The 47,093-nt window shown below is 49.8% G+C and carries 38 protein-coding genes and 2 pseudogenes; 27 read left to right on the plus strand and 13 right to left on the minus strand.

Features of this window, described 5'->3' with window-relative positions:
- The first annotated feature begins 476 nt into the window (after positions 1-476).
- Positions 477-1,877 (plus strand): multidrug transporter subunit MdtD, encoded by a 1,401-nt coding sequence (gene mdtD / locus BM191_RS12920; RefSeq protein ID WP_092878845.1) that lies wholly within the window; start codon positions 477-479, stop codon positions 1,875-1,877.
- 3 nt (positions 1,878-1,880) lie between these two features.
- On the opposite strand, the gene rbsR is transcribed toward mdtD, so the two are convergent.
- From rbsR to budA, 9 genes are all read right to left on the minus strand, one after another.
- Positions 1,881-2,882 carry a ribose operon transcriptional repressor RbsR gene (gene rbsR, locus BM191_RS12925; protein ID WP_407927880.1) on the minus strand — a complete coding sequence of 334 codons (1,002 nt, stop codon included), beginning with the start codon at positions 2,880-2,882 and terminating at the stop codon, positions 1,881-1,883.
- A 5-nt stretch (positions 2,883-2,887) separates the two neighbouring features.
- Positions 2,888-3,817 (minus strand): ribokinase, encoded by a 930-nt coding sequence (rbsK, locus tag BM191_RS12930; protein WP_092879038.1) that lies wholly within the window; start codon positions 3,815-3,817, stop codon positions 2,888-2,890.
- Positions 3,818-3,874: 57 nt separating this feature from the next.
- Positions 3,875-4,753 carry a ribose ABC transporter substrate-binding protein RbsB gene (rbsB, locus tag BM191_RS12935; RefSeq protein WP_092878847.1) on the minus strand — a complete coding sequence of 293 codons (879 nt, stop codon included), beginning with the start codon at positions 4,751-4,753 and terminating at the stop codon, positions 3,875-3,877.
- A gap of 75 nt (positions 4,754-4,828) precedes the next feature.
- Complete coding sequence (rbsC, locus tag BM191_RS12940; RefSeq protein ID WP_092878849.1) at positions 4,829-5,797, minus strand: ribose ABC transporter permease; 969 nt, start codon at positions 5,795-5,797, stop codon at positions 4,829-4,831.
- A 1-nt stretch (position 5,798) separates the two neighbouring features.
- Positions 5,799-7,301, minus strand: coding sequence for a ribose ABC transporter ATP-binding protein RbsA (rbsA, locus tag BM191_RS12945; protein ID WP_092878851.1), 1,503 nt, complete (start codon positions 7,299-7,301; stop codon positions 5,799-5,801).
- Between the two features lie 7 nt (positions 7,302-7,308).
- The gene (gene rbsD, locus BM191_RS12950; protein ID WP_092878853.1) at positions 7,309-7,728 is read right to left on the minus strand and encodes a D-ribose pyranase; all 420 of its coding nucleotides are present in this window, start codon (positions 7,726-7,728) and stop codon (positions 7,309-7,311) included.
- A 333-nt stretch (positions 7,729-8,061) separates the two neighbouring features.
- Complete coding sequence (locus BM191_RS12955; protein WP_092878855.1) at positions 8,062-8,835, minus strand: (S)-acetoin forming diacetyl reductase; 774 nt, start codon at positions 8,833-8,835, stop codon at positions 8,062-8,064.
- A gap of 22 nt (positions 8,836-8,857) precedes the next feature.
- Positions 8,858-10,537 (minus strand): acetolactate synthase AlsS, encoded by a 1,680-nt coding sequence (gene alsS, locus BM191_RS12960; RefSeq protein WP_092878857.1) that lies wholly within the window; start codon positions 10,535-10,537, stop codon positions 8,858-8,860.
- An 18-nt stretch (positions 10,538-10,555) separates the two neighbouring features.
- A complete protein-coding gene (gene budA, locus BM191_RS12965; protein ID WP_092878859.1) occupies positions 10,556-11,338 on the minus strand; it encodes an acetolactate decarboxylase in 783 nt (260 codons plus the stop codon).
- Positions 11,339-11,442: 104 nt separating this feature from the next.
- Between budA and BM191_RS12970 the strand changes: the two genes are divergently transcribed.
- On the plus strand, positions 11,443-12,339 hold the full coding sequence (locus BM191_RS12970; RefSeq protein WP_092878861.1) for a LysR family transcriptional regulator: 897 nt from the start codon (positions 11,443-11,445) through the stop codon (positions 12,337-12,339).
- A 4-nt stretch (positions 12,340-12,343) separates the two neighbouring features.
- On the opposite strand, the gene BM191_RS12975 is transcribed toward BM191_RS12970, so the two are convergent.
- A complete protein-coding gene (locus tag BM191_RS12975) occupies positions 12,344-12,745 on the minus strand; it encodes a YgiW/YdeI family stress tolerance OB fold protein (RefSeq protein ID WP_092879042.1) in 402 nt (133 codons plus the stop codon).
- 205 nt (positions 12,746-12,950) lie between these two features.
- Between BM191_RS12975 and qseB the strand changes: the two genes are divergently transcribed.
- A complete protein-coding gene (gene qseB, locus BM191_RS12980) occupies positions 12,951-13,613 on the plus strand; it encodes a quorum sensing response regulator transcription factor QseB (protein WP_092878864.1) in 663 nt (220 codons plus the stop codon).
- On the plus strand, positions 13,610-14,959 hold the full coding sequence (gene qseC / locus BM191_RS12985) for a quorum sensing histidine kinase QseC (RefSeq protein WP_092878866.1): 1,350 nt from the start codon (positions 13,610-13,612) through the stop codon (positions 14,957-14,959). Before qseB ends, qseC begins: the two co-directional genes overlap by 4 nt.
- 85 nt (positions 14,960-15,044) lie before the next feature.
- Here qseC and kup read toward each other — a convergent pair whose 3' ends face one another.
- A complete protein-coding gene (gene kup / locus BM191_RS12990) occupies positions 15,045-16,913 on the minus strand; it encodes a low affinity potassium transporter Kup (protein WP_092878868.1) in 1,869 nt (622 codons plus the stop codon).
- Between the two features lie 255 nt (positions 16,914-17,168).
- Between kup and ravA the strand changes: the two genes are divergently transcribed.
- The 18 genes from ravA (at position 17,169) to glmS (ending at position 38,538) form a co-directional block, all read left to right on the plus strand.
- A complete protein-coding gene (gene ravA, locus BM191_RS12995) occupies positions 17,169-18,662 on the plus strand; it encodes an ATPase RavA (RefSeq protein WP_092878870.1) in 1,494 nt (497 codons plus the stop codon).
- On the plus strand, positions 18,659-20,116 hold the full coding sequence (gene viaA, locus BM191_RS13000; protein WP_092878872.1) for an ATPase RavA stimulator ViaA: 1,458 nt from the start codon (positions 18,659-18,661) through the stop codon (positions 20,114-20,116). The genes ravA and viaA overlap by 4 nt, the downstream gene beginning before the upstream one ends.
- Before the next feature lie 85 nt (positions 20,117-20,201).
- A complete protein-coding gene (ovoA, locus tag BM191_RS13005; RefSeq protein WP_092879044.1) occupies positions 20,202-22,331 on the plus strand; it encodes a 5-histidylcysteine sulfoxide synthase in 2,130 nt (709 codons plus the stop codon).
- A 695-nt stretch (positions 22,332-23,026) separates the two neighbouring features.
- Positions 23,027-23,488 carry a transcriptional regulator AsnC gene (gene asnC, locus BM191_RS13010; RefSeq protein WP_092878874.1) on the plus strand — a complete coding sequence of 154 codons (462 nt, stop codon included), beginning with the start codon at positions 23,027-23,029 and terminating at the stop codon, positions 23,486-23,488.
- A 180-nt stretch (positions 23,489-23,668) separates the two neighbouring features.
- Entirely contained in the window at positions 23,669-24,112 is a 444-nt protein-coding gene (mioC, locus tag BM191_RS13015; RefSeq protein WP_092879046.1) for an FMN-binding protein MioC, read from the plus strand.
- A 397-nt stretch (positions 24,113-24,509) separates the two neighbouring features.
- A complete protein-coding gene (gene mnmG, locus BM191_RS13020) occupies positions 24,510-26,399 on the plus strand; it encodes a tRNA uridine-5-carboxymethylaminomethyl(34) synthesis enzyme MnmG (protein ID WP_092878876.1) in 1,890 nt (629 codons plus the stop codon).
- Between the two features lie 139 nt (positions 26,400-26,538).
- The gene (gene rsmG / locus BM191_RS13025) at positions 26,539-27,153 is read left to right on the plus strand and encodes a 16S rRNA (guanine(527)-N(7))-methyltransferase RsmG (RefSeq protein WP_092879048.1); all 615 of its coding nucleotides are present in this window, start codon (positions 26,539-26,541) and stop codon (positions 27,151-27,153) included.
- A 679-nt stretch (positions 27,154-27,832) separates the two neighbouring features.
- Entirely contained in the window at positions 27,833-28,216 is a 384-nt protein-coding gene (gene atpI, locus BM191_RS13035; RefSeq protein ID WP_092878880.1) for a F0F1 ATP synthase subunit I, read from the plus strand.
- Between the two features lie 8 nt (positions 28,217-28,224).
- Entirely contained in the window at positions 28,225-29,043 is an 819-nt protein-coding gene (gene atpB / locus BM191_RS13040; protein ID WP_092878882.1) for a F0F1 ATP synthase subunit A, read from the plus strand.
- Between the two features lie 47 nt (positions 29,044-29,090).
- Positions 29,091-29,330: a F0F1 ATP synthase subunit C gene (gene atpE, locus BM191_RS13045; RefSeq protein ID WP_003849523.1), complete on the plus strand. Its 240-nt coding sequence runs from the start codon at positions 29,091-29,093 to the stop codon at positions 29,328-29,330.
- Positions 29,331-29,429: 99 nt separating this feature from the next.
- Positions 29,430-29,900 carry a F0F1 ATP synthase subunit B gene (gene atpF / locus BM191_RS13050; RefSeq protein ID WP_092878884.1) on the plus strand — a complete coding sequence of 157 codons (471 nt, stop codon included), beginning with the start codon at positions 29,430-29,432 and terminating at the stop codon, positions 29,898-29,900.
- Between the two features lie 14 nt (positions 29,901-29,914).
- Positions 29,915-30,448 (plus strand): F0F1 ATP synthase subunit delta, encoded by a 534-nt coding sequence (gene atpH, locus BM191_RS13055; RefSeq protein ID WP_092878886.1) that lies wholly within the window; start codon positions 29,915-29,917, stop codon positions 30,446-30,448.
- 14 nt (positions 30,449-30,462) lie between these two features.
- Positions 30,463-32,004: a F0F1 ATP synthase subunit alpha gene (atpA, locus tag BM191_RS13060; protein WP_092878888.1), complete on the plus strand. Its 1,542-nt coding sequence runs from the start codon at positions 30,463-30,465 to the stop codon at positions 32,002-32,004.
- Between the two features lie 53 nt (positions 32,005-32,057).
- Complete coding sequence (gene atpG, locus BM191_RS13065) at positions 32,058-32,930, plus strand: F0F1 ATP synthase subunit gamma (protein ID WP_092878890.1); 873 nt, start codon at positions 32,058-32,060, stop codon at positions 32,928-32,930.
- A 55-nt stretch (positions 32,931-32,985) separates the two neighbouring features.
- Positions 32,986-34,383, plus strand: coding sequence for a F0F1 ATP synthase subunit beta (gene atpD / locus BM191_RS13070; protein ID WP_092878892.1), 1,398 nt, complete (start codon positions 32,986-32,988; stop codon positions 34,381-34,383).
- Positions 34,384-34,468: 85 nt separating this feature from the next.
- Positions 34,469-34,888, plus strand: coding sequence for a F0F1 ATP synthase subunit epsilon (locus BM191_RS13075; protein ID WP_092878895.1), 420 nt, complete (start codon positions 34,469-34,471; stop codon positions 34,886-34,888).
- 318 nt (positions 34,889-35,206) lie between these two features.
- Positions 35,207-36,577: a bifunctional UDP-N-acetylglucosamine diphosphorylase/glucosamine-1-phosphate N-acetyltransferase GlmU gene (gene glmU, locus BM191_RS13080; protein ID WP_092878897.1), complete on the plus strand. Its 1,371-nt coding sequence runs from the start codon at positions 35,207-35,209 to the stop codon at positions 36,575-36,577.
- A 128-nt stretch (positions 36,578-36,705) separates the two neighbouring features.
- Positions 36,706-38,538 (plus strand): glutamine--fructose-6-phosphate transaminase (isomerizing), encoded by a 1,833-nt coding sequence (gene glmS / locus BM191_RS13085; protein ID WP_092878899.1) that lies wholly within the window; start codon positions 36,706-36,708, stop codon positions 38,536-38,538.
- 443 nt (positions 38,539-38,981) lie between these two features.
- On the opposite strand, the pseudogene BM191_RS17650 reads toward glmS, so the two are convergent.
- A pseudogene (locus BM191_RS17650) lies at positions 38,982-39,996 on the minus strand (IS91 family transposase).
- A 1,067-nt stretch (positions 39,997-41,063) separates the two neighbouring features.
- Between BM191_RS17650 and BM191_RS13100 the strand changes: the two are divergent.
- Genes BM191_RS13100 through BM191_RS13120 form a run of 5 tightly spaced genes read left to right on the plus strand, consistent with a single transcriptional unit; the run spans position 41,064 to position 46,907 of the window.
- Positions 41,064-41,618, plus strand: a complete 555-nt coding sequence (locus BM191_RS13100) for a fimbrial protein (protein ID WP_092878903.1) — start codon at positions 41,064-41,066, stop codon at positions 41,616-41,618.
- Between the two features lie 40 nt (positions 41,619-41,658).
- A complete protein-coding gene (locus BM191_RS13105; protein WP_092878905.1) occupies positions 41,659-42,357 on the plus strand; it encodes a fimbrial biogenesis chaperone in 699 nt (232 codons plus the stop codon).
- The gene (locus tag BM191_RS13110; protein WP_092878907.1) at positions 42,354-44,852 is read left to right on the plus strand and encodes a fimbria/pilus outer membrane usher protein; all 2,499 of its coding nucleotides are present in this window, start codon (positions 42,354-42,356) and stop codon (positions 44,850-44,852) included. The genes BM191_RS13105 and BM191_RS13110 overlap by 4 nt, the downstream gene beginning before the upstream one ends.
- A gap of 17 nt (positions 44,853-44,869) precedes the next feature.
- A complete protein-coding gene (locus BM191_RS13115) occupies positions 44,870-46,150 on the plus strand; it encodes a fimbrial protein (protein WP_092878909.1) in 1,281 nt (426 codons plus the stop codon).
- A 1-nt stretch (position 46,151) separates the two neighbouring features.
- Positions 46,152-46,907 carry a fimbrial biogenesis chaperone gene (locus BM191_RS13120; RefSeq protein WP_092878911.1) on the plus strand — a complete coding sequence of 252 codons (756 nt, stop codon included), beginning with the start codon at positions 46,152-46,154 and terminating at the stop codon, positions 46,905-46,907.
- Between the two features lie 15 nt (positions 46,908-46,922).
- Here BM191_RS13120 and BM191_RS17655 read toward each other — a convergent pair.
- Positions 46,923-47,093: pseudogene (locus BM191_RS17655) on the minus strand (transposase); the annotation flags it as partial.

A 47,093-nucleotide genomic window follows, 5' to 3' on the forward strand; every position in this document is an offset into this window, starting at 1 on the left:
CGTAATGAATTTACGTGTTCACTCTTCAAGACTTGATACATCAAATAGTTTTGCGATATCAATCCTGCGAGTGCCCACACAGATTGTCTGATAAATTGTTAAAGAGCAGTGCGACGCGGCGCTGAGCCTGCTGTCGCGAGGTGGCGTATATTACGCTTCACCGCTGAAGAGTCAAGGTTTTTTTCCTTCCCTCTCACAAGAAAATGAATCACTTCATTACCTTGCTGACCCGCCCGCGTTACCGCTTTACCGTGTCAGTGGTGGCGCATTATAGGCAGCTGACAAGCGCTGGCAAGCGCTATTTACAAAATTACAATTAACTGCCGTTTTTTTACTCTCAAATGAGTCAAAACGCCGTGTTATGAAGGAAATAATCGCAATATTACCGTCAGACGTGAAGACTTTTGACTGGTTATCAGTGCTATGCTGTCATCATTCACATTTCTAACTTTCGTCGATAAGAGGGATGACGTCAGATGATTAAATCTGCGCGCAGAATGGCCGGGCTTCCCTGGATTGCCGCGATGGCTTTTTTTATGCAATCGCTGGATGCCACTATCCTGAATACCGCTATACCTGCGATCGCACGAAGTCTGAATCACTCCCCACTCGCTATGGAATCTGCGGTTATCAGCTATACGCTGACCGTAGCCTTACTGATACCGATTAGCGGTTGGTTGGCCGACCGTTATGGCACTCGCCGGGTTTTTATCATTGCCGTATCACTGTTTAGCTTCGGCTCCCTCCTGTGCGCACTTTCAGGCACCCTGACAATGCTGGTTGTTTCTCGCGTTATCCAAGGCGTAGGTGGGGCGATGATGATGCCGGTCGCCAGGCTTGCTTTATTACGCGCCTATCCCCGCAGTGAACTCCTGCCGGTGTTGAACTTTGTCACTATGCCCGGTCTGGTCGGGCCGATAATGGGTCCCCTACTGGGGGGGATTCTGGTAACCTGGGCGACCTGGCACTGGATCTTTTTAATTAATATTCCCATCGGGATTATTGGCGTCATTTACGCCCGCCGCTACATGCCCAACTTCACCACACCTAAGCGTCGCTTCGACATGCTGGGCTTTTTACTGTTTGGTCTGGGACTGGTTTTGATATCCAGCGGGCTGGAGCTTTTTGGTGAGCAAATTTCCAGCTATACGGTTGCTTGTGCGCTGTTATTTAGCGGTATTGTTCTGCTACTGCTTTACATAAGCCACGCTCGTCGTCATCCCAGCCCGCTGATAAGCCTGCCAATGTTCAAAATACGCACCTTTTCCGTTGGTATCGCTGGCAACATTGTCGGCCGCCTCGGTACGGGTGCAATTCCATTTCTGATGCCCTTAATGCTTCAGATAGGCTTTGGCTATCAAGCCATTATTGCTGGCTGCATGATGGCACCTACAGCGATTGGTTCAATAGTGGCCAAATCAACGGTTACTCAGCTTCTGCGCTGGAACGGCTACCGTAAAACGCTGGTTGGTATGAGCATAATTATCGGCATACTGATCGCCAGTTTCGCTCTGCAATCCTCACAAAATAGCGTTGTCTGGCTGCTACTGGCGCTATTTGTACTGGGTATGGCGATGTCAACTCAGTTCACTGCAATGAATACCATAACCCTAGCTGATCTGACGGAAAATACCGCCAGTAGCGGCAATAGCGTACTGGCGGTAACCCAGCAGCTTTCTATCGGCTTTGGTGTTGCGATTAGCGCCGCTGCTTTACGCTTTTACGAAAACGTTGACGCCACTGTCGTTCAGCAATTCCATGCAACCTTTGTAACGATGGGGGCCATCACTATTCTGGCTTCAGCGGTATTTTTACTGTTGAAGAAAGGGGACGGCCGTAATTTAATTATCGACAGTGAAAAGAAAAGCAGAAAATAAACTCTAACGCATTGCCACCGAGTCGCGCACAACGAGTTCCGGCGTCAGCACTAACACTTGCCGGCTGGCGTCAGGATCAGCCAGGCGGTGTAGCAGAGTATCAATTGCCAGCTCACCTAAATCGTCTTTCGGCTGATGGATCGTTGACAGTGGCGGACAAAGATAGCGCGCCAGCTCAATATCGTCGTAACCCATAACCGCAATATCTCTGGCTACAACTAACCCGGCTTCGTGGATGGCGTGATAACAGCCCACCGCCATTGCATCATTACTGGTAAAAACAGCATCCGGTGGTTGTTCCAGCGCCAATAACTGTTTCATCGCGCTATATCCACCGGAGAATTCAAAATCGCCATACACCAGATATTCCGGATTAAAGGGGATACCAGCCGTTAGCATTGCATTCCGAAAACCGTCAAGTCGTAGCCGGGCCGGTGTTTTATCCTGAGGGCCAGCGATACAAGCTATCCCACGGTATCCACTTTGGATGAGAAAACGTGTGGCAAGCTCCCCCCCCACCAGAGAATTATCCTGAATAATATCGCTGTCGCCATCAAACGGTGCCCAATCCATCATTACGCTTGGTATAGAAGGATAGCGGGTAAGGATATCACGTGAGGGAGGCTGGCTCTCCGTACACATGATCAGCAAACCGTCCACGCGCTTTTGTAACAATGATTCAAGACTATGGTTCATACGATCTTCATCGCCTTCGGTGTTACACAGAATTAGACTGTAATCACGCTCATAGCAGATTCGTTCAACACCGCGTACCACTTCATAATAGAAAGGATTGCTGCTGGCAGACAGCAACATACCGATGGTGCGAGTCTGATTCATTTTCAGGCTGCGAGCCAACGCAGAGGGGGCGTAATTTAGTGTGCGAATTGCCCCCTCAACCTTTTCCCGCACCGCTTCGCTGACAAAGCGGTTATTGTTGATTACGTGCGAAACCGTCGAGGTGGAAACGCCTGCCTTGCGGGCAACATCTTTCATGGTGGCCACACTGCTCACCTCTGCTGTTGTAGAAAACGATCAATCTCTTCACGTCGTGGCACCGAAGGCTGCGCGCCTGAACGCGTAACGGCAATTGCAGCAGCAGCATGTGCGAAAATAATCGCCTCATCCAGCGGCTGCGCTTCCAGCAGAGCGGTAATCAACGCACCGTTAAAGGTATCACCCGCCGCAATAGTATCCACCGCACTCACCTTAAATCCGGCTATTTTTTTACCTTTGCCACCTTCACTCAGCCAGGCACCACGGTTGCCGAGGGTGATAATAACCGTCGCAATGCCTTTTTTGTGCAGTGCCGCTGCTGCAAGCGCCGCGCCATTATCATCGCTAACGTCAATCCCGGTGAGAGTCTGCGCTTCCGTTTCATTGGGCGTGATAATGTCTACTAGCGCCAACAACTTATCACTGAGTTTTGCTGCTGGTGCGGGGTTAAGGATCACCTTACAACGATTTTTCACTGCAATTTCCGCCGCCAGCTGGACACTTTCAATCGGTGATTCCAGCTGCATCAGCAATGCGTCGGCCTGTGCAATGATTTGCCACTGCTTTTGCACCCGCTCCGGCGTAAGCGCTCCGTTGGCACCCGCGTAAATGCCAATAATGTTTTCACCTTCTTTATTGACGTAAATCAACGCGACGCCGGTGGCCTCTCCCTCGACCTCTTCAATGGTAGTAACGTTAATGCCATCACGATTAAACTGCTGACGCATCTGGCGGCCAATATCGTCACTACCTATGCAGGCGACGAAAGTTACATCAGCCCCTGCACGCCCGGCAGCGACGGCCTGATTCGCGCCTTTTCCACCGTAAGCGACCTCATATTGTTTACCGATCACCGTTTCGCCTGGACGCGGAAACTGTGCCAGATTCAGGATATGATCGGCATTGATGCTGCCAAGCACAGCCAGTTTTCCACGTTTCGTCATAGCAGGACCGTCCTGAATAAATGAAGCAGCTCGTGGTACGAGCAGCATATTAACTCGTTATTTCTGCCTAACCAGATTCAGATCGACGGGAACAGTTTTTGGGACTTTTTCACCTTTGATCACGTTATCAGCAGTAGCCAGGCCAATAACACCAATCTGATCGGGACGCTGTGCCACCGTAGCTGCCATCTTACCGCCTTCAACCGCTTTCACACCATCGGCAGTGCCATCAAACCCAACGACGATAACATCGCTTCTACCTGCGGTCTGCAGAGCGCGTAAAGCCCCCAGCGCCATTTCATCATTCTGCGCGAATACCGCCTGCACCTCCGGATGAGCGGTGAGCAAATTCTGCATTACGTTCAGCCCCTTGGTGCGATCGAAGTCCGCAGGCTGGCTGGCAAGAACCTTAAAGTTATGTGCTTTAACCGCCTCCGCAAAACCTTCGCCGCGCTCACGCGCGGCGGAAGTGCCGGCAATACCTTGCAACTCGATAATACGGGCACCTTTACCCAGCTTTTCTGCGATAAAATCACCGGCCATTTTACCGCCAAGACGGTTATCGGAAGCCACATGGCTGATGACTTCACCTGCTGAAGCCACGCGATCGAGGGTTATTACCGGAATGTTGGCCTGATTTGCTATTTTAACTGCGTTCCCTACCGCATCGGAATCCGTGGGGTTAATCAGTATCACTTTGGTCCCGCGTACCGTCAGATCCTGCACGTTGGCTAACTCTTTGGCCGGATTGTTTTGTGAATCAAGCACTATCAGGTTGTAGCCAAGCTTATTGGCCTCCTTCTGCGCACCTTCTTTAAGAGTAACGAAGAACGGATTATTCAGCGTTGAAACGACCAGCGCAATATTATCTTTTGCCAGCGCACTGACGCTGAAGGCCAGAGATACAACCACAGCCAGTGAAGTCAGTATTTTCATGTTATATGTTCCTGTCGGGGTAGTACCCAGTCTGTAAACGCTACGTCCAGCGAAACAGATTCCAGGTAAGGTTTATTAGCTACTTTTGTTGTCGATAAGAACCGCCATTAGAATCACCGCCGCTTTGACAATCATCTGGTAGTAGGAAGAAACGCTCAGAAGATTAAGGCCGTTATTTAAAAAACCCAGGATAAGCGCGCCAATCAGCGTACCGAAAACCCGCCCTTTACCGCCGGCCAGACGGGTGCCGCCGAGCACTACAGCCGCAATAGCATCAAGCTCATAGCCACTACCCGCCGTAGGCTGAGCCGACGAAAGTCTTGCCACTTCAATGGTGCCTGCCAACGCGGCCAGTAGCCCACAAAGGGAATAGACCACGATTTTGACCCGGTTAACGCTAATACCAGAAAGACGCGTTGCCGCTTCATTGCCACCCAACGCATAGATATAGCGTCCAAGCCGGGTATGGTGCAGGGTGTACCAGGACAGCAGAAAGACCAGCGCCATCAGCCATACTGGAACCGGTATCCCCATCAGCCGACCAATACCAAACCAACCGTAGAGATCGGCATTAGCATCGAAGCCGGTATTGATTGGACTGCCATCGGTATAAACCAGCGTAGCGCCGCGCAACAGCAGCATCATCACCAACGTAGCGATAAACGCCTGGACTTTACCCTTTGCCACAATAATGCCGGTTATGGCACCGATGGCCGCGCCCAGTGCCAGAGACGCCGTAACCGCCAGCAATGCGTTGACGTCGATACCTACCAGCGAAGCGCCGACGGCCCCGGTCAGGGCCAATAATGAGCCGACGGAGAGATCAATACCCGATGTTAAAATGACCAATGTCATCCCAACAGCCATGATGGCGTTTACCGAAGTCTGCTGCAGGATATTGAGCAAATTGTTAACGGTAAAAAAGTTAGGGCTGAGAAACGCCACTATGGCAATTAATATGAGCAGTGCGAACAGCGATTTCTGCTCAAGAAGCCAACGTTTGCTAAACCAGCGACGCTGAGAGGGAATAATTTGTGCGTTCATATCAGGCCAACTCCTCGGGCTGTTTACCGACCGCTGCCGCCATCAAAACCGCTTGGGTGGCTTGATCTCTGGAAAAATTGCCGCTTATCCGACCTTCATGCATCACCAGAATACGGTCGCTCATTCCCAACACCTCTGGCATTTCCGACGAAACCAGTAAAATACTCAGTCCATCATCTTTAAACTGATTTATCAGCTGATAAATTTCTTTTTTTGCGCCCACATCTACGCCACGGGTTGGCTCATCGAGAATGAGGACTTTTGGCCGGGTCATTAGCCCACGAGCGATTGCAATTTTTTGCTGATTACCACCAGAAAGCAGCCCGACCGGCTGATTCATCGAGGGCGTTTTGATATTGAACAAACAGATAAAATCACCAACCGCCAGTTGTTCCTCGGCATGTTTTAGCTGACCACCTGTCCGGCTGAAATAGCGCAGCGCTGTCAGCGACATGTTTTCTTTCACGGACATTCCGAGAATCAGTCCATCACGCTTACGATCTTCCGAAATATAAACAATACCGTTTTTCAGCCCCTCTTCGGGCGTACGCGTCTGCACAACGTTGCCGTTCAGACGCATCGTTCCGGCACTTACAGGCAACGCACCGTAGAGTATTTTCATCAGTTCAGTGCGTCCGGCACCCATCAGCCCGGAAATACCAATAATCTCCCCCTGGCGGAGGGAAAAGCTCACAGAGTCAACACCCGGACCGCTAAGATTTTCAACTTCCAGCAGCACCTTACCTGGCGCTTTTTCGAGATAAGGATAGTGATCTTCCAGCTTGCGCCCAACCATCATTTCAATCAGTGATTCTTCACTCAGTTCGCTCACCGCTCGTTCAGCAATAAACTGACCGTCGCGGAAAACGGTTACCTCATCGCAAATGTCAAAAATCTCTTTCAGGCGGTGAGAGATATAGACAATGCCACAGCCCTGGGCTTTCAGATCGCGAATGACATTAAATAACGAAGCGGTTTCAGTGTCTGTTAACGCATCGGTAGGTTCATCCATGATGATGACGCGCGATTTGAAGCTGAGCACTTTGGCAATTTCAACCATCTGCTGATCGCCAATCGACAAATCACCCACCAGCTGACGGCTGCTAAAGCGTAGGTTTAACCGCTTGAGCAAACTATCCGCCTGCTGATAGATATCAGCCCAGTTAATTTTGCCAAAGCGATTAGTCACCTCACGGCCAAGAAAGATATTCTCCGCCACAGTAAGCTGAGGAACGAGGTTAAGCTCCTGGTGGATGATGCCAATACCGGCATCCTGCGAAGCTTTTGGCCCGTTAAAAACAGTTTCCTCACCCAGCCACTTGAGCGAACCGGCATCGCGCAGATAAATACCAGTCATAATTTTCATCATGGTGGATTTACCGGCACCATTTTCCCCCACCAGCGCCATAACTCGTCCGCAATATACACTGAGAGAGGCGCCGGAAAGCGCTTTCACGCCAGTGAAAGACTTTTCAATGCCACTGAGTTGCAGTAACGGTTGCATCGCTACCTCAAAAAGTCACACCTGCATGAAGCAGGATATTAGCGTAGGGGGTACATTCTCCGCTGCGAACCACGCCCAGGCTTTGGTGAGTAAGCTGTTTGAAGTTTTCGTGGCTGACGTACTCAATGCTGATTGAATTTCCCTGGCGCTGCTGCAAGTCCTCGATCAACGAGGTGAGCTGGCGATGCACTTCCACATTATGCTGGCAGATTTCTTTCGCCACCGTGACGCGCTCAACCTGCATTTCATTGGTTATCTGTTCTGTCACCTGGAGAAAAGTGGGAATGCCTTGGGTCAGCGCGAGATCGATTCGCTCAGGACCCGATGGAATCGGCAGCCCGGCATCGGCTACAACCAGGGTATCTGTATGACCCATGCGGGCAATAAGTGCTGAAATGTCAGACTGTAACAGGCTGCCTTTCTTCATCATTCACTCCGGAGCGAAACGTTTCGCTGGCGCCAAGTTTCCGACAATATTCTCAGGGAAACAATCAGCAGTTAATGAATTTGTGATCACTATCGAAACGTTTCGCTCGCGGCAAAAAATGGATGATCAGGGGGATAATTTGCAAACTACAAGGATAGAAAAGAAAAAGTAGAGTTGAAACGTCAGGCTGAACAACGAAAGAGGTAAAATGGTAAACAAACGCACATTGAGCCTACCGCGCATCTCACAACCTGTCTGCCGTGAGATGCGTCAAAAAAACATTTTTTTCTGAAGGCATCCGATCTTCTTGTGTACCAGACGATATAAGTCAAATTAATTAAAAACCATGCCGCCATCGATCAACAGTGCCTGGCCCGTCATATAGTCAGAGTCCGGGCCAGCAAGATATGAAACACAAGCTGCTACGTCTTCGGGTTCAGAAAGACGACCGAGGGTAATGCGTTTAGCAAATTCGGCAGTACCATAGCCCACAGGCTGTCCAGCCGCAGCAGAAATTTCCCGGTCGATTTTTTCCCACATCGGTGTTTTGACAATACCAGGGCAATAAGCATTTACGGTGATACCTGATGAGGCAAGATCGCGCGCAGCGGTTTGTGTCAGGCCACGCACGGCAAATTTACTTGAGCTGTAAACAGCCAGCTCAGGATTGCCAACATGTCCAGCCTGCGAGCAGGCATTAATGATTTTTCCGCCATGACCTTCCGCGCGAAAAGCCTGGACTGCGGCCTGAATTCCCCAGATAACCCCTTTTACATTGATATCGTAAACTTTATCCACCATCTCTGGCGTAATCGCTTCGATTAGGGTAGTCGGGGCAATGCCAGCGTTATTAACGATAACATCAAATCCATCCAGCAAATCTCTCGCCTGCTCAACGGCGGTAAAAACCTGGTCACGATTTGATACGTCAGCTTTAATGGCACAGGCTCTACCACCATGATGAGTAATCTCATCGGCAACCTGTCGTGCCGTTTGCTCATTATAATCGACTACTGCTACGCCAAAACCATCCTTTGCCAGACGAATGGCAATCGCTCTACCAATCCCCTGTCCTGCGCCGGTAACTAATGCAACTTTGTTTTTCATCTCTTTCTCCTTGAACAAGCTCTCACAAGATCTGACTCAAATGCAGTTGACCCATTAACATGGGGTTATCGGCATAATCAACTGGGATCGCTACCACAGACGGGCCTTGCACATCCATTGCGCAACGCAGGGTATGCTCCAGCGACTCTGCATTTTGTACGACGAATCCTTTCGCACCGAAAGCTTCAGCGTAAAGTTTGAAATCAACGGGGCCAAAATTAACAGCTGAAACACGCTGATATTTTTTTTCCTCCTGTATCGCCACCATGTTGTACCCTTGATCCACCCAGATGATATGCAGAATATTGGCATTGAGTCTGACCGCGGTCTCCAGCTCCATACTGGATTGCAAAAAACCCCCGTCGCCGGAAACAGAAACCACCTTACGGCTGGGATCAACCAGCCATGTTCCTATCGCCCATGGAAGTGCTACCCCCATTGTCTGCTGCCCATTTGAAATCATGATCTGACGCGCACGAAAACTATATAAATAACGGGCAATCCAGATATGAAAACTACCCATATCGACGGTCAGTGTGACATCACTATTAATGATGTCTTGCATCGCCCTTACGATACGGAGTGGATGCAAGGCAAACTGACTCAGCTTATGTCCCTGGACCGCCAACAGTTGGCGCTGATCCTGCCGATCCTGCAAAATAGCAGCCGCCTCATCGCTCAAATTCAGCACGCTATTAATATGCTCACTCAGCTTATCCAGTGTCGCCGCGATATCGCCCACCAGTTCCGTATCCGGTAAGTAATTATTATCAATCTCCGCTGGCTGTACATCGATATGCACCAGCTTTGCTTTGCCGGAGTTCCACATCGCTGGCTCGTACTCAACCGGGCTGTAACCGATGGTTATGATCAGATCCGCCTGACGTAGCAGACGGTCGCCAGCCTGGTTATTAAACAGCCCTACTCGTCCGGCGAATCGGGAGAAGTGCTCCTGGTTTATAGCACCCGCAGCCTGATAGGTACTGGTAGCGGGAATGTGACTTTTATTCAATAAACGGCGAATCGCATCACTATTTTTAGCCTGACTCGCCATCAGGCCCAGCAGCAATACGGGGTTCTTTGCCTGTCTGATATAACCAATAGCCTCTGAGATAGCGTCTTCCGGTGCCGCTCCCTGAACGACGGGCTTTCTGGCGGGGATCGGCTGACCTTTAACCGGGTCATCCACGATATCCTGTGGCAGACTTATGAAAGCGCCACCACCGCGCCCTTGTTCTGCATAGCGAAATGCATTCGAGACAACCTCAGTCAGCGCATCGCCATCAGTCACTTCGGCAGAAAACTTGGTGACCGGGCGAAACATGGAAACGGTGTCCATACTTTGATGCACCAGCTTAGAACTGTCGGCGCGTTTTACCGCGCCACCCAGCGCCACCACGGGATCGCCTTCGGTTGTCGCCGTTGCCATACCGGTAACGAGATTTGAACAGCCAGGGCCGGAGGTCACCAGCGCTACTCCTGCTCTCCCGGTCAGTCTGCCAACCGCGGCGGCCATAAAAGCGGCATTAGCTTCATGACGAACAGGAATAATTTGAATGTGCGAATCGAGCAGAGAATCAAAAACCTTATCAATTTTTGCGCCGGGAATGCCGAAGACATGATTAACGCCCAGCGTTTCCAGCTGCGCTACCAGTAGATCGGCACCGTGCTGCCATAATGGTGTTTCTGTCGGATTTTTCATCATTTCATCCCTATAAAACTAGCCTTCAACTGAGCGGATAGCAGAATCAAGATCTACAGGCGTCAGATTGGCATTAAGAAAATCCTTGTCCTGCGGCAAATCAATAATCAGCTTATTAATCTCACCAAAAGTGAGAACGCCTTCATGCAGGGTATAGTCAAGCAGATGCCCTCCCCCCTGGCGATCGTCGGTTATAAAGTGCTCGTGATAACCCGCAACGTTAATACCCTGCATGTACTGAGGCGTACGAAATCCAATAACAACGCCACGACGCCGGTTAAAAGTGAATACTGGCTGATTATCGAGAATTTCTGGCATCGAACGATAAGGACGATGTTGGCAGGGAACGGTTCGGGTAGCCGCATCAGCGAACAGACCATCAATACGCAACGCACAAAACTGATTATCTGATTGCACCTGCTGATTAATAACCTGATGTATAGCCTCACGGTCAACAGGTTGCTGAAAATGATGTCGATATTCAGGCTTAAAAAAAGTCATCACTGCAAAGGGGGTTTTTTGATCCGGCTTAGCCGTGGAGGCACTGCCGTCTGATCGTAGTTGGTAAACCTGACTATCGAAAGCGATCAGTTCGCCATCGAGCTGATTAAAAGTGCCAAGTCCGAAATCTCCGCGCGTAAGCAGGTTGGCAACCGTGGTATTCCCATCATAGACACCGCTTAGTAAAGCGCTCATCAGTGAGGTCTGATAGATAACACTTTCTGGATTGGATCTGTGAAAATCGCTTACCGTGGAAACTAATTGTTTCTCACATAAACAATCAGTTAATGAATGATTCATTCTATTCCTCGCGGGCAAAATATAAGCTTCATTGTTTAATATCTTGACGAAACTTAGTGCAGGATACCAATATCTAGAAGGCTTAATTTGGAGACGTTTTTAATATGGAACTTCGCCATCTGCGCTATTTTGTTACCGTTGCGCAAAACGGTAATTTCACCCGCGCTGCAGAAATACTGGGAATATCTCAGCCCCCACTTAGCCAGCAAATTTTACGTCTTGAGCGCGAGATAGGCACACCACTCTTAAAACGCCTGACACGAAGTGTTGAGATGACCGAGGCTGGAAAAGTGTTTTATCACGACGCACAGCACATCCTTGAGCTTGCCGGTCTGGCGATGGAAAAGGCCAAAGGTATCGCTCGCGGTATCAGTGGCGAGCTATCATTGGGCTTTGCCAGTTCAGTGGTATTTCATCCGGCAGTATTTAGTTTAATCACCGCGTTTCAGACACACTATCCGGCGATGTCACTGTTGACGCGTGAAGATAATATGGCTGCGTTGATACATGATTTACAGGAGGGGTTGCTGGATGCAGCTTTCGTCAGGCTCCCCTGTGAAAGTAGCAAATCACTCGACCTCAGGGTGATGGCAAGCGAACAAATGCGTCTGGTTTTGCCACAAAGCCACCGACTAAGCGCAAATAAACAGGTCGCACTTAGCGAGATGAGAGAAGAAAGACTGGTCCTTTTTCCACGTGAAGTCTCTCCCAGCCTGTATGAAATGATTGTCAGCGCTTGTCTGCGCGCCGGTTTCCAGCCCAGGCTTGGTCAGCAAGCACCTCAAGTGCTACCAGCAATTAGCATGGTTGCCGCAGGTTTTGGCTTTACTCTCGTGCCTGCATCGGTATGTGAAATCAGCTATCCGGGAGTGACTTTTCATGCGATAGACGACATCACGCTTACTTCAGATATCGCCTTAGCATGGCGTCGCTTTAATCGTTCTCCTGCGGTGCATCATATGGTTTCAACCTTGAGAAATGCTTCGCAGGAGGGACGTTAATGTCTTAGCCCTTGAGCTTGATAATCTCTTTAACATCAAGCTCTATAGAGTTGAAATCTTTGTCTATTTTACCTTTCAGCTGAACTTTATCCTGCGGAGTGATGGTTTGTCCCATCCAACGCTTATGATCAATTTCCACCAGCAGATTACCGGTGTTATCGCGGAATATATATTTATCATCGCCGACGCGTTTCTCGATATGTCCGGTAACCGAAACCCAGCTATTGTCGCTCATCTCTCCGGCTTTAGCCGCGGTAACCGCGCTGCCGTCTGGTCCGGCGAAGCCTCCCTGATGACCAACCTGTGTGTGCGGCGCATTCGGATCAACGAAGCCGCCTTGCTGAGCTGCATAGAGCGGTGCGGAAGTCAAAGCGACCATAGCTAAAACAGCAGCAGTTTTTTTCAATGATTTCATGCTTTTTTCCCTTTTAATCTGACTATCAGTTTGTTGATGATAATGATTAAAACATACATTTCTTAACAAGTTCTTAATACTATAGTTCGCAGAGTCTTTTTTTAAAAATTGATTTATTACGTCAAAATTAATAGTTAATGCGGTACAACTATCCTTATCAATACATTTAGCGCTAGCACAGACAGGGAGAGCAACAATGCGCATCTTACTCATTGAGGACGATACCTTGATTGGCGATGGGACCAAAGCAGGTTTAACTAAACTTGGTTTTAACGTCGACTGGTTTACTGATGGCAAAACAGGATACAGCGCGTTGAACACAGCACCTTACGACGCGGTGGTTTTGGATCTCAGCTTACCAGAGATGGATGGGCTCAACATTCTGGCGCAATGGCGTAAAAATGGTGCCGATATCCCGGTACTGATCCTCACCGCGCGTAATGCCCTGGAACAGCGCGTGGAAGGCCTGAGTAGTGGCGCCGATGATTACCTGTGTAAACCCTTCGCACTAACCGAAGTTAGCGCGCGTTTGCAGGCACTAATCCGCCGTCGCTATGGTCAGTTTCAGCCACAACTTAGCCATGGTGAGGTAACGCTTGATCCAGCAGCACATACTGTTACTGTCCGCGGGGAAACCCTGGCCATGAAACCTCGTGAGCTATCGCTTCTTGAGCTTTTGATGCGTAATCCTGGCCGGGTGTTGACCCGGACTCAGCTCGAGGAGAAACTTTACAGCTGGGATGACGAGGTATCCAGCAACACGGTAGAAGTGCACATCCATCATCTGCGTAAAAAACTCGGCAGCGATTTTATTCGTACGGTACATGGTGTCGGCTATATCCTGGCTCCCACCAAATGAAAAAAATAAGCCTGCGTCTGCGACTTGTTGTTGGCTTCATACTGATTGTTCTGCTGTGCGGGGGTACCGCGGCGTTGCTTTCATGGTTGCAAACGCGGGAAAACATCAACGAGCTGTTTGACACCCAGCAACTGCTGTTTGCACGTCGCCTGGCAACCCTTGATCCGCATAACCTGACGCCACACAGTCTCTCGGAAAAGAAAAGTAAAAAGCTTCTGCGTCATAATCGTGGCAACGTTGATGATGATGTACTGGCATTTGCTATTTTTACTCGCGATGGAAAACGCGTTGCCGACGATGGCGATCATGGTCGTGAGATCGGTTTTGAACCAGACAAGCAGGGCTTTTCAAATAGCAGATTGATTAACGACGACGATCGCTGGCGTATCGTCTGGCTGGACAGTGCTGATTATCAGTATCGGATAGCAGTAGGGCAAAAAGAGAAATATCGGGAAGAGATGACGGCAGATATGGTCTCCGCCAGCCTCTATCCCTGGCTATATGCTCTGCCGCTGATGGTCATTTTACTCTTCTGGCTGCTAACGCATGAGCTCTCACCACTGCGTCGCCTGACCTATGAACTGGAAAAACGCTCGCCTGATGCAACCCATCAGCTGAAACCCGCTCGGATACCAAAAGAAGTTTTCCCGTTGGTTCAGGCACTTAACGGGCTTTTTTCACGCACCTCACGAATGATCTCCCGCGAGCGTGGTTTTATTTCCGACGCTGCTCACGAGCTACGCAGCCCGCTGGCAGCATTGCGGGTACAAGCAGAGGTCGCCCAGCTGTCCGGTGAAGATGCTTCCACTCGCACGCGAGCACTTAATAATTTAACTGGTGGGATCGGTCGTGCCAGTCGCCTTGTCGATCAGCTACTCGCCCTTTCGCGGCTGGATAACACCGGCGATCTGGAAACCGCGCCAACGGAGATTCAGACTTTACTCAGACAGGCTATTGTCGAGCAATATCCAACAGCAACGCAGGCTGGGATCCAGCTGTCGCTGGAAGCATCGTCTCAACCCGTTATCATACAAGGCGATTCACTGTTGTTATCATTATTGATGCGTAACCTGCTGGATAACGCTATTCGCTACGGCGGTGCCGGTGGCGAAGTACAGCTTTTGCTTAGCACAAACCAGCTCAAGATTATCGATAATGGGCCGGGTATTGACGAAGCGCTTATTACGCGAATTGAAGAGCGCTTTTTTCGCCCACCGGGACAAAAACAGCAGGGGAGCGGGCTGGGCCTCTCGATTGTCAGACAAATTGCTCAGCTGCATAACATGAAAATGGCGCTGGCTAATCGCCCGGAAGGCGGACTGTGCGTTACCCTTAGCTGGACATAACGCACAGCGCCAAACGTTGGCGACCGGGTAACATCAGAGAGCCAGTCGCCTTTCTGACGAAATGATGACCGCTAACAAGGCCCGGTTACATTTCTATTTGCGTACCCAGCTCTATCACCCTGTTCGGCGGGATCTCAAACTGATCGGGCGCCCGTAGCGCGTTACGCTGCAAGGCAAGGAATAACTTGCCACGTAGGCGTAAATACCAGGGACGCTTCCCGATAATCAGCGACTCATGCGACATAAAAAACGAGGTTTCCATCATCCGACAGTTAAGCCCTTCCAAGCCACAGCGATGGAATATCTCTTCAACATTTGGCGTTTCACGCCAGCCATAACTGGCAACCACCCGCCAGAAAGTCGGGGATAATTGCTCGATGGTAACGCGCCGCACGTTATGAACGTAAGGTGCATCTTCGGTGCGTAGAGTGAGCAACACCACCCGCTCATGTAATACCTTGTTATGTTTGAGATTATGTAATAAAGCAAAAGGGATGACACGCAGGGTCCGTGACATGTACACCGCCGTACCCTGTACGCGTACCGGCGGTGATTTTTCCAGTGAAGCAATCATTGCTTCAAGTGAATTACCATGCTCGCTCATTCGACGCAACAGGCGAAAGCGTTCGCTTTTCCAGGTGGTCATCACGATAAACATCATCAGACCCAAGGTCAGAGGCAGCCAGCCACCGTAAAAAACCTTCACCAGGTTAGCCGAGAACAGCGACACATCGATGCACAACATGCCAACCAGAATCAGCAACACCAGATAACGATTCCAGTGCCAGTTTTTAATCGCCACCGTGCTACAAAGGATAGCGGTCAGCACCATAGTTCCGGTTACAGCGATACCGTAGGCCGCCGCCAGATTGCTCGAATGTTTGAAACCGATAATAACCAGAACCACGGAGACATAGAGCAACCAGTTAATGAAGGGCACGTAAATCTGGCCGGATTCTTCTTCGGAAGTGTGGATGATACGCATTGGCGGCAGGTAACCCAGACGAACGGCCTGACGGGTTAACGAAAAAACGCCGGAAATTACCGCTTGCGATGCAATTATCGTCGCCAGCGTTGCCAGAATCAGCAGCGGAATCAGCGCCCAGTCAGGAGCCAGCAGGAAAAAAGGGTTCTTAATCGCCTCAGGGTGTTTTAACAATAACGCCCCCTGACCAAAATAGTTGAGAACCAGAGAGGGCAGCACCACGCTAAACCAGGCCACGCGGATCGGTAATTTTCCGAAGTGTCCCATGTCGGCATACAGCGCTTCCACGCCGGTTATCGCCAGCACCACCGCGCCCAACGCAAAGAAAGAGACTGACTTATATTGAATAAAAAAGTTAACAGCCCAAACAGGATTCAAAGCATGTAAAACTTCGGGATTATCGATAATGGCAAGGGTGCCCAGAACTGCCAGAACGATAAACCACAGCAGCATAACCGGTGCAAACATTTTACCAACGATACCGGTTCCGTGTTTCTGAATAACAAACAACGCCGTCAGAACGCCGATAGCCATAGGAACGATATAAGCATCAAGCGAGGGAGCTGCAATCTCAAGACCTTCTATAGCCGAAAGCACTGAAACGGCCGGGGTAATCACCACTTCGCCATAAAAAAAACTGCCACCGATTAATCCCATTATCACCAGAATAGCCGTGGTACGAGCACCGGTATTACGACCAGCCAGCGACATTAGCGTCAGAATTCCCCCTTCACCGGCGTTATCTGCCCGCATCACATAACTGATATATTTCAGGGAAACGACTAAGATCAACAGCCAGAATATTAACGAAAGAAAGCCAAACACGGCCTCACGTTCCACTCCGAAACCGCTATGGCCGGAAAGACACTCACGCAAAGTGTAAAGTGGGCTGGTGCCAATATCACCATAAACCACACCGATGGCGGCAAGGGTAACGGCACCGAGTGACTGCTTTTTATCAGAACTCATAGACTCTTCTTTTGTTGGCGCTCACTGGCGCAAAAATGCGCAACCGGAGCCATCAAAAAGCGCACAGTATGCCTGAATCAGCGTAAATGCCCACCTCTAAAAGTGCCAGAGATAACTTAATTCTATTAATGTTAGCGCTTTAATACTAAAAAGTTGTCTGGTATCAACTATTTCAAGCATCATAGTCCGAAGTTTTGCTGTCGCCAGTGTAGGTGACGCAGGGGAGCTTGAAAGAAACAGGATCAATGACAAATTATGGCTGACTCTTCTTTATTAGCTGAACGCATCGCAAAATTAAGCAACGCGCTGGAAAAAGGTCTATATGAGCGTCACCATGCTATTCGTCTGTGCCTGCTGGCGGCGCTGTGTGGTGAAAGCGTATTCCTGCTTGGGCCGCCGGGTATAGCCAAAAGCCTGATCGCCCGACGACTCAAATTTGCTTTCCAAAATGCTCGCGCCTTCGAGTATCTCATGACACGTTTTTCCACCCCGGAAGAAGTCTTCGGACCGCTTTCCATTCAGGCGCTAAAAGATGAGGGGCGTTATCAGCGTTTGACCAAAGGGTATCTGCCCAATGCTGAAATTGTTTTTCTTGATGAGATATGGAAAGCCGGCCCGGCGATCCTTAATACATTACTGACCGCCATTAATGAACGCCGCTTTCGCAATGGTGACACTGAAGACCCCATTCCGATGCGGCTGCTGGTCACTGCGTCTAATGAACTGCCGGAGGCTGACAGCGGACTGGAAGCGCTCTATGACCGAATGCTTATTCGTTTATGGCTGGATAACGTTCATGAGAAACACAATTTTCGCAGCATGTTGACCCATCCGGGCGATGAAAACAGCAATCCGGTCTCTTCCTCACTCTGTATTACTGACGAAGAGTATCAGCAGTGGCAGTCAGGGATCGGCAAGATCAACCTCCCTGACAACGTTTTTGAACTTATCTTCCAGCTGCGCCAGCAGTTGGAAACCTTGCCGGACGCTCCCTATATTTCCGATCGGCGCTGGAAAAAAGCGATCCATCTATTACAAGCCAGCGCCTTTTTCAGCGGGCGTCATGCGATTGCCCCTATCGATCTCATTCTGCTGAAAGACTGCCTGTGGCATGATTTAGCATCACAGACGCTGCTGGAGCGGGAAATTGAAAATCTGATGACACAGCAGGCCTGGCAACAGCAGTCAATGACCCTGCATTTACAGCAAATCAATGCCCGTTATTTAGCCCTCAAGCAGCAGCATAACCTCGGTCAGGCGATCCAGCTGGAGAGACATAGCGGCATGTTCAGCCGTAAATCTCACTATGATTTACCCGAAAATATCTCCGGCGATAAACTGGTATTCATGCTGCAGAAACCGCTCAGTCTGCACGATATAAGGGTAACCCATCTGACTATTGAGCGCAAAAGTCTGCAGAGCTGGTTGCAAAAAGGCACTGAAGCGCACGGTCAGTTAAATGGCATTGGCTTTGCTCTGCCATTGGATCTACAAATTGATGCGCAGAGCTACCTGACGGTACGTGATAACAGCTTGCAAGCTTCGCGACTGGCCCTGCCAGACGCAACACCCTACGTCATACCTGAGGAAATAAAGCAAACACTCGATGAGGTCGATACTCAGCTGCGCGCTCAACGGACGCTGTTCAATCAGCAACAGCGCTGCTTGTTTATTAGTGATGACTGGCTGGCACGCATCGAAACCAGCTTACAGCAGGTTACTGAACAGCTTCAGGCTGCGCAGCGATGATCTCTATGGATACCCTGAGCGTATCTCTGTCAATTAGCGAACAGGAGATGATTGACGAGATGATAGTGACCTTGCTGGCTTCACCAGAGATAGCCGTTTTTCTGAATAAATCTCCCGCCCTGAAAAACGCGCTGCTGCGTGACGTTCTACGCTGGAAAGCGGAGATTCGCGATCGGCTGCAAACCACCCCAGTGCCGCATGCTCTGGCGCAGGAACTTCAGCTTTTCCAACAAAGCCAGACTATTGATTTCGCCACCTTCAATCAGCGTCTACCCACTACCCTTAAGGCGCTGCAAAATAACGCATCATCCTTTGCCAAAGAAGCCTTGATCCTGATAGAAAACAGCGGTAATGCTGCGTTGAGTCGTGCCCAGCAGAGCCTGTTCATTCAACGTTGGCGTCTTAGCCTGAACATGCAAGCACTGAGTCTCGATCAAGCGCTACTGGAGCAAGAGCGGGAAAAACTGCTGGCAGAACTACAACAGCGGCTGGCGATGAGTGGGCAGCTGGCACCCGTACTGGCGGAAAATGAAACCAGCGCCGGACAACTGTGGGATATGAGCCGTGGCTCCCTGCAACGCGGCGACTATCAGCTAATTTTGCAATACGCCGATTTTCTTAGCCTTCAACCTGAATTAGCGGCGCTTGCCGAAAGGTTAGGACGTAGCCGTGAGGCAAAAGCCAGCTCGGAGCGCAATACACAAATGGACGTTCTTCGTCAGAGAGTACGCGAGCCAGCTACCGCCCCGGAAGAAGTCAGCGGCATCCATCAAAGTGACGATATACTGCGCCTTCTGCCGCCTGAGCTGGCAACGCTCGGCATCAGCGAGCTGGAAATTGAATTTTATCGTCGGCTGGTTGAAAAGCGTCTACTCACCTACCGTTTGCAAGGGGAAAGCTGGCGGGAAAAACTGATCACGCGCCCTGCACATCATAATCAACGACAACAACAGCCATTTGGCCCTTTTATTATTTGTGTTGATACCTCCGGTTCAATGGGCGGGTTTAACGAACGCTGTGCTAAAGCCTTTTGCCTGGCGCTGTTAAAAGTGGCATTAAACGATCAACGCCGCTGCATGTTAATGCTGTTTGCTCATCAGGTGATCGTTTATGAGTTAACCGCTGAGGACGGGATCAGCCAGGCAATACGCTTTCTCAGCCAGCAATTTCGCGGCGGAACGAACCTGACCGCTTGTCTGGAACACGTGTTAAAACACCTCGCCTTGCCGGGATGGCAGGAGGCGGATGCCGTTGTTATCTCTGATTTTATTGCTCAGCGCCTGCCGGAAAAACTCAGTGATGAAGTGAAACATCACCAGCTCCGGCTGCAGCAAAAATTTCATGCAGTGGCGATGTCCGATCACGGTAAACCCGCTATTTTGCGTATTTTTGACCACATCTGGCGCTTTGATACCGGCATCAAAAGCCGCCTTTTACGTCACTTGCGTCGCTGAATGACAGCGATAGATCGAACAGCTTTGCTATAGTCATGTTTATGCTTTTAACAGATAAACCACGGAAAAAACCATGACAGACGCAATGACACCCGCGGATAGCTTGCCCGAACCAACGCGTACTCTCTATCTCAGTGGAGAAAGTAGCGATGAAAAGCGCCAACAGCTGCTGAATTATTTCAATCAAACCTGGGCGCTGTATGAAAGCCTCTTCAGTTGCCTGAGCGATCCCCAAGCCTGGTATACCAAAGCAATCCCGCTACGCCATCCGCTTATTTTTTATTACGGCCACACTGCCACCTTTTATATCAATAAGCTAATCGCCGGTCAGCTTATTGATAAACGTCTGGATGCGCATATTGAAGCGATGATGGCCATCGGCGTCGACGAAATGAGCTGGGATGATCTTGATGACACCCACTACGCGTGGCCAGACATTGCCCAGCTGCGTGATTATCGAGCCCAGGTAAAAGGCGTGATAACAGAGGTTATCAGAACCATGCCGCTGGAGCTGCCGATAGGCTGGAACAGCCCGGCATGGGTCATTCTGATGGGCATCGAGCATGAACGCATTCACCTGGAAACCTCAAGCGTATTAATACGTCAGCTACCTGTTGAATGGGTACAGCCTCAGCCCCATTGGCCAGTGTGTCCCCGGGCGCGCCATCGCTACCAGGATGTACCGAAAAACCAGCTGTTGCCGGTAACAGGCGGACGCGTAACACTTGGGAAAACCGATGATACCTACGGATGGGACAATGAGTATGGCAGACAGGTCCATGATGTCAGCGAATTTCAGGCCAGCGAGATGCTGGTCAGTAATGCCGAATTTCTGCATTTTGTTCAGGATAACGGCTACCAAAATGCATGCTGGTGGGATGATGAAGGTCAGGGTTGGCTTGCGTTTTCTCAGGCCATAATGCCAACGTTCTGGGTGGGACAACCAGAGCAACCTGATACGCTTAAACTACGTCTGATGGCCGAAGAAGTCGTCATGGCCTGGGACTGGCCAGTGGAAGTCAACCAGCTGGAGGCGGCAGCCTTTTGCCGCTGGAAAAGCGCACAGATCGGTCAGTCAGTCCAGCTACCTGGCGAAGCTGAGTGGTACCGCTTGCGCGAAGCCGTGCCGGGCGATCAGCCTGAATGGCAGAGGCCACCAGGTAATATAAACCTTTCCTGGTGGGCATCACCCTGCCCGGTAGATACTTTCCGCCAGGATAAATTTTACGATCTGGTGGGCAACGTCTGGCAATGGACCACCACGCCGATCAACGGTTTTGAAGGATTTAACGTTCACCCACTCTACGACGACTTTTCAACGCCAACTTTCGACGGTAAGCACGCACTGATTAAGGGCGGCAGCTGGATCTCCACCGGCAACGAAGCGTTGAAATCCGCCCGCTACGCCTTTCGCCGTCATTTTTTCCAGCATGCCGGCTTCCGCTACGTCGTTTCCAAACATAAGGAGAGCATGACACTTAATCCTTATGAAACGGATGCGATGGTGTCGCAATACCTTGAATTTCAGTATGGGCCTGAATATTTCAGCATAGCTAATTATGCTCGCCAGTTAGTGGAAATAGCCCTGCCACACGTCAAACAGAGAGGTCACGCACTGGATATCGGCTGCGCAACCGGGCGCGCCAGCTTTGAACTGGCTCGTTATTTTGAGCAGGTAACAGGCATGGACTACAGCGCACGCTTTATCGACGTAGCGTTACAGCTGGTAAGCGGGGACGATTTCCGCTACGTCATCCCCACGGAAGGCGAGCTGGTAGAATATCGTCAACTGCGCCTGAAAGAGGTAGGTATTGACCGTATCACAGCCGGTAAAGTGCAGTTTGTTCAGGGTGATGCCTGTAATCTGAAACCGCAGCCAAAACGCTATGATTTCGTGCTGGCAGCTAATTTACTCGATCGTCTGCGTCAACCGCTGCGTTTTCTGCACGATATCACCCCGATGATTCAATCTGGCGGAATCTTGCTTATATCCTCTCCCTGGACCTGGCTTGAAGAATATACCGAACGCAACCAGTGGCTTGGCGGCGTGCGCGAAAACGGCGAAGCACTGAGCAGCTATCAGGCACTACAACGTTTTATGGCAGCAGAGTTCGAAGAAATCGCGCCAGCGCAGGACGTCCCCTTTGTTATCAGAGAGACCGCCCGCAAATATCAGCATACACTGGCTCAGGCCAGCTTGTGGCGTAAACGTTGAGAAGGGAAAGCATCACACGACTTTTGCCGGGGGGCAATAACCGGCAAATGCTGGCTTTCATCATTGACTGACAAGAGAAAGGATTCGTTATGAATCCTTTCTCTTATACCGCCGACAACAATCATAACCTGATATTTCAGAACATATCATTTTTTTAGCCAACACGTTATAGCGCATTTAGCTAAATATAATGACCTGACCGTACACGCTTCCTGAAAGGACGCTGTCAATTTCTTAACGAACGTTTTAACCTGATGGCCGCCGCTCAATCGCGTCATTAATAACCAGTAGGCAGGGTAAAATTAAATAGCACACTTCTTTTCTGCGATGCTTTTTTCGATGCCCGTTTCTTTCTTTAAAAATATCGCTTCCATATATAAGGAGAAAGTATTGCCTTCTGATCTGACTCGTCTGATGGTTATTCAAGGCCTGACTGACATGTGCCATTATTGCCATTGCTGCATGAGCGCTGCGGAGCGAGCAATACAAACAAAACAACACGGGTTGTACAGGATTAGCTGTTGTGGCGCCAGTGATAATCGTGCTACATCTATCGCAAATGGTGCCGGTTAATCGTCCTGAGGCAATTAGATATAATGGAAATAACGCTTGATAAGCATTTTTTCTTGCCAGTCTTCCGACGATAGCGCAATTTTAATCTGACGATAGTGATAAGTAATCAGGAAATACGATTCATGGCTGAAAATACACAAATCGACGATCTGGATCGTGGCATCCTCAGTGGTCTGATGGATAACGCGCGCACCGCCTATGCTGAGCTGGCTAAGCAGTTCCACGTCAGTCCCGGCACCATTCATGTGCGTGTCGAAAAAATGCGTCAGGCAGGTATCATTGAAGGTACCCGCGTGGAGATTAATCCCAAACAACTCGGTTATGACGTTACCTGTTTTATCGGCATCATTCTAAAAAGCGCCCGCGATTATCCTGCTGCACTCGCCCGTCTGGAAAGCCTCGACGAAGTCGTAGAAGCCTATTACACCACTGGCCATTACAGCATTTTTATCAAGGTGATGTGTCGTTCTATCGATGCTCTGCAACAGGTGCTGATTAATAAAATTCAGACCATTGAAGAAATCCAGTCTACCGAGACGTTAATTTCATTACAGAATCCAATCAGCCGTACCATTAAGCCCTGAGCTAATAAGTTTATCCACATCCTCGTAGAAAGAAAAATCCCATTGCCCCCTTTTATTTATAGGGTTTTAATTAACTCGCCACTTTCGGTCTGACGTAATAACCTTAATTATCCACAGGTAGATCTACGTTTGATCACAGCTTACAATATGCTCCTTAATCAGCTGGTTATTGGAGCAGTTATGGCAGATATCACCTTCATCAGCGGCAGTACGCTTGGTAGCGCCGAATACGTGGCAGAACATCTGGCAGAAAAGCTTGAGGTGGAAGGCTACTCAAGTGAGATTTTACATGGCCCGGTGTTAGCTGAGCTTCCCTCTGAAGGTCTGTGGCTTATCGTAACCTCCACTCATGGTGCCGGCGATCTTCCTGATAACTTGCAACCACTGATTGATGAACTGATTGAGCAAAAACCTGACCTCAGCGGTGTTCGCTACGGAGCTATAGGTATTGGTAACCGCGAATACGATCTTTTCTGCGGCGCGATTGATAAAGTCAATGAGGCCATGCAGGCATGTGGCGCCACTCTGCTGGGAGAAACATTGAAGATCGACGTGCTGGAACATGAAATTCCGGAAGATCCGGCTGAAAACTGGCTGGCGATCTGGCAACAGCATCTTCAGTAAAATTGATCGCATATTAAACCGCCTTTTTGTGCGATCCCGAACACTTTACCTGTGTATAAGCTTGTCTTTTTACAGCTTAAAACCCGTTATTATCCAAAGAATAACTTTAGGTACTGTCGTGTACTGTGAATAACTCGGCATTTAGATCCCAGTTTATTCTGTCTGGGATCACCGATCATTCACAGCTAATGATCCTCAGCATCAATATGATCAAAAAGCGCTTTTTTCGCTTATCCACAGATTATGGCGATCCTAATAGAAGATCTAATAAAGAGATCTTTAAATAAAAAGATCTTCTTTTTAATACCGACGATCCTGCCGCTTTTACCGTTGAAGAAATTTAAGTAGAATCCACAGCCCGGGCATCGATTCCACCATCGCTATGAGGTGCAGTACCATGTTTTATCCAGATCCTTTTGACGTCATCGTGATTGGTGGAGGTCATGCGGGCACAGAAGCTGCTATGGCTGCAGCCCGAATGGGTCAGCAGACACTGTTATTAACCCACAATATCGACACCCTAGGACAAATGTCCTGTAACCCGGCGATCGGTGGGATCGGCAAGGGCCACCTTGTTAAAGAGGTGGATGCACTTGGTGGGTTGATGGCGACTGCAACAGATAAAGCGGGCATTCAGTTTAGGATACTAAACGCGAGCAAGGGACCTGCTGTTCGTGCGACGCGAGCTCAAGCCGATCGCGTGCTGTATCGGCAGGCGATACGCACCGCGTTAGAAAACCAACCCAACCTGATGATCTTTCAGCAATCGGTTGATGATCTGATCGTAGAAAATGATCGCGCGGTTGGAGTTGTTACTCAGATGGGGCTCAAATTCAAAGCCAAGGCGGTGGTGCTGACGGTAGGAACTTTTCTTGATGGAAAAATCCATATAGGAATGGATAACTACAGCGGTGGTCGTGCTGGCGATCCGCCTTCCATACCTCTGGCTCACAGACTACGCAATTTGCCTTTACGGGTTAGCCGTCTGAAGACGGGTACACCGCCGCGTATTGATGCCCGCACAATTGATTTCAGCATGCTAGTTACCCAGCACGGTGATAACCCGATGCCCGTATTTTCATATATGGGCAGTGCTGTGCAGCATCCGCGACAGATGCCTTGCTGGATGACGTATACCAATGAACAAACGCATGAGACGATCCGAAATAATCTCGATCGTAGCCCGATGTACGCCGGGATCATTGAAGGAATAGGCCCCCGTTATTGCCCCTCGATCGAAGATAAAGTTATGCGTTTTGCCGATCGAGATGCTCATCAGATCTTCCTTGAGCCTGAAGGGTTAACCAGTAACGAAATCTACCCAAATGGTATTTCAACCAGCCTGCCTTTTGACGTTCAAATAAAGATAGTCCGTTCGATAAAGGGACTGGAAAATGCCCGAATTGTGCGGCCTGGTTATGCCATTGAGTATGATTTTTTCGATCCGCGCGACCTAAAACCAACGCTTGAGAATAAGTTTATTCTCGGTCTGTTTTTTGCCGGCCAGATCAACGGTACTACCGGTTATGAAGAAGCGGCTGCTCAGGGTCTGCTGGCAGGACTGAACGCCGCACGTCTTTCTGCTGATAAAGAGGGCTGGGCGCCACGCCGTGATCAGGCCTATATTGGCGTACTGGTTGATGATCTCTGTACCCTGGGGACAAAAGAGCCTTATCGCATGTTCACCTCACGCGCTGAATATCGTTTGTTGCTAAGAGAAGACAATGCCGATCTTCGCCTGACAGCAACTGGCCGTGAACTGGGTCTGGTCGACGACCTACGCTGGGCGCGATATAACCAAAAACTGGAGCAGATCGAGCGGGAACGCCAGCGTTTGCGAGATATTTGGTTGCATCCAAAATCCAGCAACGTGGATGAAGTTAACGCGTTGCTGAGCGCTCCGCTGACTAAAGAGGCAAACGGCGAGGATTTACTGCGCCGACCGGAAATGACCTACCAGCAACTGATGACACTTAGCTCCTTTGGCCGCGCGCTTACCGATGAGCAGGCAGCTGAACAGGTTGAAATTCAGGTTAAGTACGAGGGATATATTGCCCGCCAGCAGGAGGAAATCTCCCGTCAGCTGCGTAATGAAAGTACCTTACTGCCTGACGATATCGATTATTTGCAGGTTAGCGGCCTTTCTAACGAAGTCAAAGCCAAGCTAAACGATCATAAGCCGGTGTCTATCGGTCAGGCTTCGCGGATCTCCGGCATTACGCCCGCAGCCATTTCGATTCTGCTTATCTGGCTAAAAAAACAGGGGTTGTTACGTAAATCAGCCTGACAGAAAATCGGTTAAGCGCTTGCCCGGTAATACTCGTATTTCTACGAATATTTGTATACCCCCGCGCTTTATGCGCACTGCGCTGGTTTTCTGTCTTACAGTTATCCTAACCCGTTTAATAAATTATCGGATTACATCAGTGATTGAAAAACTTTCCCGTTTGCTTACGACCGCGCATATTTCTCTTACCGATGAACAAAAACAGCAGCTGCTCAGATACGTAGCGCTTCTGCACAAATGGAATAAAGCCTATAATTTAACCTCAGTACGCGATCCACAGCAGATGCTTATCCGTCACATTCTCGATAGCATTGTGGTAGAGCCTTATCTGCAAGGTGAGCATTTTATCGATGTTGGTACGGGTCCAGGTTTACCCGGTATCCCGTTAGCTATTGTACGTCCTCAAGCGCATTTTACCCTGTTGGACAGTCTGGGTAAGCGCGTCCGCTTCCTACGTCATGTGCAACATGAACTTCAACTTACCAACATCAATCCAGTGCAAAGCCGGGTTGAGCAGTATGATGAGCACAATTTTGACGGTGTGATCAGCCGGGCTTTTGCTTCATTGAATGACATGCTGAACTGGTGTCAGGCATTACCTGCTGATAACGGTGCATTTTATGCCTTGAAAGGGCAGCTGGATGATAGCGAACTGGCGGCTATACCTGATGGATTTCAGGTGATGCGTATCGAACGTTTGCTAATCCCGGATCTTGATGGCGAGCGTCACCTGATCGTTATCTGCAAAGCGTAGTTGAACGTTAAATATACAGCAATTTCTCCTCTTAACATGTCAAATTTTATGACCACAATAATAAATTTGTGGTCCCGATTGATTGAATTAAAGTTAAATCCAACGACTGAAATTATCTGATACGCATGGCAACATCCAACTTCAATTATCCAAATCAGTATCATATCTATTACCTTTCCCCGCCGATGAATCCAGGTAATACTCATCTGAGTGAATATTTTTTTTACCCGTTTCCGCTTTTTTTTTGCCATAAAAATGCCTGGAAATCTGATACGGAATGTCAATAGTCGCTTTTCATGCTGAAAAACGGTTTTATTTTAATGTTATTTTTTTAACTCTATGTTTTTATTATATTTATATTGATTTTTATGATAATTAATATCAATGCCATGCTATTTCATTCGATCTTTTGATTATAGATATGTGATCATAAGCACGCTTTTCTAGTCGTTTTTCTGCGTATCGGCAGTAATCTTCAGTTAAATGAATAACCTGTCAATTTTGTAAAATGGTCCTGTCGAAAGAAATTCAAATAATTGTTCACCTTTTCGCTACTTATCGATTGAAATCACAGGGCCGCCCCGTATAATTTGCACGGTTTTTGCTGCTTGACTCAAAGGGACGAAGGCAGTGTTATACAATCTGTGGGAAAGCCTAACGGCCTGGAGGATTCAGCGATATGTCTGCACCTCTGTATAGCAAGAGATTCACCCGCAGACTGCTGAGTATGCAGCTGATAACGCTCATCATAATCGGCACGCTGTTTTATGTTTTCAAAGGTGTGAGTTGGGGAGCCTCCGCATTGGCGGGCGGGGTCGCGGCTTGGTTGCCGGGCGTCGTTTTCATAATTTTAGCCTGGCGTCTGCAAGGTCAGTCACCTGTAAAAGGACGCGTTGCCTGGACATTTGCTTTGGGCGAAGCCTGCAAGGTGCTACTGACCATTGTGCTTCTATTTGTGGAGCTGGGCGGTTTTAATGCGGTGTTCGTGCCGCTAGGGTTGACCTGGTTATCGGTGCTGGTAGTACAAATTGTTGCACCGACTGTCATTAACAACAAAGGGTAAGAGGCATCATGGCTGCAGGAGAAATCTCTACGCCGCAGGAGTATATAGGTCATCATCTGCATAACTTACAGATAGACCTGCGTACCTTCCAGCTGGTGGACCCAAACCACGTCCCTGCGACGTTTTGGGTTCTGAATATCGACTCCATGTTTTTCTCCATCGTGTTAGGTCTGATTTTTCTGGTGCTGTTCCGTAAGGTAGCTAAATCGGCCACCTGCGGTGTGCCGGGCAAATGGCAGGCGGCTGTTGAACTGATCGTGGGATTTGTCGATAGCAACGTGCGTGACATGTACCATGGTAAAAGCAAATTGATTGCTCCCCTCGCCCTGACCATTTTCGTCTGGGTATTCCTGATGAACCTGATGGACCTTTTGCCTATTGACCTGCTTCCTTATATTGGCGAGCACGTTTTCGGTCTTCCTGCATTGCGCGTGGTGCCCTCTGCTGACGTCAACGTCACACTCTCAATGGCGCTGGGCGTATTTATTTTAATTCTGTTTTACAGCATCAAAATGAAAGGCATTGGCGGCTTTGCTAAAGAGCTGACAATGCAACCGTTTAATCATCCTATCTTCATTCCAATTAACCTGATTCTTGAAGGCGTTAGCCTGTTGTCCAAGCCAGTTTCACTTGGCCTGCGACTTTTTGGCAACATGTATGCAGGTGAGCTAATTTTTATCCTGATTGCTGGCCTGTTGCCGTGGTGGTCACAGTGGATTCTGAATGTGCCCTGGGCCATTTTCCACATTCTGATCATTTCGTTACAGGCCTTCATTTTCATGGTACTGACGATTGTCTATCTGTCGATGGCATCTGAAGAACATTGATTTTTTATCAACCTACTGCGTTTAACTGAAACAAACTGGAGACTGTCATGGAAAACCTGAATATGGATCTGCTGTACATGGCTGCCGCTGTGATGATGGGGCTGGCGGCTATCGGTGCTGCGATCGGTATCGGCATCCTTGGAGGTAAATTCCTGGAAGGCGCTGCGCGTCAGCCGGATCTGATCCCTCTGCTGCGTACGCAGTTCTTTGTGGTAATGGGTCTGGTGGATGCAATCCCGATGATCGCTGTAGGTCTGGGTCTGTATGTGATGTTTGCCGTCGCCTAGCCACAAAATGTGTTCATCGCCGACTGTCGGCTTGCCTTAAGCGATGAACGGATTTCTGCTTGTGAGCAGAAAAGTTAACTTAACAAGAGGTATTGTGCAGTGAACCTTAACGCAACAATCCTCGGCCAGGCTATCGCGTTCATCCTGTTTGTCGCATTTTGTATGAAGTATGTTTGGCCGCCCATTATGGCTGCCATCGAAAAACGTCAGAAAGAAGTCGCTGACGGTCTTGCTTCTGCTGAACGTGCCAAAAAAGATTTGGATCTCGCGCAGGCTTCTGTGACCGATCAGCTGAAAAAAGCGAAGGAAGAGGCTCAGGTTATTATTGAGCAGGCGAACAAACGCCGCGCTCAGATTCTGGACGACGCGAAAGCTGAAGCTGAAGCTGAACGTACCAAAATCGTGACTCAGGCTCAGTCTGAGATCGACGCTGAGCGTAAACGTGCTCGTGAAGAATTACGTAAGCAGGTTGCGCTGCTGGCCGTTGCCGGTGCTGAGAAAATTATTGAACGTTCTGTAGATGAAGCTGCTAACAGCGACATCGTCGATAAACTGGTCGCTAAACTGTAAGGAGGGCGAGGCTGATGTCTGAGTTAGCTACGGTAGCTCGCCCCTACGCTAAAGCAGCTTTTGACTTTGCTGTTGAGCATCAAAGCATTGAACGCTGGCAGCAGATGCTGGCTTTTGCGGCTGAAGTTGCCAGCAACGTTCATATGGCAGATCTCCTGTCCGGCGCTCTGACACCAGAAGCCACATCTGCAACTTTCATCGCTGTGTGTGGCGATCAGCTGGACGAGGCCGCTCAAAACCTGATTAAGGTTATGGCAGAAAATAAACGTTTAACCGCGCTGCCTGCTGTACTGCAGAAGTTTATCCATCTACGCGATGCCCACGAGGCTAGCGCTGAAGTGGATGTCATCTCCGCCAGTGCACTGAGTGACAAACAGCTGAGTAAAATCAGCGCCGCGATGGAAAAACGTCTGTCACGCAAAGTTAAGCTGAATTGCAAAATCGATAAGTCTGTAATGGCAGGCGTAATCATCCGTGCGGGTGATATGGTCATTGATGGCAGCGTTCGCGGCCGTCTTGAACGTCTTGCAGACGTCTTGCAGTCTTAAGGGGACTGGAGCATATGCAACTGAATTCCACTGAAATCAGCGAACTGATCAAGCAGCGCATTGCTCAGTTCAATGTCGTGAGTGAAGCTCACAACGAAGGTACTATTGTATCCGTCAGTGACGGTATCATCCGTGTACACGGCCTTGCCGATGTCATGCTGGGCGAGATGATTGCCCTGCCGGGCAACCGTTACGCCATCGCCCTGAACCTGGAACGTGACTCTGTTGGTGCTGTTGTCATGGGACCCTACGTAGACCTCGCTGAGGGAACTAAGGTTAAATGTACTGGCCGTATCCTTGAAGTTCCGGTAGGCCGCAGCCTGTTGGGTCGCGTGGTTAATACGTTGGGTGAGCCCATTGATGGAAAAGGTCCGATTGAAAGCGACATTTTCTCTCCAATCGAAGTTATCGCGCCGGGCGTAATCGATCGTCAGTCAGTCGACCAGCCGGTACAGACGGGCTATAAATCCGTTGACTCGATGATTCCAATCGGCCGGGGTCAGCGTGAACTGATCATCGGTGACCGTCAGACCGGTAAAACCGCGATGGCGATCGACGCAATCATCAACCAGCGCGACTCTGGCATAAAATGTGTTTATGTCGCTATCGGTCAGAAAGCCTCCACAATCTCTAATGTGGTGCGTAAGCTGGAAGAAAACGGCGCGTTGGCTAATACCATCGTCGTTGTGGCCTCTGCGTCTGAATCTGCCGCGTTGCAATATTTGGCACCGTATGCTGGTTGTGCGATGGGCGAATTCTTCCGCGATCGTGGTGAAGATGCGCTGATCGTTTACGATGATTTGTCAAAACAGGCCGTTGCTTACCGCCAGATTTCACTGCTTCTACGTCGTCCGCCGGGTCGTGAAGCCTTTCCCGGTGACGTGTTTTATCTGCACTCCCGTCTGCTAGAGCGTGCCTCCCGCGTGAGCGCTGATTACGTTGAGCGTTTCACTAATGGTGAAGTTAAAGGTAAAACCGGTTCACTGACCGCTCTGCCGATTATCGAAACTCAGGCTGGCGACGTTTCTGCGTTCGTTCCGACTAACGTAATTTCAATTACCGATGGTCAGATCTTTCTGGAATCCAACTTGTTTAATTCGGGTATTCGTCCGGCAGTCAATCCGGGTATTTCTGTATCCCGAGTTGGTGGCGCTGCGCAGACTAAGATCATCAAAAAACTGTCCGGTGGCATTCGTACCGCACTGGCACAGTATCGTGAACTGGCGGCGTTTTCTCAGTTCGCCTCCGATCTGGATGAAACGACTCGCAAACAGCTAAGTCATGGACAGAAAGTTACCGAACTGCTGAAACAAAAGCAGTATGCTCCGATGTCTATCGCGCAACAGGGTCTGGTGTTGTTTGCCGCTGAACGTGGTTTCCTGGGTGACGTTGAGCTGTCTAAAATCGGCAGTTTCGAAGCGGCGCTGCTGGCGTTTGCCGATCGCGACTATGCTGAGCTGATGCAGAAAATCAACCAGTCTGGTGATTACAATAACGACATTGAAGAGCAGCTGAAAAAGCTCCTCGAAACGTTTAAAGCAACCCAGTCCTGGTAACGTCTGGCGGCTTGTCTGAAAAGGCAAGCCGCAAGGCTTTGAGGAGAAGCTAAATGGCCGGCGCAAAAGAGATACGTAACAAGATTGGAAGCGTGAAAAACACGCAGAAAATCACTAAAGCGATGGAGATGGTAGCCGCCTCGAAAATGCGTAAAACGCAAGAACGCATGGCGGCCAGCCGTCCGTATGCAGAAACCATGCGCAAGGTGATCGGTCACATTGCGCTTGGTAATCTGGAATACAAGCACCCTTACCTGGAAGAGCGAGACGTCAAGCGCGTTGGATATCTGGTTGTTTCTACCGATCGTGGACTTTGTGGTGGCCTGAATATCAACCTGTTCAAAAAGTTGCTGGTAGATATAAAATCCTGGTCCGGGAAAGGCGTTGAGTGTGAACTGGCGATTATTGGCTCCAAAGGTGTGTCTTTCTTCGGTGCCGTTGGTGGCAATGTAGTGGCACAAGTAACCGGTATGGGCGATCAGCCTTCCTTATCTGATCTGATTGGCCCGGTGAACGTTATGTTGCAAGCTTATGATGAAGGGCGTCTGGATAAGCTATTCATTGTAAACAATAAGTTTAACAACACTATGTCGCAGTCGCCGGTAATCAGTCAGCTGCTACCGTTACCGCCAGCAGAAGGTGAAGAAGAGGCTGAGCTGGAAACGAAAACCTGGGACTACCTGTACGAACCCGATCCGAAAGCGCTGCTGGATACGTTACTCCGTCGTTACGTCGAATCGCAGGTATATCAGGGGGTTGTAGAAAACCTGGCCAGCGAGCAGGCCGCGCGTATGGTGGCAATGAAAGCAGCCACCGACAACGGCGGTAACCTGATTAAAGAGCTGCAGTTGGTTTACAACAAAGCTCGTCAGGCCAGCATTACTCAGGAACTTACCGAGATCGTCTCGGGGGCCTCCGCGGTTTAACAGGTATGTCCGGCCTGTGCGGCCTGATATGAACGAATTAGGTAGAGGATTCAAGATGGCAACTGGAAAGATTGTCCAGATTATCGGCGCGGTAGTTGACGTCGAATTCCCTCAGGATGCGGTACCAAAAGTGTACAATGCCCTGCAGGTTAAAAATGGTGAGGTGACCCTGGTGCTGGAAGTTCAGCAGCAGCTCGGTGGGGGTGTAGTGCGCACCATCGCCATGGGGTCTTCTGATGGTCTTAAACGTGGTCTTCCGGTTGAAGATCTGGCCGAACCTATCAAGGTTCCTGTCGGTAAAGCGACGCTTGGGCGTATTATGAATGTGCTGGGCGAGCCAATTGATATGAAAGGTGATCTCACGGAAGAGGACGGCAGCGCTGTTGAAGTCTCTTCAATTCATCGCGCAGCACCTTCTTACGAGGATCAGTCAAACTCGCAAGAATTGCTGGAAACCGGTATTAAGGTTATCGACCTGATTTGTCCGTTTGCAAAAGGCGGTAAAGTCGGTCTGTTTGGCGGTGCCGGCGTTGGTAAAACCGTAAACATGATGGAGCTTATCCGTAATATTGCGGCTGAGCACTCGGGTTACTCGGTATTCGCCGGTGTGGGTGAGCGTACTCGTGAGGGTAACGACTTCTACCATGAAATGAGCGACTCCAACGTTCTGGATAAAGTCGCGCTGGTTTACGGCCAGATGAACGAGCCGCCGGGTAACCGTCTGCGTGTTGCTCTCACCGGCTTGACCATAGCAGAAAAATTCCGCGATGAAGGCCGTGATGTATTGCTGTTCATTGATAACATTTATCGTTACACCCTGGCGGGTACAGAAGTATCAGCATTGCTGGGGCGTATGCCTTCAGCGGTAGGTTATCAGCCAACCCTGGCTGAAGAAATGGGTGTGCTGCAGGAGCGTATTACCTCGACCAAAACCGGTTCAATTACCTCGGTACAGGCCGTTTACGTCCCCGCAGATGACCTTACTGACCCCTCTCCGGCAACCACCTTTGCCCACCTGGACTCAACTGTTACGCTGAGCCGCCAGATTGCTTCGTTGGGGATTTACCCAGCTGTTGATCCCCTGGATTCCACCAGCCGTCAGCTTGATCCGCTGGTTGTGGGTCAGGAACATTATGATGTCGCGCGCGGCGTGCAGTCTGTTCTGCAGCGTTATCAGGAGCTGAAGGACATCATTGCAATTCTGGGTATGGATGAGCTTTCTGAGGACGATAAACTGCTGGTATCCCGCGCACGTAAGATACAGCGTTTCCTGTCTCAGCCATTCTTCGTCGCAGAAGTGTTTACCGGCTCTCCCGGAAAATACGTAGCGTTGAAAGATACTATTCGCGGATTTAAAGGCATCATGGACGGCGAGTTTGACCATCTGCCTGAACAGGCGTTCTATATGGTTGGTGCCATCGAAGAAGCCGTGGAAAAAGCGAAGAAACTGTAATTCTATACCTCGAACTACTCAGGCCACGCGGTGTGAACCTGGCAGCCTGACGTACAGAAGAGGATAGTTTTTCTGGAGGTTGGTTATGGCTAACACATTTCATCTGGATGTAGTCAGCGCGGAGAAGCAGATGTTCTCCGGGCTGGTACAAAAAATCCAGGTGTCTGGTAGCGAAGGTGAACTGGGTGTATTTCCTGGACATGCGCCGCTGCTGACTGCCATTAAACCTGGTATGGTGCGCATCGTTAAAGAGAAAGGCGAAGAAGATTTCATCTACCTCTCCGGCGGCGTGCTGGAAGTACAGCCGGCTATGGTGACCGTACTGGCTGACACTGCTATTCGTGGTAAAGATCTCGATGAAGCGCGGGCGCTGGAAGCGAAACGCAAAGCTGAAGAACGTCTTAATGGTTCACACGGCGATGTGGATTACGCAATGGCGTCAGCAGAGTTGGCAAAAGCGTTGGCTAAGCTGCGCGTTATCGAACTGACTAAAAAAGCGATGTAATCAGGTTCAGGCTGAGAAAAGCCAGCCCTTCGGGGGCTGGCTTTTTTTTATTCAGTATTTTTTTTATGATCTGCTGTATCTTGAGGGAAAACAACTTCACATCAGGCTGCTTGAGAACATACCTTGTTTCTCAGAAAAAAATAAGCGTAGTCTTACCCGAGATTATTTGCGCTGATACAAGTGTTTTTATCAATCAGATGCGCTCTTTCTTAGCCCTTATGGCAGAGGAATTACGGCTAATTTTGCCGTAAGAAAAATGTCGAATTTTTACTAGGTAACTGGTTTACTCACAACACCCCGTTAATGCACAGGAATTCTATGTCAAACAGCGCGATGAGCGTGGTAATCCTTGCCGCTGGTAAGGGAACCCGTATGTACTCAGACTTACCTAAAGTTTTGCATCCGCTCGCCGGAAAACCGATGGTTCAGCATGTGATTGACGCCAGTCTCGCCCTTGGTGCGCGTAAGCTAAATTTAGTCTACGGACATGGTGGGGATCTGCTCCGGTCAACGCTTAATGATGAGAGACTTAACTGGGTGCTACAGGCTGAACAGCTTGGTACCGGCCATGCTATGCAGCAGGCCGCACCGTATTTTTCTGATGATGAAGATATCCTGATGCTCTATGGCGACGTGCCGCTGATCGGCACCGATACCCTGCATCGATTGCTGGCGGCTAAGCCTCAGGGAGGGATTGGTCTGCTGACCGTTATTCTTGACGATCCCAGCGGCTATGGCCGTGTTGTTCGTGAGAATGGCTTCGTGACCAGTATCGTTGAGCATAAAGATGCCAGTACAGCGCAGCGTGATATCAATGAGATAAATTCGGGTATTCTGGTTGCCAATGGTGCCGATCTGAAACGTTGGCTGAGTAAGTTGACGAACAATAACGCCCAGAGCGAGTTTTATATTACCGATATTATCGCGTTCGCCCATCAGGAAGGGCGTGAAATCGTCGCCGTCCATCCTGCTCGTAACAGTGAGACCGAAGGCGTGAACAACCGACTGCAACTGGCTGCTCTGGAACGTATTTATCAGCGCGAGCAGGCAAATCAACTGCTGATGTCGGGTGTAATGATACTGGACCCGGCACGCTTCGATTTACGCGGTACCCTCGAATGCGGACGCGATGTTACCCTCGATTGCAATGTCGTCATTGAAGGTCATGTCATTCTGGGTGATAGGGTGAGCATCGGTGCCGGGTGTGTACTAAAAAACTGTACAATAGCCAGTGATAGCATTATCAGTCCCTACAGCATCATTGAGGACTCGCGGCTGGCAAGTGAGGTGACCGTTGGCCCCTTTGCTCGACTACGCCCTGGCAGCGATCTGGCGGAAAAATCGCATGTCGGCAATTTTGTTGAATTGAAAAAAGCGGCTCTTGGCAAAGGCTCGAAGGCTGGTCATCTCAGCTATCTCGGCGATACTGAAATTGGCTGCAATGTAAATATTGGCGCGGGTACCATTACCTGTAATTACGACGGCGTGAATAAATCAAAAACTTTTATCGGCGATGATGTATTCATCGGCTCCGATACGCAGCTGGTTGCGCCAGTAAGTGTTCCTGATGGAACCACCATTGCTGCCGGTACCACCGTGATGAAGGATGTTCAGGCGCCGGGCCTGGTCTATAACCGTAAAGAGCAAAATTTAAAAACGGCCTGGCAACGCCCGGTGAAGAAAAATTAAGCACCATTAAATGATCGCCTCTGCGGATGAGAGGGGAATATGGACCTGTGGATATCAGGCAGCCCAACTCTACAAGGCTCGGGGCTATAGGGTTATCAGATAACGCCATTATGTCAGGAATCTAAAACATGTGTGGAATTGTTGGCGCTGTAGCTCAGCGTGATATTGCCGAAATCCTGATTGAAGGATTGCGTCGATTGGAATACCGAGGTTATGACTCTGCGGGAGTCGCCATTGTGAACGATCAGGGCGAAGTTACTCGCATTCGACGGGTGGGTAAGGTGCAGAATCTGGCAGAAGCTGTCGATGAAGCGCATCCTGCCGGCGGTTCCGGCGTTGCACATACTCGCTGGGCTACCCACGGCGAGCCTTCGGAAATTAATGCTCACCCGCATATATCTAAACATATTGTTATTGTACACAACGGCATTATCGAAAACCACGAGCCGCTGCGTGAGCAGCTGCGGGCTGGGGGCTATAAGTTTGTTTCAGAAACCGATACTGAAGTGGTGGCACATCTGGTGCATTGGGAGCAGCAGCAGAACGGCGGCAGTTTGCGTGAGGTGGTTTTGCGCGTAATTCCGCAGTTGCGCGGTGCCTACGGCATGGTGATTATGGACAGCCGCGATCCCGGAATTCTGGTAGCGGCACGCTCGGGCAGTCCGTTGGTTATTGGCCGTGGCGTTGGTGAAAATTTTATTGCTTCTGACCAGCTGGCGCTGCTACCGGTCACGCGCCGCTTTATTTACCTTGAAGAGGGTGACATTGCTGAGATTAGTCGCCGTGATGTTACGGTTGTTGATCGCCATGGTATAGCGGTGACGCGCCCGGAAATCGAATCGAGCGTGCAATATGATGCAGGTGATAAGGGTGTTTATCGTCATTACATGCAAAAGGAGATATTCGAACAGCCTGACGCAATCAAAAATACTCTGGCTGGCCGCCTGAACCACGGTAGCGTCGACCTGTCTGAACTGGGCAGTCAAGCTAACAGCTTACTCGCTCAAACTGAGCATATCCAAATTGTCGCCTGTGGCACCTCCTACAACTCTGCCATGGTAGCACGCTATTGGTTTGAAGCCCTGGCAAACGTCCCTTGTGACGTTGAGATCGCCTCTGAATTCCGCTATCGCCGGTCGGCCGTGCGTAAAAACAGTCTGATTATCACTTTGTCACAATCCGGTGAAACTGCCGATACGCTGGCGGCGCTACGCCTTTCAAAACAGCTGGGTTATCTTGGTTCTCTGGCTATTTGTAACGTTGCCGGTTCGTCGCTGGTGCGAGAATCCAACTTTGCATTAATGACCAAAGCCGGTACTGAAATTGGTGTTGCCTCCACAAAGGCTTTTACTACCCAGCTCACGGTGTTATTGATGCTGGTGGCTAAAATTGGGCGTTTAAAAGAAATGGATGCAGCGATGGAGCGGGAAATCGTTCATGGCCTGCAAGCATTACCGAGCCGCATTGAACAGATGTTATCTCAGGACAAACGCATTGAAATGCTGGCAGAAGATTTTTCTGACAAGCATCATGCGCTGTTTCTCGGGCGTGGCGATCAGTATCCAATAGCGATGGAAGCTGCGCTGAAGATGAAAGAGATTTCCTATATTCACGCAGAGGCTTATGCGGCCGGTGAGCTTAAACACGGTCCGCTGGCGTTGATTGACGCTGATATGCCGGTCATCGTCGTTGCACCCAACAATGAGTTGCTGGAAAAACTCAAGTCCAATATCGAAGAGGTACGCGCCCGAGGCGGTTTGCTGTATGTCTTTGCCGATCAGGACGCTGGCTTCTCCGACAGCGAAGGAATGCGTATTATCTCCTTGCCACACGTTGAAGAGGTCATCGCGCCAATTTTTTATACTGTTCCTCTTCAGCTGCTTTCCTATCACGTTGCATTGATCAAAGGTACTGATGTTGATCAGCCGCGCAACCTGGCCAAGTCAGTGACTGTAGAATAATCCAGCTTTATATAAAGAACTGCGGAAAGTTAGCCGCTTAGTGTAAAAAAAGTCCGGTAAAAAACGCCCGGACTTTTTTTACACTCCATGATCCGGAAAGATTAACGTCCTTATGCAAAAATTTTTCCGCAAGATGATTTTTTTGCCCGGATAAATTGCGGAATTCGACAAAATCTTAATGCATGATCGCCTAAAGCACTGGGTCAGAGTCTGCACGCCAGGAGACGTTGAGGAAACTATACGGGATTGCTTTTAACTGATTTTTCACGTCTGCAGACTTTCTGATAATTAATCCTGTTGCGTTCATGGTTAGGAAATTCAATCGCATCTTCGGAGTAACTGATCATGAATTTTATCACCTCCATCCCTTTTATGATAAGGTTTCGCGTGGGATTATATGTGAAAATGTCGTCTCTGATGTGTTTTAACCATAAAGCCATTTTTTAAGGTACACAGGTCCAACTCTGGCATCCGCAGCCCTCGTTTTTCTCCACTTCATACAGCCTTTGCGACAGGAAATTCATCGCATGTGTTGCTGCCTGAGAACCGGCAAAACGTAGCCGGTTGCCGCACAGAATACATTTGTACGGATCCGTGCCCACGAAGCCTTTCATCAGCACGATGAATCCCGGTTTTTCCAGCTTTTTTCGCGCCTGCATCCGCGGGGCTTCATACACCAGTGAGAGCAGCATTCCCGTTTTGCGGTTGTCCAGAAATCCGGAGTAGCGCACAATCTTAAAATGCCGCGCCGGAACATGGCTGATATAGCGCCCGATCATCTCTTTTTGGCTCAGCGTCTGGCGTTTATGCTTCCCCATGCGGTGATCGAGATAGTGGTTGACCATCGTGCCGCCGCCATAGTGTCGCAGGCGGTTCAGGTAGCGGCCAGGATACTTCACGCTTTGCCAGGCATCTCATGTCTTCTTCGCGAAGTGTACCTTTAAGTACCTGCCGTACTGCGCCTGCGGATATCGCCGCCACCGGTGCTCGTCGCGGATGTGGTCCAGACCCGGCAGTATGCCGGGCATGATCAGCCCGTAGCTGCCGCGGAGCAGGAGGATGGTCTCGACGGCCTTTTTTGAAGAAAGGGCTGCGCCAGACGCCGTGCTTAACGTCGAGACCGCCCCGCGTAACGGAGACGAGGATATGCGGGTGCTGATTGAGCTGCCGACCGTAAGGATGCAGGGCACAGAAAATACCGATTTCCATACCCTGCCGGCCGGGCCACTTCAGCATGGCGCGGGTGGCGCAGCGTAAGAGGTCGTTGAACAGAGGCCAGTTATTGTTAAAGAACGGCCAGAGCAGGTGTGGCATGGTAAAGGTGATGTGCTGCCACGCGAGCATGCGTTAAACACAGAGGCGGGTCCACTGGCTGATGCTGTCACCGTGTTTTTCGAGGTAGCGATTCCAGCCGTCATCGATGTTGAAGAGGAGTTTGGCGGAATGGGGGATATGCATGGTGCAGAGTATAAAGCGGAGCTCAGGTCATGCAAACACCCGAAGCTGCGCAGTAGCGCCGCTCAGGAGGCAGGCGTGCTACGTTCAAAAAATAATCTGACTGCTCAATTTTTTTCTTATTTTCCAGACGACTCCGCCAGAGAGAGCCTGATATATCGGTTAAAAAATTACCATAGCCTATAACTACCATGTAAATTTTTTTGATCGCTCTCTCCAATAATTATTTTTAGCGTAATATACAAAAAAAGAGTGGGCATATTTAACATTTTCATTCCATAAATGATTAATGATTTTTCTATATTTTAATTAATATTATTAAGAGTTGTGTGTATTTGTCAGGAGGATAGATATATGTCTGTAAATAAGGAGATTTACTGGCTCCAGTCAGGTGATCTTCTTGGCAGTGGTGCTATTGATTTAAGTCGAAGCATTCGCGAAGAGATCTGAAGTCCATTAATATTAATGAATCAACGCATACTCTTTCCCTTGATACAACGCCAATACAGGATGACAGAAAAGATGTCATTATCTGCTCCTGCCGATTGATGCCACTATCCATCAATTTTATAGTAACGCGCTGTGATATAGTCAATTTTGTGCTCCCATAAAATTAGGGCGTATTATCTTTATTATTAATACCCTAATAATTAGGGGTATTGTCATTTTTTTTAGTTTTACTTTAGAGGCTGTCATCATGAATAGATTGAAGTGATATTATTAGCGTGAAAATATTAACTCCAGCGGTGCATCATTGATATGGCCTATCTGACCATCCTGGGAACGTATTGAGCCATTATTTACCGGGCGTTAAGATCAGTGAGGGGAAATAGCTCAGGATAATAGCCTGTTTATCTCCCAAGGGGCTGATTTGAGGACTGTAACAAATGACGAGTTTTGCAAGTAGCAGGGAATTTTTGGTAGCAGACCATAGCAATGCCTTGGGTTCAGACACCCTTAAGTGATCTCAGCAGCGCTAAGACAGGCGGCTTAGCGTAGCACCTGATAGTTATTCCGCCATCAACACTTAAATAAATGGATATATATTTAATATGGAAGGGTATATAGAAATGAAAGACAGATTTTTATCTCTGCGTATAATATTTGCATTATGTTCCGCGAGTTTAGTTTCTTTTAACACTTTTGCAGCGTCACAAAATACAATTCGTTTTCAGGGCGAAGTGAATGGGCAAACCTGTAACGTTACTGTTAATGATGCAATCGGTAGTTCTATTGTTCTGCTACCTACGGTTTCAACGACCGCGCTGAATGCGGCGAAATCAACCGCCGGAAAAACACCTTTTACGATTAATCTTACCGGTTGTGTCGCCCCGGCCTCAGGAACACCGCAGGCAATTAATATCAATCTGGTCGGTAATAATATTTCCTCAACTGGCGATTTACTCAACACCGGGACCGCCAAAAATGTTACGTTACGCTTGCTGGACAGTAGTGGCAAAGCGATCAGCTTGTCCGGAGGTTCGGCGACGGTCACAGGAATGATGCTGGCCAGCGGAAGCACCAGCGCATCGCAGGATTTCTCGGTCGAATATTACAGCGACGCTGGAAGCGCGGGCGTCGGTACGGTTTTAAGTAGCGTTCAATATTCTGTCAGCTATCCATGATTACCAGGCCCCCTTATTTTAAGGAGGGCAGGAGAAACCTGTGTTCAAGTCTCTTATTTTTCTGTTCCTGACTTTTTCAGCCACGCTTTGTCAGGCAAGCGTTGTATTAAATGGCACGCGTGTCATTGTGGACAGTCCGAAAAATGAAAAAACGCTTCAGTTCACTAATGTTGGCGATCAGCCAGCACTGATTCAGATTCAGGCAATCAATCTCAATAATCATTCTGCTCCTCCTTTTGTGGCGTTGCCGCAAATATTCAGAATTTCCCCTCAAGCCGGTCAAACGGTAAAGCTCAAGGTGACTGAGAGTAATCTTCCTCAGGACAGAGAGTCACTGTTCTATTTGGATTACACTGAGATCCCCTCGTTAAAAAAAGGCCAGGAAGATAAGAATAAACTTTATTTGATTATTAAGAACAGAGTGAAGGTTATTGTTCGCCCGAAGGGCCTGAATTTCTCCATAGATAACCTGAAGAGCGCGCTTTCATACCATATTCAGGGACACGACATCGTCTTAATAAATGCTTCACCGTTTTACGCCAATATTCGCGCATTTGCATTGGTCAAAGGGAATAAGACTGTTCCCTGGAACGATGCCGTCACGCTGGCACCTTTTAGTGAACAGCGCATCACGTTGCAAAGCCGCTCATCGCTCTCGGGATACGCGCTTAATGCCATCCTGATAAATGATTTCGGTGCCGACGAAAAAATAAGCGTGAACGAAAAATCGCATAAATGAATAAAGTAGTAATGTTCTCATTGCTCGGGTTGAGTCTTATCCACTTCAGGAATAGTCTGGCGGCCGCGGGTCAGGATGACTATATCTTTGATCCTGCTTTGGTGCGTGAAATGATGCCTGGACAGATTGCGATGCCTGACGATACGCAGGATGCCTGGTTCCAGCCCGGCCGGTATGATGTTGATCTCTACCTGAACGGTAAATTTCAACAGTCCACGCCGGTTGAGATCGTACGTGCCGGCGGGCCGCTTTCCGTTTGTCTTCCCGCGTCCTTTTATCACGCTTTTGGCGTTGAGGCGCACTATCTGACTGCGCTCAACGCCAAAGGCTGTGCCAGGCCCGAGGCGCTTTTGACGGGCGCATCAGTTAACGTGAAAACTGGCAGCCTGCGTGTAGACGTTACCATTCCACAGGCGATGCTGGTTCAGCGGCCCGTCGGCTATATCGCGCCCGAAAATCTGACGGCGGGCACGACCATGGCGTTCGTGAATTACAACCTGAACCAGTTCTATTCCGATTATAAAAATGCGCAGCGTTTTGAATCCACGTATCTTGGCATAAACAGTGGCATCAATGTGGGCATGTGGCGTTTTCGTCAACAGGGAAACTTTACCCATGACGACGTCGGCAATCGCTGGCAAAGCGCCCGGGCCTGGGTACAGCGTGCGCTGCCGTCGTTACGAAGTGAGGCGGGCATAGGCGAACTTTTCAGTAACGGTGACCTGTTTACGGCTGTCAGTTTTAACGGTATCAGTCTGGACTCTGATGACCGTATGCTGCCGGATTCCGTTCGTGGTTACGCGCCACTGGTGCGCGGTGTGGCAAACAGTAATGCGCGCGTGACGGTCTGGCAGGGCAAACAACGGATATATCAGACAACCGTGCCGCCGGGGCCGTTTACGATCAATGACCTGAGCCCGGTGAGCTATGGCGGAGATCTCAGCGTGGAGGTTCAGGAGTCTGATGGTAGCATGCATCGCTTTAGCGTGCCGTATGCGGTTTTACCGCAGTCGCTGCGTCCGGGCCGGACGGACTACAACTTTGCCGCCGGTAAAGTCAGGGATTACAGCAAAGACAATGCGTTTAGCGAGCTGACTGTTAAACGCGGTCTGACGAATGCCATCACGCTTAACGGCGGCTTCAGGCTGGGTAAAGGCTATCATGCCATGCTGGCTGGCGGCGTCTGGGCCTCAGAACTGGGCGCGCTGGGATTTAACAGCGCTTACTCTGATGCCGTTCTGAACAACGGTGAGTCAACTCGGGGATGGCGTTATGCTCTGAGTTACAGTCGAACCTTTCAGCCCACCAATACGACAGTGACGCTTGCGGGCTACCAGTATTCCACACAGGGATACCGGGATCTGAACGACGTGATTACACTGAATAATGCAGAAATACCGGGCCGCAACAGCATCACCAGCGAGTATATGCAGCGTAACCGACTGCAGATTACCCTTAATCAGACGCTGGGGCCATGGGGCAATATCTATGTCTCTGGCTCGAAGCAAAATTACTATGATGGCCGCTCGCACGCAATCCAGTTTCAGGTCGGCTATGGCACGGTGCTGCTCAAAAACATTGCACTAAATATTTCCCTGTCTCGCCAGTATTCGCGCAGGGCCGTCATAACCGAGTACGCAGAGGAAACTTTTTATAATGATACCCAACTGCAGGTCAGTGTCTCTGTGCCGTTGGGTTCGGATGCCACCTCACCTTATCTGGCACTGGGCGGGACCCGGGGAAGCCAGAATGGCAGTAACTATACGGCCTCACTCAGCGGACTGAGTGGTGAGAGCGGCACCAGCTACAGCGTGAATGTGAATCGCGATCAGCAGCAGCGTGATACGACGTTAAGTGGCAGCCTGGGCAAAACGTTCTCAGAAGCCAGCGTGACCGGTACCGCGTCGACCTCTTCACGGTTTAATCAGATGTCCGTCAACGCGATGGGCGCGGCGGTGATCCACAGCGGTGGCGTGACGTTAGGCAATTATCTGGGCGATACCTTCGCCCTCGTCGAGGCGAAAGGGGCCAGGGGAGCACGTATCCTGAACAGCCAGAGAAGTGAAATCGATCGCTTTGGCTATGCGCTCGTCCCTTCGCTCAACCCATATCATTACAACACGATTTCCCTCGGCGCCAACGGCAGCGACGGCCATGTTGAGATTCAGGACAGCGAAAAAAGTATCGCGCCTTATGCCGGTGCAATGGTGAAGGTGACGTTCCGGACCTTACGCGGTTATCCCCTGATGCTGAAGACCCGCACGAATCACGATGCCACGGTGCCGGTCGGTGCGGATCTGCTGGATGAAGCGGGTAATCGCGTGGGCACGTTTGGTCAGGGCGGCAATGCCTATTTACGTGTGGCGAAAACGGCCGGTCGGTTGAAAGCCGTCTGGGGTGACGACGCGCAATCGTCCTGCGTGATTGATTACCACATTCCTCCACCGAAACCCGATGCAATAATAACCTATGCGGACGCCGTTTGCCGTTTTTAAAGTGTAAGGTGTTAACTATGAAGTACTTTTTATCTGTAATGGCTTTCTTTCTTTCAGCTGCGTGTTTCCCGGCTTACGCGACCTGCACACGTATTAATCCGGTCGATCAGGGCTGCGATGCCTGCGGTGCGCCTCTGAATTTCGGGAATATCGGATTAATGAATCTGCGTTATCAGCCTGTTGGCACCGTGCTGGCCCGCTCGGTGTTTCGGCTGGTACCGTCTGTCGCTAACAGCGATCCGAACCGCGTGTTGTACGAGTGTGATCTGGCGGATAAAGATCAGCTCTTTGAGGTCTTCGCCACCAATGGTGACAGTAACGTTGGCGGCGCCTGGAACATGGGTGACGACTATTTCCAGACCTACTTTCCCTATACCGCATTAAAACTGGTTCACGTGCGCAGCGGTAAGCCTTTTACCCGTATCTGGCAAAAGGTGCCGCTCACGCAGTATGAAATAAAGGGGAGTAAAATCGAAATCAGGGGGCTTGACTTCAGCCCCATCAGCGCGGAACTCATTCGTACCGACAAAAACAACCGCACACCCGGTTACTCGTCATGGGGCTGCCTGTGGGCAGCGAACGACAATTACACCGGCTCGTACAGTTGCAACCAGCCCAATGGCTATGTGGTGTTTATGGGGCCGGGAATGGATGTACCGGAAGCGGGCAAGGACAGCTGGAATAATTTTCAAACCTGGATAACCGGCCGCTATATGGCCTTTGGAATGAATACCGCGCCTGTCGCCACCCTGACGCAAAACATGACAAAGGGCTGTCGGGTGGAGAATTATACCTCAAACGTCATCTTTCCCGGCATCAGCATCAATGGGCTCAATGAGGGTCAGACCGTGACGGCACCGCTCAGTATTACGCTGGCCTGTGCGAACGGAACCGAAAACATTTCTGGCATTAATTCCGGCCAGCTGTCTCTGGGCTTTCAACCGAGCTACGCCGCGTGGCTGCAGGCGCAGCAGTTAGGGTTGACGACGGGAGATGGGCTTTCGTCCTACTTAGTGTCCGATCACTACGACAGTTTATCTTCGCTGGCAAAAGGCGTCGGGATTCAGTTACAAACGTCCGGTGGTCAGCCGGTCTCCTTTTTAAGCTGGAGTAGCTTCAGCAGTAATGCAGGCTGGCGACCGGTGCTGGAAGACGCACAGGCCATCAGCGGTAGTCAGCAGAGTGACGAAAAGCTGTATCAGCGCACGTTCAGTGCCCGTCTTTCAAAGCTTCCCGGCCAAACCGTCACGGCTGGCCATGTTGATGCGACAGCATCCATCCTGATTCGAATGCAATAAGATGAAAACGCTCCTTTGGTTATTTATGTGCCTTGCAATTAACGCTCAGGGCGCGGTGATTCCGCAACAAAGCCGGCTGATCTTCCATCCCGATGAGGTGCAAATCCCGTTACTGCTGGTCAACAGCGGCGATGCACCCGTTCTGATTCAGATCTGGGTCGACAATGGCTCACCGGAAAAATCGCCCGGCAGTAAAGCCTTTCCCTTTGTTGCCCTTCCCGGTGTTTTTACGCTGAGCAAAGATGAAAAAAAACAGGTCTCGGTATTACGCACTGAACTGGCCGCACGACTGCCAGACGATCGGGAATCCCTTTACTGGCTCAATCTGTACGAAATCAGAGCCGTAAAAAAAGGAACGATACAGCCGGACAGCGATAAGATCAGCATGGCGCTGAATACCCAACTTAAGGTGATTAATCGGCCGTTCAGGGAGGTGATACCGTTTGCGGCACGTGTCAACGCAGTGACCTTTCAGATCAGGAAAAAGCAGGGGCAGGCGTTCATTCATGCCATCAATGGCAGCCGCTACTTTTTTACCCCTGGCAAAATGACCGTGGTGATAGGCGGAAAACGTTACCCTGTTTACCTGGATGGTGATAAGACGCTCGCCCCATTTTCCAGTAAAGATTATCCCCTTATGGGAGTCGTGCCTCTGGCGGCGAGCCACATCCTGCTGGATTACACGGCGCTGGACGATGAGGGCAACCCACAGACTTTTACCACAAGTCTTACCCCTGTTATGGTCAACAAAAATTGACCACCGCGAAGGGCTGCGCCAGACGCCGTGCTTAACGTCGAGACCGCCCCGCGTAAAGGAGACGAGGATATGCGGGTGCTGATTGAGCTGCCGGCCGTAAGGATGCAGGGCACAGAAAATACCGATTTCCATACCCTGCCGGCCGGGCCACTTCAGCATGGCGCGGGTGGCGCAGCGTAAGAGGTC

Origin of the sequence: Izhakiella capsodis, from assembly GCF_900115045.1 — a bacterium.
GTDB classification, from domain to species: domain Bacteria; phylum Pseudomonadota; class Gammaproteobacteria; order Enterobacterales; family Enterobacteriaceae; genus Izhakiella; species Izhakiella capsodis.

Bases quoted from the DNA above. Each gene is read 5' to 3' on its own strand.
- ovoA (WP_092879044.1), top strand. From the start codon at position 20,202: ATGACACCCGCGGATAGCTTGCCCGAACCAACGCGTACTCTCTATCTC.
- atpB (WP_092878882.1), top strand. From the start codon at position 28,225: ATGGCTGCAGGAGAAATCTCTACGCCGCAGGAGTATATAGGTCATCAT.
- atpD (WP_092878892.1), top strand. From the start codon at position 32,986: ATGGCAACTGGAAAGATTGTCCAGATTATCGGCGCGGTAGTTGACGTC.
- kup (WP_092878868.1), bottom strand. From the start codon at position 16,913: ATGAGTTCTGATAAAAAGCAGTCACTCGGTGCCGTTACCCTTGCCGCC.
- rbsC (WP_092878849.1), bottom strand. From the start codon at position 5,797: ATGAACGCACAAATTATTCCCTCTCAGCGTCGCTGGTTTAGCAAACGT.
- atpH (WP_092878886.1), top strand. From the start codon at position 29,915: ATGTCTGAGTTAGCTACGGTAGCTCGCCCCTACGCTAAAGCAGCTTTT.
- glmS (WP_092878899.1), top strand. From the start codon at position 36,706: ATGTGTGGAATTGTTGGCGCTGTAGCTCAGCGTGATATTGCCGAAATC.
- rbsA (WP_092878851.1), bottom strand. From the start codon at position 7,301: ATGCAACCGTTACTGCAACTCAGTGGCATTGAAAAGTCTTTCACTGGC.
- BM191_RS13100 (WP_092878903.1), top strand. From the start codon at position 41,064: ATGAAAGACAGATTTTTATCTCTGCGTATAATATTTGCATTATGTTCC.
- mioC (WP_092879046.1), top strand. From the start codon at position 23,669: ATGGCAGATATCACCTTCATCAGCGGCAGTACGCTTGGTAGCGCCGAA.
- BM191_RS12970 (WP_092878861.1), top strand. From the start codon at position 11,443: ATGGAACTTCGCCATCTGCGCTATTTTGTTACCGTTGCGCAAAACGGT.
- atpI (WP_092878880.1), top strand. From the start codon at position 27,833: ATGTCTGCACCTCTGTATAGCAAGAGATTCACCCGCAGACTGCTGAGT.
- rbsD (WP_092878853.1), bottom strand. From the start codon at position 7,728: ATGAAGAAAGGCAGCCTGTTACAGTCTGACATTTCAGCACTTATTGCC.
- BM191_RS12955 (WP_092878855.1), bottom strand. From the start codon at position 8,835: ATGAAAAACAAAGTTGCATTAGTTACCGGCGCAGGACAGGGGATTGGT.
- glmU (WP_092878897.1), top strand. From the start codon at position 35,207: ATGTCAAACAGCGCGATGAGCGTGGTAATCCTTGCCGCTGGTAAGGGA.
- ravA (WP_092878870.1), top strand. From the start codon at position 17,169: ATGGCTGACTCTTCTTTATTAGCTGAACGCATCGCAAAATTAAGCAAC.
- BM191_RS13115 (WP_092878909.1), top strand. From the start codon at position 44,870: ATGAAGTACTTTTTATCTGTAATGGCTTTCTTTCTTTCAGCTGCGTGT.
- atpA (WP_092878888.1), top strand. From the start codon at position 30,463: ATGCAACTGAATTCCACTGAAATCAGCGAACTGATCAAGCAGCGCATT.
- rbsB (WP_092878847.1), bottom strand. From the start codon at position 4,753: ATGAAAATACTGACTTCACTGGCTGTGGTTGTATCTCTGGCCTTCAGC.
- budA (WP_092878859.1), bottom strand. From the start codon at position 11,338: ATGAATCATTCATTAACTGATTGTTTATGTGAGAAACAATTAGTTTCC.
- mdtD (WP_092878845.1), top strand. From the start codon at position 477: ATGATTAAATCTGCGCGCAGAATGGCCGGGCTTCCCTGGATTGCCGCG.
- qseB (WP_092878864.1), top strand. From the start codon at position 12,951: ATGCGCATCTTACTCATTGAGGACGATACCTTGATTGGCGATGGGACC.
- rbsK (WP_092879038.1), bottom strand. From the start codon at position 3,817: ATGACGAAACGTGGAAAACTGGCTGTGCTTGGCAGCATCAATGCCGAT.
- BM191_RS13110 (WP_092878907.1), top strand. From the start codon at position 42,354: ATGAATAAAGTAGTAATGTTCTCATTGCTCGGGTTGAGTCTTATCCAC.
- BM191_RS13120 (WP_092878911.1), top strand. From the start codon at position 46,152: ATGAAAACGCTCCTTTGGTTATTTATGTGCCTTGCAATTAACGCTCAG.
- atpE (WP_003849523.1), top strand. From the start codon at position 29,091: ATGGAAAACCTGAATATGGATCTGCTGTACATGGCTGCCGCTGTGATG.
- BM191_RS13075 (WP_092878895.1), top strand. From the start codon at position 34,469: ATGGCTAACACATTTCATCTGGATGTAGTCAGCGCGGAGAAGCAGATG.
- viaA (WP_092878872.1), top strand. From the start codon at position 18,659: ATGATCTCTATGGATACCCTGAGCGTATCTCTGTCAATTAGCGAACAG.
- alsS (WP_092878857.1), bottom strand. From the start codon at position 10,537: ATGAAAAATCCGACAGAAACACCATTATGGCAGCACGGTGCCGATCTA.
- qseC (WP_092878866.1), top strand. From the start codon at position 13,610: ATGAAAAAAATAAGCCTGCGTCTGCGACTTGTTGTTGGCTTCATACTG.
- atpG (WP_092878890.1), top strand. From the start codon at position 32,058: ATGGCCGGCGCAAAAGAGATACGTAACAAGATTGGAAGCGTGAAAAAC.
- mnmG (WP_092878876.1), top strand. From the start codon at position 24,510: ATGTTTTATCCAGATCCTTTTGACGTCATCGTGATTGGTGGAGGTCAT.
- asnC (WP_092878874.1), top strand. From the start codon at position 23,027: ATGGCTGAAAATACACAAATCGACGATCTGGATCGTGGCATCCTCAGT.